Annotated in this window: 55 protein-coding genes and 2 pseudogenes (2 of these 57 running past the window's edge); 25 read left to right on the top strand and 32 right to left on the bottom strand. The window is 72.9% G+C overall.

Annotated features, from left to right (window positions below):
* The 5 genes and pseudogenes from BLV05_RS15640 to BLV05_RS15620 form a co-directional block, all read right to left on the bottom strand.
* Positions 1-994: the beginning of a ThuA domain-containing protein gene (locus tag BLV05_RS15640; protein ID WP_063932578.1), read on the bottom strand. The gene continues 3,335 nt to the left of window position 1, outside the view; 994 of the gene's 4,329 nt are visible here — the first part of the coding sequence; the start codon lies at positions 992-994; its stop codon lies off the left edge, out of view.
* A gap of 649 nt (positions 995-1,643) precedes the next feature.
* The gene (gene dusB / locus BLV05_RS15635) at positions 1,644-2,786 is read right to left on the bottom strand and encodes a tRNA dihydrouridine synthase DusB (protein ID WP_046769947.1); all 1,143 of its coding nucleotides are present in this window, start codon (positions 2,784-2,786) and stop codon (positions 1,644-1,646) included.
* Complete coding sequence (locus tag BLV05_RS15630; RefSeq protein WP_046769948.1) at positions 2,783-4,162, bottom strand: glycine--tRNA ligase; 1,380 nt, start codon at positions 4,160-4,162, stop codon at positions 2,783-2,785. The genes dusB and BLV05_RS15630 overlap by 4 nt, the downstream gene beginning before the upstream one ends.
* Positions 4,163-4,183: 21 nt before the next feature.
* Entirely contained in the window at positions 4,184-5,422 is a 1,239-nt protein-coding gene (locus BLV05_RS15625) for a YibE/F family protein (RefSeq protein ID WP_063932579.1), read from the bottom strand.
* Positions 5,423-5,535: 113 nt separating this feature from the next.
* Positions 5,536-5,808 (bottom strand): annotated as a pseudogene (locus tag BLV05_RS15620) (antibiotic biosynthesis monooxygenase family protein); the annotation flags it as partial.
* 129 nt (positions 5,809-5,937) lie between these two features.
* On the opposite strand from BLV05_RS15620, the gene BLV05_RS15615 reads away from it, so the two are divergent.
* Together BLV05_RS15615 and BLV05_RS15610 are read left to right on the top strand one after the other, a co-directional pair.
* On the top strand, positions 5,938-6,348 hold the full coding sequence (locus BLV05_RS15615) for a DUF6703 family protein (RefSeq protein ID WP_052762643.1): 411 nt from the start codon (positions 5,938-5,940) through the stop codon (positions 6,346-6,348).
* A gap of 184 nt (positions 6,349-6,532) precedes the next feature.
* The gene (locus BLV05_RS15610; RefSeq protein ID WP_152690841.1) at positions 6,533-7,126 is read left to right on the top strand and encodes a hypothetical protein; all 594 of its coding nucleotides are present in this window, start codon (positions 6,533-6,535) and stop codon (positions 7,124-7,126) included.
* A 12-nt stretch (positions 7,127-7,138) separates the two neighbouring features.
* Here the strand turns inward: BLV05_RS15610 and BLV05_RS38615 are convergent, their stop codons facing one another.
* From BLV05_RS38615 to BLV05_RS15600, 3 genes and pseudogenes are all read right to left on the bottom strand, one after another.
* A complete protein-coding gene (locus BLV05_RS38615; RefSeq protein ID WP_407929307.1) occupies positions 7,139-9,526 on the bottom strand; it encodes a DUF6351 family protein in 2,388 nt (795 codons plus the stop codon).
* A pseudogene (locus BLV05_RS38610) lies at positions 9,527-12,220 on the bottom strand (exo-alpha-sialidase); the annotation flags it as partial.
* Positions 12,221-12,451: 231 nt separating this feature from the next.
* Positions 12,452-12,862 (bottom strand): Fur family transcriptional regulator, encoded by a 411-nt coding sequence (locus BLV05_RS15600; protein ID WP_046769840.1) that lies wholly within the window; start codon positions 12,860-12,862, stop codon positions 12,452-12,454.
* A 115-nt stretch (positions 12,863-12,977) separates the two neighbouring features.
* On the opposite strand from BLV05_RS15600, the gene BLV05_RS15595 reads away from it, so the two are divergent.
* The 5 genes from BLV05_RS15595 to BLV05_RS15575 all read left to right on the top strand — a co-directional run bounded on the left by BLV05_RS15595 (position 12,978) and on the right by BLV05_RS15575 (position 17,889).
* Positions 12,978-13,934, top strand: a complete 957-nt coding sequence (locus BLV05_RS15595) for a metal ABC transporter substrate-binding protein (protein WP_046769841.1) — start codon at positions 12,978-12,980, stop codon at positions 13,932-13,934.
* Positions 13,935-13,947: 13 nt separating this feature from the next.
* Complete coding sequence (locus BLV05_RS15590; protein WP_046769842.1) at positions 13,948-14,703, top strand: metal ABC transporter ATP-binding protein; 756 nt, start codon at positions 13,948-13,950, stop codon at positions 14,701-14,703.
* Complete coding sequence (locus BLV05_RS15585) at positions 14,700-15,689, top strand: metal ABC transporter permease (protein WP_046769843.1); 990 nt, start codon at positions 14,700-14,702, stop codon at positions 15,687-15,689. The genes BLV05_RS15590 and BLV05_RS15585 overlap by 4 nt, the downstream gene beginning before the upstream one ends.
* Positions 15,690-15,725: 36 nt before the next feature.
* Positions 15,726-16,970 (top strand): RNA polymerase sigma factor, encoded by a 1,245-nt coding sequence (locus BLV05_RS15580; protein WP_046769844.1) that lies wholly within the window; start codon positions 15,726-15,728, stop codon positions 16,968-16,970.
* A 460-nt stretch (positions 16,971-17,430) separates the two neighbouring features.
* The gene (locus BLV05_RS15575; RefSeq protein WP_046769845.1) at positions 17,431-17,889 is read left to right on the top strand and encodes a MarR family winged helix-turn-helix transcriptional regulator; all 459 of its coding nucleotides are present in this window, start codon (positions 17,431-17,433) and stop codon (positions 17,887-17,889) included.
* A 10-nt stretch (positions 17,890-17,899) separates the two neighbouring features.
* On the opposite strand, the gene BLV05_RS15570 is transcribed toward BLV05_RS15575, so the two are convergent.
* Genes BLV05_RS15570 through BLV05_RS15530 form a run of 9 tightly spaced genes read right to left on the bottom strand, consistent with a single transcriptional unit; the run spans position 17,900 to position 24,719 of the window.
* Positions 17,900-18,685 carry an isoprenyl transferase gene (locus BLV05_RS15570; RefSeq protein ID WP_082155380.1) on the bottom strand — a complete coding sequence of 262 codons (786 nt, stop codon included), beginning with the start codon at positions 18,683-18,685 and terminating at the stop codon, positions 17,900-17,902.
* Positions 18,682-19,410 carry a DNA repair protein RecO gene (gene recO / locus BLV05_RS15565; protein ID WP_046769847.1) on the bottom strand — a complete coding sequence of 243 codons (729 nt, stop codon included), beginning with the start codon at positions 19,408-19,410 and terminating at the stop codon, positions 18,682-18,684. The genes BLV05_RS15570 and recO overlap by 4 nt, the downstream gene beginning before the upstream one ends.
* Positions 19,411-19,461: 51 nt before the next feature.
* Entirely contained in the window at positions 19,462-20,241 is a 780-nt protein-coding gene (locus tag BLV05_RS15560; RefSeq protein WP_046769848.1) for a sulfite exporter TauE/SafE family protein, read from the bottom strand.
* Between the two features lie 22 nt (positions 20,242-20,263).
* Entirely contained in the window at positions 20,264-20,980 is a 717-nt protein-coding gene (locus BLV05_RS15555) for a GntR family transcriptional regulator (protein WP_082155381.1), read from the bottom strand.
* Positions 20,981-20,983: 3 nt separating this feature from the next.
* Entirely contained in the window at positions 20,984-21,469 is a 486-nt protein-coding gene (locus tag BLV05_RS15550; RefSeq protein WP_046769849.1) for a PTS system mannose/fructose/N-acetylgalactosamine-transporter subunit IIB, read from the bottom strand.
* Between the two features lie 11 nt (positions 21,470-21,480).
* On the bottom strand, positions 21,481-22,662 hold the full coding sequence (gene nagA / locus BLV05_RS15545) for an N-acetylglucosamine-6-phosphate deacetylase (RefSeq protein ID WP_046769850.1): 1,182 nt from the start codon (positions 22,660-22,662) through the stop codon (positions 21,481-21,483).
* 8 nt (positions 22,663-22,670) lie between these two features.
* A complete protein-coding gene (locus BLV05_RS15540) occupies positions 22,671-23,522 on the bottom strand; it encodes a PTS system mannose/fructose/sorbose family transporter subunit IID (RefSeq protein ID WP_046769851.1) in 852 nt (283 codons plus the stop codon).
* 13 nt (positions 23,523-23,535) lie between these two features.
* Positions 23,536-24,300, bottom strand: coding sequence for a PTS mannose/fructose/sorbose/N-acetylgalactosamine transporter subunit IIC (locus tag BLV05_RS15535; RefSeq protein WP_052762644.1), 765 nt, complete (start codon positions 24,298-24,300; stop codon positions 23,536-23,538).
* The gene (locus BLV05_RS15530; protein ID WP_082155383.1) at positions 24,297-24,719 is read right to left on the bottom strand and encodes a PTS sugar transporter subunit IIA; all 423 of its coding nucleotides are present in this window, start codon (positions 24,717-24,719) and stop codon (positions 24,297-24,299) included. The genes BLV05_RS15535 and BLV05_RS15530 overlap by 4 nt, the downstream gene beginning before the upstream one ends.
* A 129-nt stretch (positions 24,720-24,848) precedes the next feature.
* On the opposite strand from BLV05_RS15530, the gene BLV05_RS15525 reads away from it, so the two are divergent.
* From BLV05_RS15525 to BLV05_RS15515, 3 genes are all read left to right on the top strand, one after another.
* Complete coding sequence (locus BLV05_RS15525) at positions 24,849-26,885, top strand: TPM domain-containing protein (protein ID WP_197683669.1); 2,037 nt, start codon at positions 24,849-24,851, stop codon at positions 26,883-26,885.
* 61 nt (positions 26,886-26,946) lie between these two features.
* Complete coding sequence (locus BLV05_RS15520) at positions 26,947-27,681, top strand: PspA/IM30 family protein (protein WP_046769854.1); 735 nt, start codon at positions 26,947-26,949, stop codon at positions 27,679-27,681.
* A gap of 108 nt (positions 27,682-27,789) precedes the next feature.
* A complete protein-coding gene (locus BLV05_RS15515; protein WP_046769855.1) occupies positions 27,790-28,284 on the top strand; it encodes a pyridoxamine 5'-phosphate oxidase family protein in 495 nt (164 codons plus the stop codon).
* Between the two features lie 16 nt (positions 28,285-28,300).
* On the opposite strand, the gene BLV05_RS15510 is transcribed toward BLV05_RS15515, so the two are convergent.
* Entirely contained in the window at positions 28,301-29,146 is an 846-nt protein-coding gene (locus BLV05_RS15510) for a LysR family transcriptional regulator (protein WP_046769856.1), read from the bottom strand.
* Positions 29,147-29,362: 216 nt separating this feature from the next.
* On the opposite strand from BLV05_RS15510, the gene BLV05_RS35810 reads away from it, so the two are divergent.
* From BLV05_RS35810 to BLV05_RS15465, 10 genes are all read left to right on the top strand, one after another.
* Positions 29,363-29,500 (top strand): hypothetical protein, encoded by a 138-nt coding sequence (locus BLV05_RS35810; protein ID WP_157524257.1) that lies wholly within the window; start codon positions 29,363-29,365, stop codon positions 29,498-29,500.
* Between the two features lie 111 nt (positions 29,501-29,611).
* Entirely contained in the window at positions 29,612-31,129 is a 1,518-nt protein-coding gene (locus BLV05_RS15505) for an ABC transporter substrate-binding protein (RefSeq protein ID WP_052762646.1), read from the top strand.
* 4 nt (positions 31,130-31,133) lie between these two features.
* Complete coding sequence (locus tag BLV05_RS15500) at positions 31,134-32,087, top strand: ABC transporter permease (protein WP_046769857.1); 954 nt, start codon at positions 31,134-31,136, stop codon at positions 32,085-32,087.
* Positions 32,084-32,965: an ABC transporter permease gene (locus tag BLV05_RS15495; RefSeq protein ID WP_063932581.1), complete on the top strand. Its 882-nt coding sequence runs from the start codon at positions 32,084-32,086 to the stop codon at positions 32,963-32,965. Before BLV05_RS15500 ends, BLV05_RS15495 begins: the two co-directional genes overlap by 4 nt.
* Positions 32,940-33,788 (top strand): ABC transporter ATP-binding protein, encoded by an 849-nt coding sequence (locus tag BLV05_RS15490; protein WP_046769858.1) that lies wholly within the window; start codon positions 32,940-32,942, stop codon positions 33,786-33,788. Before BLV05_RS15495 ends, BLV05_RS15490 begins: the two co-directional genes overlap by 26 nt.
* Positions 33,785-34,588, top strand: coding sequence for an ABC transporter ATP-binding protein (locus tag BLV05_RS15485; RefSeq protein ID WP_046769859.1), 804 nt, complete (start codon positions 33,785-33,787; stop codon positions 34,586-34,588). The genes BLV05_RS15490 and BLV05_RS15485 overlap by 4 nt, the downstream gene beginning before the upstream one ends.
* On the top strand, positions 34,585-35,697 hold the full coding sequence (locus tag BLV05_RS15480; protein WP_046769860.1) for an LLM class flavin-dependent oxidoreductase: 1,113 nt from the start codon (positions 34,585-34,587) through the stop codon (positions 35,695-35,697). The genes BLV05_RS15485 and BLV05_RS15480 overlap by 4 nt, the downstream gene beginning before the upstream one ends.
* Entirely contained in the window at positions 35,694-36,140 is a 447-nt protein-coding gene (locus tag BLV05_RS15475) for a cupin domain-containing protein (RefSeq protein ID WP_046769861.1), read from the top strand. Before BLV05_RS15480 ends, BLV05_RS15475 begins: the two co-directional genes overlap by 4 nt.
* On the top strand, positions 36,137-36,856 hold the full coding sequence (locus BLV05_RS15470; protein ID WP_046769862.1) for an alpha/beta hydrolase: 720 nt from the start codon (positions 36,137-36,139) through the stop codon (positions 36,854-36,856). Before BLV05_RS15475 ends, BLV05_RS15470 begins: the two co-directional genes overlap by 4 nt.
* A 14-nt stretch (positions 36,857-36,870) precedes the next feature.
* Positions 36,871-37,581, top strand: coding sequence for a flavin reductase family protein (locus tag BLV05_RS15465; RefSeq protein WP_063932582.1), 711 nt, complete (start codon positions 36,871-36,873; stop codon positions 37,579-37,581).
* A gap of 28 nt (positions 37,582-37,609) precedes the next feature.
* Here BLV05_RS15465 and BLV05_RS15460 read toward each other — a convergent pair whose 3' ends face one another.
* From BLV05_RS15460 to era, 5 genes are all read right to left on the bottom strand, one after another.
* Positions 37,610-38,041 (bottom strand): type II toxin-antitoxin system VapC family toxin, encoded by a 432-nt coding sequence (locus BLV05_RS15460; RefSeq protein ID WP_197683668.1) that lies wholly within the window; start codon positions 38,039-38,041, stop codon positions 37,610-37,612.
* The gene (locus tag BLV05_RS15455; RefSeq protein WP_046769959.1) at positions 38,038-38,286 is read right to left on the bottom strand and encodes a type II toxin-antitoxin system Phd/YefM family antitoxin; all 249 of its coding nucleotides are present in this window, start codon (positions 38,284-38,286) and stop codon (positions 38,038-38,040) included. Before BLV05_RS15455 ends, BLV05_RS15460 begins: the two co-directional genes overlap by 4 nt.
* A 56-nt stretch (positions 38,287-38,342) precedes the next feature.
* Positions 38,343-39,908, bottom strand: a complete 1,566-nt coding sequence (gene dacB / locus BLV05_RS15450) for a D-alanyl-D-alanine carboxypeptidase/D-alanyl-D-alanine endopeptidase (RefSeq protein ID WP_052762647.1) — start codon at positions 39,906-39,908, stop codon at positions 38,343-38,345.
* A gap of 69 nt (positions 39,909-39,977) precedes the next feature.
* Complete coding sequence (leuA, locus tag BLV05_RS15445) at positions 39,978-41,720, bottom strand: 2-isopropylmalate synthase (RefSeq protein WP_046769863.1); 1,743 nt, start codon at positions 41,718-41,720, stop codon at positions 39,978-39,980.
* Between the two features lie 147 nt (positions 41,721-41,867).
* A complete protein-coding gene (era, locus tag BLV05_RS15440) occupies positions 41,868-42,797 on the bottom strand; it encodes a GTPase Era (protein WP_046769864.1) in 930 nt (309 codons plus the stop codon).
* Positions 42,798-42,900: 103 nt separating this feature from the next.
* Between era and BLV05_RS15435 the strand changes: the two genes are divergently transcribed.
* Together BLV05_RS15435 and BLV05_RS37020 are read left to right on the top strand one after the other, a co-directional pair.
* Positions 42,901-43,227, top strand: a complete 327-nt coding sequence (locus tag BLV05_RS15435) for a DMT family transporter (RefSeq protein ID WP_046769961.1) — start codon at positions 42,901-42,903, stop codon at positions 43,225-43,227.
* Positions 43,227-43,796: a TetR/AcrR family transcriptional regulator gene (locus BLV05_RS37020; protein WP_046769865.1), complete on the top strand. Its 570-nt coding sequence runs from the start codon at positions 43,227-43,229 to the stop codon at positions 43,794-43,796. The genes BLV05_RS15435 and BLV05_RS37020 overlap by 1 nt, the downstream gene beginning before the upstream one ends.
* Before the next feature lie 688 nt (positions 43,797-44,484).
* Here BLV05_RS37020 and BLV05_RS15425 read toward each other — a convergent pair.
* The 6 genes from BLV05_RS15425 to BLV05_RS15400 all read right to left on the bottom strand — a co-directional run bounded on the left by BLV05_RS15425 (position 44,485) and on the right by BLV05_RS15400 (position 50,429).
* Positions 44,485-46,695 carry a zinc ribbon domain-containing protein gene (locus BLV05_RS15425; RefSeq protein WP_152690842.1) on the bottom strand — a complete coding sequence of 737 codons (2,211 nt, stop codon included), beginning with the start codon at positions 46,693-46,695 and terminating at the stop codon, positions 44,485-44,487.
* A 72-nt stretch (positions 46,696-46,767) separates the two neighbouring features.
* Entirely contained in the window at positions 46,768-47,109 is a 342-nt protein-coding gene (locus tag BLV05_RS15420) for a cytidine deaminase (RefSeq protein ID WP_046769867.1), read from the bottom strand.
* The gene (locus BLV05_RS15415; protein WP_082155384.1) at positions 47,106-48,473 is read right to left on the bottom strand and encodes a hemolysin family protein; all 1,368 of its coding nucleotides are present in this window, start codon (positions 48,471-48,473) and stop codon (positions 47,106-47,108) included. Before BLV05_RS15415 ends, BLV05_RS15420 begins: the two co-directional genes overlap by 4 nt.
* Complete coding sequence (gene ybeY, locus BLV05_RS15410; RefSeq protein WP_046769868.1) at positions 48,473-48,937, bottom strand: rRNA maturation RNase YbeY; 465 nt, start codon at positions 48,935-48,937, stop codon at positions 48,473-48,475. Before ybeY ends, BLV05_RS15415 begins: the two co-directional genes overlap by 1 nt.
* Positions 48,934-49,968: a PhoH family protein gene (locus tag BLV05_RS15405; protein ID WP_052762648.1), complete on the bottom strand. Its 1,035-nt coding sequence runs from the start codon at positions 49,966-49,968 to the stop codon at positions 48,934-48,936. The genes ybeY and BLV05_RS15405 overlap by 4 nt, the downstream gene beginning before the upstream one ends.
* A 113-nt stretch (positions 49,969-50,081) precedes the next feature.
* Entirely contained in the window at positions 50,082-50,429 is a 348-nt protein-coding gene (locus BLV05_RS15400; RefSeq protein WP_046769869.1) for a histidine triad nucleotide-binding protein, read from the bottom strand.
* 165 nt (positions 50,430-50,594) lie between these two features.
* On the opposite strand from BLV05_RS15400, the gene BLV05_RS15395 reads away from it, so the two are divergent.
* The 3 genes from BLV05_RS15395 to BLV05_RS15385 all read left to right on the top strand — a co-directional run bounded on the left by BLV05_RS15395 (position 50,595) and on the right by BLV05_RS15385 (position 53,296).
* Positions 50,595-51,656, top strand: a complete 1,062-nt coding sequence (locus BLV05_RS15395) for an LCP family protein (protein ID WP_046769870.1) — start codon at positions 50,595-50,597, stop codon at positions 51,654-51,656.
* 94 nt (positions 51,657-51,750) lie between these two features.
* The gene (locus tag BLV05_RS15390; protein WP_197683667.1) at positions 51,751-52,260 is read left to right on the top strand and encodes a SigE family RNA polymerase sigma factor; all 510 of its coding nucleotides are present in this window, start codon (positions 51,751-51,753) and stop codon (positions 52,258-52,260) included.
* Between the two features lie 10 nt (positions 52,261-52,270).
* Entirely contained in the window at positions 52,271-53,296 is a 1,026-nt protein-coding gene (locus BLV05_RS15385; protein ID WP_152690843.1) for a Gmad2 immunoglobulin-like domain-containing protein, read from the top strand.
* 4 nt (positions 53,297-53,300) lie between these two features.
* Here BLV05_RS15385 and BLV05_RS15380 read toward each other — a convergent pair whose 3' ends face one another.
* The 3 genes in view from BLV05_RS15380 to hrcA are tightly spaced (at most 12 nt apart) and all read right to left on the bottom strand, a layout consistent with a single transcriptional unit that may run on beyond the window.
* A complete protein-coding gene (locus BLV05_RS15380) occupies positions 53,301-54,038 on the bottom strand; it encodes a 16S rRNA (uracil(1498)-N(3))-methyltransferase (RefSeq protein ID WP_046769965.1) in 738 nt (245 codons plus the stop codon).
* Complete coding sequence (dnaJ, locus tag BLV05_RS15375; RefSeq protein WP_046769872.1) at positions 54,035-55,174, bottom strand: molecular chaperone DnaJ; 1,140 nt, start codon at positions 55,172-55,174, stop codon at positions 54,035-54,037. The genes BLV05_RS15380 and dnaJ overlap by 4 nt, the downstream gene beginning before the upstream one ends.
* A gap of 12 nt (positions 55,175-55,186) precedes the next feature.
* Positions 55,187-55,712, bottom strand: the 3' portion of a protein-coding gene (gene hrcA, locus BLV05_RS15370; RefSeq protein WP_046769873.1) for a heat-inducible transcriptional repressor HrcA. It continues 497 nt past the right edge of the window; only the last 526 of its 1,023 coding nucleotides appear in the window; its start codon lies beyond the right edge, outside the window; its stop codon occupies positions 55,187-55,189.

Genomic DNA, 55,712 nt, shown 5'->3' with positions numbered 1-55,712 from the left:
TGCCGACGACCGTGGTCTGGCTGCTCGCGGGGTCGATCATCCGCACTTCGCCGGCCCGCTCGATGTAGAACACCCGCCCGTCCGCGGCGACGTCCAGCTCCATCGGGTTCGCGGTGCCGGTGTCGAGCGGGACCTTGTCGAACGTGTCCCAGACCGTGCCTCCGCAGTCGGCCGCCGTCGCGCCGGCCGCGGTCTCGATGCCGCCGAGCAGGTGCTGCAGGAACTCCGGCTCGGAGTAGCTCTCGGTGGTGTGCCCGCCCGCGGTGTACCAGGCCCGGCCGCCGTCGTAGTTCTGGCACCAGGCGATCGGGTGGTCCAGGCCCATCGGATTCGCCTCGGGGTCGTACGTGCTCTCGTCCAGGCTGGCCAGCACGTGCACGTCGCCGCGCGGGTTGGTGCGGAAGCTGTACCACTCGTCGAACCGCTCCCATTGGGCCGGCAGGTGCTGCGTGGACGGGTGGGTGCGGTCGGCGACCTCGATGGTGGCGTCCTGGTTGCGCGGGTGACCCTGGAAGTAGGCGCCGACCAGCTCGCCGTACCACGGCCAGTCGTACTCGGTGTCCGACGCCGCGTGGACGCCGGCGTAGCCGCCGCCCGCCTGGATGTAGCGCTCGAACGCCGCCTGCTGCTCGTCGTTCAGGACGTCGCCGGTCGTGGAGAGCCAGACGACCGCGTCGTACTGGGCGAGGTTCTCGTCGGTGAACGCGGTGGCGTCCTCGGTGGCCGTGACGGTGAACTCGTGCTCGGCGGCCAACTGCTGGATCGCGGCGATGCCGGCCGGGATCGAGTCGTGCCGGAACGCGGCCGTCTTGCTGAACACGAGGATCGAGTAGCCGCCGTGGCCCGGGTGGGCGGCGGCCTCGGGCGCCTGCGCCGCCTGCCCGCCGACGACGGTCAGCAGGCCGGCCAGCAGCCCGAGGACGGCAGTCAGTGCGGCCGGTCCGCGCCGGCCGGTGCGGTGGCGCCCACGTGGGCGCGGTCCGGGCTGAGCCATGAGCGGTTCCTCTCCATCGAGTCCCCCAACCCCCGTGTGCCCGGCCTCAGCCCTCGATTTCGTCTGGGCGCCCGCCGAATGTAACCGGTATCAGTAACCGGTTACGAAGAGATTTCCGTACCAAATGTCCGGTGTCAAGAGGGTGCGCGGGAACGGCCGGAGAGGTGCCGGCGGTTGGGGTCCGGGCCGTTGGCCGGGGGCTCGCGGCCGGTCGCCGAAGTGTCGCCGAGTTGGCCGTCCCCCTGCTGCCCATTTTCTTAGCCGTGAACGTGCGCCTCAAATCCTCACTCGCGTGGGGAACACCTCACTCGCGTGAGGACCGGATAGCGGCTGGATCGGTGCCGGGTGCGGTCCTACGGCGGGTGAGGTGCTTCGGTGACGGGTGAGGTCTCACCGTCGTGCTCGTGAATCCGGCGGATACTCGAATTTCCGACGCGTACGGCCCGGATCTGGCCCGCACTCGCCGGAAATTCGGGTATCCGCCGGTTCTTTGAGCATCCGACGGCCGGTACGACGGTCCAACTAGATCGAGGTGTGCCCGGTTCTTCCCCGTCCCCTGATAGCTGCCCGTTCTTAGGCCGCGGGTGCGCGGCTAAGACCATGGGCAGCAGGGGGACGCCCAACAGGCAAACCCCCGACGAACCTCCCGTCAGCCGCCGGAGATGTCGAGCTCGGCGTCGGCGAGGTCGCCGGTGACGCCGTCGGTCTCGTCGAGCCAGCCGGCCGGGAGGGCGACCTTGCGCGGACTGCCCTGCCGCCCGCGCGGCTGGCCGAGCTCGGCGACCGGATACGGCTGCGCCGGGTCCAACTCCCCCAGCAGCGCGTCGAGGTCGGCCAGCGACGACACCATCCCCAACGACGCCCGGACCTCGGAGCCCGCCACGAAGCCCTTGAGGTACCAGGCCATGTGCTTGCGCATGTCGCGCAGGCCGCGGTCCTCGCCCATGAGGTCGGCGAGCAGTTCGGCGTGGCGGCGCATCATGGCGGCCACCTCACCGAGGGTCGGCAGCGACGGCACCGGCGCGCCCGTCAAGGCGGCGGCGAGGTCGCGGAACAGCCACGGCCGGCCGAGGCAGCCGCGGCCGACGACGACGCCGTCGGCGCCGGTGGCCTCGAGCATGCGCACGGCGTCGGCGGCCTCCCAGATGTCGCCGTTGCCGAGCACCGGGATCGACACGTGCTCCTTGAGCCGCGCGATGGACGTCCAGTCGGCCTCGCCGGAGTAGTGCTGGACGGCGGTGCGCCCGTGCAGCGCGATGGCGGCGCAGCCGGCGTCCTCGGCGATGCGGCCGGCGTCGAGGTAGGTGAGGTGGTCGTCGTCGATGCCCTTGCGGGTCTTCATCGTGACGGGGATGCCGTACGGCTCGGCGGCGCCCACGGCAGCCCGCAGGATCGCCTCCAGCAGCCCGCGCTTGTACGGCAGCGCCGCCCCGCCGCCCTTGCGGGTGACCTTGGGCACCGGGCAGCCGAAATTGAGGTCGACGTGCGCGACGCCGTACTCGCCGGCGAGCACCTTCACGGCCTCGCCGACGTAGAACGGGTCGACGCCGTAGAGCTGGACCGAGCGGACGTCCTCGACGTCGGCGAAGACCAGCATGTTCAGCGTCTTCTCGTCGCGCTCGACGACGCCGCGGGAGGTGATCATCTCGCAGACGTAGAGCCCGGCGCCCTGCTCGGCGCAGAGCCGGCGGAACGCGGCGTTGGTGACGCCGGCCATCGGCGCGAGTACGACCGGCGGGCCGACCCGCAGCGACCCGAGCTGCAGCGGGGCGACGGTGGGGAGCGTCGTCAACACGTCGGCAACCGCTCCCCGAGATACGCCTCGACGCGGTCGATGCCGATGCGCTCCTGGTGCATGGTGTCGCGGTCGCGGACGGTGACCTCGTCGTCGTCGAGGGTGGCGAAGTCGACGGTGACGCAGAAGGGGGTGCCGATCTCGTCCTGACGGCGGTAGCGGCGGCCGATGGCGCCGGCGTCGTCGAACTCGACGTTCCACCGGGCCCGCAGCCGGGTGGCGAGGTCGCGGGCCTTCGGCGAGAGGTCGGCGTTGCGCGACAGCGGCAGCACGGCCACCTTCACCGGCGCCAGCCGCGGGTCGAACCGCAGGACGTGGCGGGTGTCGACGCCGCCCTTGGCGTTGGGCGCCTCGTCGACGTCGTAGGCGTCGAGCAGGAACGCGAGCACCGAGCGGGTGAGCCCGGCGGCCGGCTCGATGACGTACGGCGTCCAGCGCTCGCCCTTCTCCTGGTCGAAGAAGCTGAGGTCCTGGCCGGAGTGCTTGGCGTGCGTCGTCAGGTCGAAGTCGGTGCGGTTGGCCACACCCTCGAGCTCGGCGAACTCCGTCGCGCCGAAGCCGAAGCGGTACTCGATGTCGACCGTCCGCTTCGCGTAGTGCGAGAGCTTCTCCTTCGGGTGCTCGTAGAGCCGCAGGTTGTCTTCGGACAGCCCCAGCCCGAGGTACCAGTTCCACCGCTCCTGCAGCCAGTACTCGTGCCACTGGTCGTCGGTGCCGGGCGCGACGAAGAACTCCATCTCCATCTGCTCGAACTCGCGCGTGCGGAAGATGAAGTTGCCCGGCGTGATCTCGTTGCGGAACGACTTGCCCACCTGCGCGATGCCGAACGGCGGCTTCTTGCGCGAGGAGTTCATGACGTTGACGACGTTGGCGAAGATGCCCTGCGCGGTCTCGGGCCGCAGGTAGTGCAGCCCCTCGTCGGACTCGACCGGGCCGAGGTAAGTCTTGAGCAGGCCGTTGAACATCCGCGGCTCGGTCCACGAGTCCTTCGCGCCGCAGGTGGGGCACGGCACCTCGGCCAGCCCGCCGGCCACCGGCAGGCCGGTGCGGGCGGCGAACTCCTCCTTGAGCTGGTCCGCGCGGAAGCGGCGGTGGCAGGCCTGGCACTCGACCAGCGGGTCGACGAACTCCTCGACGTGGCCGGACGCGACCCACACCTCGCGCGGCAGGATGACCGCGGAGTCGAGGCCGACGACGTCGTCGCGCTGCTGCACCATGGAGCGCCACCACTGCCGGCGCACGTTCTCTTTCAGCTCCACGCCGAGCGGCCCGTAGTCCCAGGCCGAGCGCGTACCGCCGTAGATCTCACCCGTCGGGAAGACGAAACCACGGCGCTTGGCGAGGGAGACGATGGCGTCGACGGGCGCAGGCACGGTGGTCACTCCGTTCGGGGTCTAGGCGTCCAGGTCAGCTTCGAGGGTAGACGACACCGGCTTGCGGCGTCGGCCAGCCGGCCGGGCCGATCGTCCCCGGACCGCGAGCACCGCCAACGCCGTGGTGACCGGCACCGCCGCGATGATGCCGAGCCCGCCGACCAGCGCCCGGACGATCTCCTGGGCCACCGCCTCGCTGGTGATGGTGTCCGTCACACCCTGCCCGAGGACGCTGAACAGCATCAGCAGCGGCAACGAGGCGCCGACGTATGCGAGGACCAGCGTGTTCACCGTGGCCGCGACGTGCTCGCGGCCGATCCGCAGGCCCGCCCCCAGCAGCGACCGCCGCGACGACGCCGGGTCCGCGGCGGCCAGCTCCCACACCGCCGCGCTCTGCGTGACGGTGACGTCGTCGAGCACGCCGAGCGCCCCGATGACCAGCCCGGCGAGCAGCAGGCCGCGCAGGTCGATCTCGGTGTTGACGGTCCCGATGTAGGACGACGCCTCGCCGGCCAGCCCGGTGAAGTGCGCCAGCGAGCTGAACAACGAGCCCAGGATCCCCGTCAGCGCCAGGCTGACCAGCGTCCCGATCAGCGCGACCGACGTCCTGATCGAGACGCCGTGCGCGAGGTAGAGCGTCACGATCATGATCACCGACGCCCCGACGATCGCCACCGGCAGCGGCGACTCTCCCGTCAGCAGCGCCGGCAGCACGAACACCAGCAGCACCACCATCGAGACGCCCAGCCCGCCGAGCGCGGCCAGGCCCTTCCAGCCGGACAGCACGACGACGGCGACGGCGAACAGACCGGCCAGCCAGATCAGCGGCACGTCGCGCTGGAAGTCGAGCACTTCGTAGCGGCTCTCCAGCGGCGCGTCGGGCAGCGCGCTGAGCACGACCGCGTCGCCCTCGTGGAACTCCGGTGCACCGACGCCGAACGGCAGCGGCACGACCGTCTCGACGCCCTCGTCCGGCCCGGCGTCGACGCGGACCTGCGCCTGCAGGCACTCGGCCGCGGTGTCCTCACCCTCCGGCGTCGGCGGCGTCTCGACGACGTCTTCGCACGGCTGCACCGACAAGATCGTCCCGTCGGTGCGTACACCGGCCTCGATGCGCGGCGGGTCGCCGTCCGGCCAGAGCACGATCAGCCCGGCGATGGTCGCGAGGACGAGCGGGATCAGCACCGCCAGCACCAGACGGCGCACGTGCGGCCCGGCCGGCGGTGCGGGTTCGCCGCCGTGCAGGTGGACGGCGCTCACGCGTGCATGCCCCGATCGAAGTCGGTGGGGACGACGGGGGCGGCGGCCTGGCCGAGCCCCACCTCGTCGGCGTCAGAGGCCCGGACGCTGGCGCCGGAGCTCTCCACCGTCGCGACGATCTCGAACGCCGTCGGCTCGTCGATCGCCAGCGACAGCAGCGGCACCGCCTCCAGTTTCGACTCGTACGACGAGAGCGCGCGGCGGTAGGAGCCGACGTTCTCCCACTCGCTGCTGACCACCCACAGCTCGGGATCGTCAGCCGCGCGGCCGACGTGGCCGCCGCGCCAGCCGGGCTTGGCGGCGAGCACCTCGAGCGCCCGCCGGGCACGGTCACGGAACGAGACCGCGTCCGCGGGCGGGACCCGGTATCGGGTGACGACGAGCATCGTGATCCTTTCGAGGCCGGTGCCAGCAGAGGCGGAGCCTCGACTCTGTCGGAGCCATGGAGCAGTATGACGACCAACCACCGTACGATGCTGCGACCGAGTAGGTCGACACACCCCGAAGGATCTCCAGTGCCGCAGAACCGCCAGCCGCGCCGCAACCCGAACCGCCGGCCCGCCGCGCCGGGCGCCGGGTCGCGCGCCCCGCGGTCCGGTGGCAGCCGCCGCCCCGCCCCGGCCGGCCCGCCGCCCAAGTCGAGCCTGCGCGCCCGCATCGAGGCGGTCAGCTACCCGGTGCTGGTCAAGCTCACGGCGGCGCCCAAGTGGCTGCTCGGCGTGGTGACGGCGGCCGTCCTGCTCGGCGGCCTGCTGGCGCCGCCGCCCGTCGGCCCGGCGCTGCTCGGGTTGGTCGTGCTGTTCCTGGCGTGGCTGCTGGTGCTGGCCTGGCCGCGACTCGGCGCCGGGCAGAAGTTGAGCCGCGGCTTCATCGTGGTCGCGCTCGGCGCCCTCGTCGTCGCCCGCGCCGGCGGCCTGCTCGCCTGACTCCGTCGTCCCGGTGCGGCACTCGCCCGGAACGGCGTCGGCACGTCACCAACCAGGGCTCCAATCGGTTGATCTTGGAGTAATTGCGGAATCACTCGGACATTTCGGGCCGGAACTCTGCGCCGTTGCTCCAAGAGCAACGCCGAGCGGGTGGAGATAGCTCGTCACAAGGTAGCGTGGCGGGATGGGCGACGACAGACTTGTGGATCCGCTGGACGCGCTCGAGGCGGAGGCCAAGGACGAGGTGGACCGCGAGTATGTGCGCGCCATGCGGGCGTACCTCCGCAAGCACGACCGAGAGCAGGCCGCCGAGACCACCGACGCCGACGGCAACGCGCTCCCCCGCCTCGACCTGAGCGCCGCGTCGCCGGAGACGGACGATCCGCTGCTGCGGGTCGGCTATGCCCTGCTCGGCCATCTCCCCGAAGGATGGCTGCACGCGAATCTCATGGCCTCGGCGGCGGCCGACGATGTCCGGACCACCGTGATGATCAAGCTGGAAGCCGACGGCCCGCTCTCCTTCCAATACCTGCTGTACCTGCCCGACGTTGCCGCGGCCTGCGCGACACTGCGCCGGTCGATGTACACCGAGGACCGCGGCGCCTGGTACAACCTCGCCTTCCTGCTCCGGCCGAACGGCGCCATCACCACCCAGGTCATCGACCTTCACCCGCCGTTCGGCGTGTGGGGTCCGGACGACGCGGCGCTCCTGGTCCGCGACCATGAGCTGTACCCACGCCCGCAGGAGCGCCTCCCCGCCTGGCACCCCAGCCGCTGAGGCCGACCACGATCAGAACCGCAGCCAGGTCCCTGCCAGCGGCTGCTGCTCGACGCCGGGCACGGAGTAGTCGCAGACGCCGCCGGCGAAGACCGTGGTGAGCCGCTGCCACTGCTCGTCGCTGAGCGCGACGGCGTAGTCGGATCGCCGCGGCTCGCGCAGCCGGCACTTGACGACGTCGGCGGCGACGGACTCGCCGGCCACCTCGCGCGGGAACGACGCCGTCGGGTAGAGGCGCTCGCAGGTGCTGGCGGGATCGCGGGTGAGCGTCTCCGCCACGAAGACCGGCGAGGCGTCGCGGGTCATGCACCCCTCGACCAGGCCGGCCGGACGCGCGGCCGCGACGTCCGAGGCATCGCGGGTCGGCGTCGCCGCCAGGGTCCGCAGCCACTCGTCCATGCTCGCGACGGCGTGCCGCAGCAGCGGGCTCTCGGTGCTGAACCCGGTGTAGCGCATGTCCTCGACCAGCCCGACGACGTTCGCCGCGGTCCCGTTGGCCTTCTCCAGGCGCGCCAGCATCGAGAACGAGTGGTAGCGCACGTGCAGCTCGCCGGCCGGGTTGTCGTCACGATACGTGCGGTAGTCGGTGATCGGCGTCGCGGCCAGCCCGCCTCCGCCGCTGGTCAGCCGCCCGGTCCGGTACGCCGCCGCGATGGCCGACGTGTCGCCCTCGGTCCGTGACGGCACCAGGTTCGCGTCGTCGTCGAAGCCGCCGACGTGCTCGTTGAGGTCGAGGAACTGGTCCGCCGTGATGGCGCCGGACGACAGCGCCCCCAGGCCGTACTGGACGCCGACGTTGTCCAGCGGACGCCGGGCGAACCCCGTCTCCGGGTCGCGGCCGTACACGTTGACAGCGTGGTCGTACACGCCGCAGCGCACCCCTCGCGGGTTGGCGACCGGGTCGTAGCGCTGCTCCGCCGGCACCATCGCGCAGAACGAGCGCGGGTCGATCCGTCGCGCGCCCCCGGCGACGGCGGCCGCGGTGGCGTCGGTCGCGAACCCAGTGACGGCCAGCCGCTCCGCCTCGGTCCACGACGAGCCGTGGCCGGTGAAATAGGCGTCCAGCAGCCTCGCGTCGGTGATCATGTTCACGGTCGAGAACCCGACGTCGGGGAACGAGCAGCCGACGATGATGCCGTCGAGGATCCCCGGGTAGTTGTCGGCGATCTGGTACGCCTGGTACGAGCCCCCTGAGCAGCCGAACCCGATGACGTGGTCGACCGGCCCATACCGCTCGACGAACCGCTCCTTCACCATCGACGCGGTCTCGGCGGCGGTCAGGTCGTTGCAGTTCGAGCCGAACACGTTGAGCGACGACGACATCAGCCCGTACCCCTGGCCCAGCAGGTACGGGTCGACGACGCCGCCGGTGTTGCGGCCCTGCCGGTACCAGCCGTTGGTGCAGCCGCCGCCGAACGTGAACACCGTCGCCCCGTTCCAGGCCGGCGGCGGCGCGGCCGGTCCCGGGGCGGCGTCGGCGAGCGGGTCGTGCAGCACGGTGGTCTGGTAGACGGCCCGGTTGACGGTGCCGGTCTCCATCCGCACGACGAACGGCACCTGCGTGCCGTCGCTGGTGGTCGTCGTGACCAGGTCGGCCGGGTACTCGGTGGCCCCGGCCGGCCACGGAGCGAAGGTGTCGCCCGTCGTGCGGTAGAAGTGGTCGACGCGGCCGGCGAGCGAGCAGTTCTCGTCCAGCGGCGCGCCGAGCGTCCCGCCGATCACCGGCACGGTGAACTGCGCCGTCTCGCAGCGGAACGGCTGCTCCTGCGGGCCGGAGAAGACCGGCCCCTCGATCGGGTGGCCGGTCAGCCGGGCGGTGGTGCGCGACGCCGCCGTCCCGGCCTGTGCGGCCAGGACGTTGGCGGCGTCGTGCAGCCCCGTGACCAGGCCGGTCAGGCTGCGGCCGGACGGATCGGGCGTCAGCGACACGGTGACGTCGACCTCGTTGACGGTGACCGCCACGGCGTCGAGCGGCACGGCGTCGTCCGCCACGGACACCCGCACCAGCGCGTCGCCGCCGGTCACGGTGTCGGGCCGGCTGGACAGCACGCTCAGCGCGAGCGTGCCGTCCCCGGCGTCGTCGCCGGCCTCCGGCGTGGTGACGGTGACCGGGGCGGACGCCGGCCCGGCCAGCGCCGGACGACCCGGGTCGGGCTCGGCGAACGCGTACACGCGGACCTCGTACGCCGTCGACGGCGCCAGCCCGGTGACGTCCAGCGACGTCGCATCGGCGCCGACGCGCCCGGCCAGCGTCCACAGCTCCGTCCCGGCGGCCCGCACCTCGACGTCGTAGCCGTCGGCGCCGTCGACCGCCGCCCACGACACCCGCACCGACGACGGCGACGCGGCGGCCGCCGTCACGTCGCCCACCCCGCCCGGCACCGGGTCGCGGGTGACCATGACCGCGTCGGCGATGACGAACCCGTCGGCGGTGTTGGACAACTCCACCCGCCCGGCCGCGCCCGCCTCGAACCGGTACGCGCCGAGGTCGACCCAGACGCCCGGCCGCGAGTCGCCGACGACCCGGGCCTGGCCCCGCTGGTCGAGCCGGACCGTCGTCGCGCCGTCGGCGTGGTGGACGGTGAACGGCGCGTCGGAGGCCCGGTTGGCGTGCGCGACCGCCCAGGCGAGGACGTGGTACTCCCCCGTGACCGGCACGTCGACCTGCCAGCTCGCGGTGCGGTCGCCGGCGCCGGCCGGCGCGGACCGGTAGCTGACGCCGTAGTACGGGTGGCCGGCCTGCCCGGTGGCGCGGCTCCAGGTGCCGGTCATCCGGAACGCGCCGACCGACTCGTCGTCGACCACGACGTCGCGGCTCGCCTCGTCGGACGGCTGCCCGGCGGCGATCAGCGTGAGCTCGTCCGGCGCGATCGTCGTGCCGCCGAGCCGGCCGGGCTCCAGCAGTGTGAACCTGATCCGGTGCAGCCCGCGCTCGAGGTCGACGGTGCCGTGCTGGTACGTCTGGTAGGCGCTGCCGCTGTCCAGGCTCGGGTCGAGCACACCGTCGGGCAGCACCTGCCCGTCGATGCTCACCTCGATCCGGCCGGCGTCCTGGCCGCGCGCGTACCGGACGGCGACCTCGAACGCTCCGTCGTCGCGGGCCAGCCGGAACGGCAGCTCCAGGTAGTCGCCGGGGCCGGTCGCGGAGTACGTCAGTGCGGCACCGCCGCGGGCGTTCTCGTCCTCGATCACCGACGGCGCCGGCTGCGGGACCCGCTCGCGGACGGTCTCGTCCAGCGGCAGGTGGACGACGGGGCCGGCGGCGCCTTCCGCGGTCCGGGCGGACGCGAGCGCGGCGACCTCGTCCGCGGTCAGTACCCGGTCGTACAGCCGGACATCGTCGACTCCGCCGGTGAGCCGGTTGGCGCCGTCCGGCCGCTGGCCGATGTGGATCCCCTCGCGGGCGCTGAACGCCAGGCTGCCGGTCGGGGACGCCGCCTGGGCGACTCGGACGCCGTCGACGTACAGCTCGATCGTGCCGCCGCCCCGAGCGAGCGCGACGTGGTGCCACTCGTCGTCGGCGTACGCGCCGGGCGCGGTGAGCGTGGCCGTCGCCTGGCCGGCGTCGACGAGCGCCTGGATCCGGTTGCTGCCCGGCTCGGCACGCAGCCACCACTGCGGCGTGGCCGAGCCCCAGCCGAAGGCCCACAGGATCGCCTGGCTCTCCGTCGCGCCGGTGCGGAACCAGGCCGACGCGGTGAACGTGTCGCCGGCCCCCCGGACCGCGTCGGTCGCGGGGATCTCCAGGTGGTCGTCGCCGTCCAGGACCAACCCGCCGTCGGTGGCCACGGGCGCGCCGCCGACGACGGCATCGTTCCCGCCGGCGACGTCCGGGCTGACGGTCTGCGTGGCCGGCGGGCCGGCGGGCGGCCGGGTCTTCGCGCCGGCGGCGCCGCCGAGCTCGACCGCGTGCTCGGTGATTCCCGTCCCGGAGCCGGTGTCGCGGCCGTCCGTCAGCCAGGCGAGGTCGAGCCGGGCCATCACCAGCCGGGCCGGCGAGCCGAGGATCTCCCCGTCGCGGCCGTAGAACAGCAGGATCGTGCCGTCGGACAGCACCGCGAGGTCGGAGTAGTACGACGGGCCCGGGTTGACGATCGTGTCGTACCGGTACGTCGCGCCGTCGTCGTAGCTGACGGACAGGGTGAGCGCCTCGCGGCGGGCGGAGTCCGGCCGGGCGTGCAGCAGCCGGCTGACGCCGTCGGGACCCTCGAACCGCAGGAATCCGGCGTCGACGGCGGTGTAGCGGCCGGTCGCGGGCTCGAGCACCGGGTCGGACCAGGTCTCGCCCCCGTCGGCGCTGACGGCGCTGATCCGCTGCCGGTGCCCGCCCGCCGCCGACCGCCCGTTGACGACGATCGCGCCGTCGCCGCGCTCGTAGATGCGGCTCTCGTTGATCGGGTAGTTGACGTCGACGGGAATCGGCTCGCCGGCCTGCCAGGTGGCGCCGTGGTCGTCGCTGTAGATCACCGAGACGCCGTAGAGCCGCTCGGGTGTGGTGTGCCCGACGACCTCGCGGCGGTGCAGCACCTGCATGACCAGCCGGCCGTCCTGCAGCTGGATGCCGTGGCCGGGACCGGGGCCGTGCAGCGTCCACTCGTACGGGTTGCCCGCGAACAGCTCGTCCAGCACCACCGGCGCGGTCCACGTGACGCCGTCGTCGGTGCTGCGGCTCAGGTAGATCTCCTGGCGGTCGCCGGAGCAGCCGGTGTTGCCCGGGTCGAGCAGCGAGAGGCCGAAGAACAGGAAGATCTCGCCGGTGTCGCGGTCGACCACCGGCGTCGGGTTGCCCCACGACTGGCCGTTCTCCGACGGGACGACGACGCGGCTCGGCTCCCACGAGTCGCCGCCGTCGGTGCTGCGGCGCAGGACGATGTCGCGCGGCCCGGCGTCGCAGACGTCGTGCCGGCCCTCGGTGAAGGCCAGGATGGTGTCCGACGGCGTCACCGCCAGGCCCTGCACGTGGTAGCTCTCGTGCTCGCCGCCCTCGGCCGAGTCCCAGAGCACGGTCTCGTCGAACTCCCCCGGCCGGTCGGCGACGGTGTCAGCCGCCGGCACCGCTGCGGGCGCGGCCGGTTCGGCCGTCGCCGGCGCCATTCCTGCCGCCACCCCTGTTGCCACGGCAGCGGCCACCGCTGCCGTCGTCCGCCACGCTCGCCACGTCCGCCGTCGCACGCCGCCTCCTAATACGTATTAGACCGACGCCAACGACGTTACCGGGACGTTTCGGAACGGAGCAATGGCTCGCTCGCCCACCGGGACGCACCGCCGCCGACCAGCGGCGACCGTCCCCACGCGACCCGATTCACCATCCGCGGGCGCGGGGGGTCAGGCGGCGCAGCGGGGGCAAGTGCCGAAGATCTCCAGCGTGTGCGAGACGTCGGAGTAGCCGTGCTGGTCGGCGATGGACTTGGCCCAGCGCTCGACCGTCGGGCCGGAGATCTCCACCGTGGCGCCGCAGGACCGGCAGACCAGGTGGTGGTGGTGCTCTTCGCGGACGCAGCGGCGGTAGACCGACTCGCCGGCGTCGGAGCGCAGGACGTCGACCCGGCCGTCGTCGGCGAGGGTCTGCAGGGTGCGGTAGACGGTGGCGAGTCCGACGCCGGCGCCGCGGGCGCGCAGCAGGGCGTGCAACTCCTGGGCGCTGATGAAGTCGTCGGTCTGGTCGAGCACCTCGTCGACCGCGGCGCGCTGCCGTGTCCGGCGGTGCTCCTTGGCCGGCTGTTCGCGTACCGTCACCTGAGTCGCTCCCTGTCGATTCTCATTCCCAACACAGTCTATCTCCGAACGTCCATCGGAGACGAGCGCTGCGTCGTTTTGACAATGGTTGTCACTCTTGATGAGAATGTGTCCCATGAAGAACCGTCGTGCGGCCGCGGCCGCGCTGAGCACCGTCGCCCTCGCCGGCCTGGCCCTCACGGCCTGTGGGTCCGACGACGACCCCGTCGCGGGCGGCGGCGACGGCCCGGTCGTCGCCGCGTCGTTCTACCCGCTGGCCTTCGTGACCGAACGTGTCGCGGGCGACTACGCCACCGTCGAGAACCTCACCCAGGCCGGCGGTGAGCCGCACGACCTCGAGCTGACCGCCCGTCAGGTCGGCGAGATCGCCGACGCCGACCTCGTCGTGTACCTGGCCGGGTTCCAGCCGTCCGTCGACGAGGCGGTCGAGCAGAACGCCGAGGACCGCGCCGTCGACGTCGCGGGCCTGGTCGAGCTGCTCGACAACCCCGAGGACGAGCACGAGGGCGAGAGCGAAGAGGAGCACGAGGGCCACGACCACGGCGACCTCGCCGGCGACCCGCACATCTGGCTCGACCCGACGAACCTCGAGCCGATCGCCGACGCCGTCGCGGACCGGCTGGCCGAGGCCGACCCAGACAACGCCGACGACTACCGGGACAACGCCGAGGCGCTGAGCGCTGACCTCGAGACCCTCGACCAGGAGTACGAGGCCGGCCTGGCCCAGTGCACCCAGCGGGTGATCGTCGTCGCGCACGAGGCGTTCGGCTACCTCGCCCACCGGTACGACCTCGAGCAGGTCGGCATCTCCGGCATCGACCCCGAGGCCGAGCCGTCGCCGGAGCGGCTGGCCGAGGTGCACGACGTCGTCCAGGCCGAGGGCGTCACGACGATCTTCTACGAGCGCCTCGTCAGCCCGGACGTCGCCGAGACGCTGGCGAGCGACCTCGGCATCGAGGCGGCGGTGCTCGACCCGATCGAGGGGCTCACCGACGACACCGCCGACCAGGACTACTTCAGCCTGATGCGGGCCAACCTGGAGACGCTGCGGACCGCCAACGAATGTTCCTGAGTACGGTGACCCCATGAGAGCAGCCGTCGTCGACGTCCACGGGCTGCGGGTCGAGCTCGACGACCGCCCGGTGCTGCACGGCGTCGAGCTCAAGGTCGTCGAGGGCGAGGTCGTCACGCTGCTGGGCGCCAACGGTTCGGGCAAGTCCACGCTGGTCCGGGCGGCGGTCGGCCTGGTGCCGGCGAGCGCCGGCGAGGTGCGGCTGTTCGGCACCCCGCTGAAGTCGTTTCGCGACTGGTGGCGCATCGGCTACGTGCCGCAGCGCACGACGGCGGCGGCCGGGGTCCCGGCGACGGTGCGCGAGGTCGTCGCCGCGGGGCGGCTGGCCCGGCGCAAGCTGTTCCGGCCGGCCCGCAAGGCCGACCGCGACGCCGTCGAGCACGCGATCGAGCTGGTCGGGCTGGCCGAGCACGCCGGCCGCAGCGTCTCGAGCCTGTCCGGCGGCCAGCAGCAGCGGGTGCTCATCGCCCGCGCGGCCGCGTCCGAGCCCGATCTCATGGTGCTCGACGAGCCCAATGCCGGCGTCGACCGCCGCAGCCAGGAGGCGTTCGCCCGCGCGCTGCGCACGTTCGTCGCGTCGGGCCGGACGGTGCTGCTGGTGCTGCACGAGATGGGCCCGCTGGCGCCGCTGGTCGACCGCGGCGTCGTACTCGACGGCGGCCGCGTCGTGCACGACGGCCCGCTGCCGACCCCGCTGACGACCCTGACCGGACAGCCCGACCACCACGACGACCATCGCGAGGACTACGGGGCGGGCCTGTTCGGATGAGCTTTCTCGACTACGACTTCATGCAGCGGGCGCTGATCGCGGCCGTCCTCACCGGCCTGGCCGCGCCCGCCGTCGGCACCTACCTGGTGCAGCGGCGGCTGGCCCTGATGGGCGACGGGCTCGGGCACGTCGCGCTGACCGGTGTCGCCATCGGCCTGCTGACCGGCTGGGCGCCGGTGTGGACGTCGGTGGCGGTGGCCGTGCTCGGCGCGCTGGCCATCGACGTCGTGCGGGCCAATGGCCGCGCGTCGGCCGACGTCGCGCTGGCGATGCTGTTCTACGGCGGCATCGCCGGCGGCGTGCTGATCACCGGGCTGGCCGGCAGCACCGCGGCGACCCTGAACACGTACCTGTTCGGCTCGATCACGACGGTGTCGGCCGACGACCTGTGGGTGGTCGCCGTCCTGGCGGTCGTGGTCATCGTGCTGGCCGTGGGGCTGGCGCCGCAGCTGTTCGCCGTCTGCCAGGACGAGGAGTTCGCCCGCGCCAGCGGCCTGCCGGTGCGGCTGTACAGCATGCTGATCGCCGTCATGGCCGCGGTCACCGTGACCGTCGCCATGCGGACGGTGGGGCTGCTGCTGGTCAGCGCGCTGATGGTCGTGCCGGTGGCGACGTCGCAGCAGCTGACGCGTAGCTTCCGGACGACGTTCGCGCTGGCGATGGTGCTCGGCGTGGTGCCGTCGCTGGGCGGCGTGGTGTTCTCGTACTACGTCGACGTCGCGCCGGGCGCCAGCATCGTCGTCGCGTCGCTGGCCGGGTTCGTGCTGGCCTGGCCGGCCGGTTCGCTGCTGCGCCGCCGGCGCGCCGCGGCCGCCGTCAACGGCGAGGATCCGCGGGTCACCGGCGCGCACGTCACCACCGAACAGCATCCGCACCAGCACGAACCCGAGTGCGGACATCCCACCGTCGAGCACGGCGACCACACCGACTACCTGCACGACGGCCACCTGCACGCCGCGCACGGCCGCCACTACGACGAACACTGACCGACGCTGTCGGTGCCATGCCTCACAATGGGGCGAATGGACGGGGGAATCGAGGACCTGCTGCGCGAGCAGGCGCCGCAGGTGCTGGGTGCGCTGGTGCGCCGCTACGGCCACTTCGACGCGGCCGAGGACGCCGTCCAGGACGCGCTGCTGGCGGCCGCCGTGCAGTGGCCCGACGACGGCGTGCCCGACAACCCGCGGGCGTGGCTCATCACCGTCGCGTCGCGGCGGCTCACCGACCAGCTGCGCAGCGAGTCGGCCCGGCGCCGGCGGGAGGAGACGGCGGCCGCGCTGACCCCGTCCGACGGCCAGTTCGCCGCCCCGCCCGCCGACGAGCAGCCGCCCGACACCGACGACACGCTGACGCTGCTGTTCATGTGCTGCCACCCGGCGCTGTCGGCGCCGTCGCAGGTGGCGCTGACGCTGCGCGCCGTCGGCGGTCTCACGACCACGCAGATCGCGCGGGCGTTCATGGTGCCCGAGTCGACCATGGGGCAGCGGATCAGCCGGGCGAAGCAGAGCATCAAGACCGCCGGCGCCCGGTTCGACCTGCCGCCCGAGGAGGACCGCGCCGACCGCCAGCGCGCCGTCCTGCACGTGCTCTACCTGATCTTCAACGAGGGCTACACGGCCACGTCCGGCGCCGACCTGCAGCGGGTCGAGCTGGCCGCCGAGGCGATCCGGCTGACCCGCCAGGTGCACCGACTGCTGCCCGGCGACGGCGAAATCACCGGGTTGCTGGCGCTGATGCTGCTCACCGACGCGCGGCGACCGGCCCGCACCGGCGACGACGGCAGCCTGGTGCCGCTGGCCGAGCAGGACCGCAGCCGCTGGGACAAGGCGGCCATCGACGAGGGCGTCGCGCTTGTCACCGGTGCACTCGAGCGTGCCGAGCTGGGCCCGTACCAGGTGCAGGCGGCCATCGCGGCGGTGCACGACGAGGCGCCGGCCGCCGACGACACCGACTGGCCGCAGATCGTGGCGCTGTACGAGGTGCTGGAGCGGCTCTCCCCCAACCCGATGGTCACGCTCAACCACGCCGTCGCCGTCGCCATGGCCGACGGGCCGCAGGCCGGGCTGGCGCTGCTCGAGACGCTGTCCGGCGACAGCCGGCTGGCCGAGCACCACCGGCTCGAGGCGGTGCGCGCGCACCTGCTCGAGATGGCCGGCGACGACGACGCCGCGCGGGCCGCGTACCGGCTGGCCGCACAGCGCACCACGAGCCTGCCCGAACAGCGCTACCTGGAAGACAAGGCCGCCCGTCTCACGGCGCCGGAATGATCAGATCAGCTAACCCAGAAATGAGGTTGCCGATTACCGGCCGTGGTTTCCCGCCGGCGCGCCACGAATGCCCGGAGCAGCCCTACGATCGTCCGCCCGGCCCGGCCCGCCGGCGTTGCGTCGCGCCGATCCGCAGCCGCCCTCCGTCGTCGGTCAGCACCCAGCACGCCACGCCTGCCATCAGCGGCGTCGCCCTCGCGGCAGGCCAATCCGGCGGTCACGGCGCCGGACAATCCGCCGACGACGGGTGGCCGGCGTCGACCGTTGTCCCGTCAAGCACGTCGACAACCTGATACAAGGCGGCCCGTGCCTTCATAATGTGGTCAGGGGAATGCCGCGGTTGCCGGCGAGAATGCGCCCGCTGAAGCGCTATCATGACGCTTTCGATCGTGGCGAGTGGACCATTCTCCGGTGTGCCGGACATGTACGGATAAGTCGTCGGTGCTTCAGAGGAGCTGTCATGAACGCGTCGGAGGGGCCCGCGGAGCGGCACCCCATCGGGTACTGGCTCAAACTGGTCGATCGGCTGATCGACCAGGGGTTCGACGCCGTCCTCGGCAGCGCCGCCGTCACGCCGCGGCACTGGCAGATCCTCAACCTGCTCGAGACCGGCCCGGCCACCTACGCCGAGATCGACGACGAGGCAGCGCTGTACCTCGCGCCGCACATGCCCACCGTCCGCCCCGTGGTCGACGACCTCTGCAACCGCGGCTGGGCCACGCCCGTCACCCCCGACCGCGTCACGCTGACCGAGACCGGCGTGAAGGCGCTCACCGACATCCAGTCGCGCGTCGGCGCCGACCGGCAGCGGATCACCGAGGGCATCACCGACGACGAGTACCGCGCCGCCGTCGAGGTGCTGGCGCGCATGGCCACCAACCTGGGCTGGCGCGAAGAGCGCGACATGGGCCCGGTCTGACGGCGGCCGGTCACACCGCGGGCGCGGCCGGGTCGGCTCCCCCGTAGCGGCGGTCGCGCCGGGCGTACGTCTCGATCGCCGCCCACAGCTTGCGCCGGTCGAAGTCGGGCCACAGCGTGTCGAGGAACACCATCTCCGCGTACGCCGACTGCCACAGCATGAAGTTCGACGTGCGCTGCTCTCCCGACGGCCGGACGAACAGGTCGACGTCGGGGAGGTCGGGGTTGTAGAGGTAGCGGGCGAGGGTCCGCTCGTTCACCTTGGCCGGCCGCAGCCGGCCGGCGGCGACGTCGGCGGCCAGCGCGGCGGCTGCGTCGCCGAGCTCGGCCCGGCCGCCGTAGTTGACGCAGAACTGCAGCGTGATGACGTCGTTGCCGCGGGTACGCTGCTCGGCGTCCTGCAGCTCGTCGATGACGCTCTTCCACAGCCGCGGCCGGCGCCCGGCCCACCGGATGCGCACGCCGAGCGCGTCGAGCTCGTCGCGGCGGCGCCTGATGACGGTGCGGTTGAAGCCCATGAGGAACCGCACCTCCTCAGGCGAGCGGCGCCAGTTCTCCGTCGAGAACGCGTACACGGACAGGTGCCGCACGCCGATCTCGATGGCGCCGTGGATGACGTCGAGCAGGACCGCCTCGCCGGCCTCGTGGCCCTTGGTGCGGGGCAGCCCGCGCGCGTTGGCCCAGCGGCCGTTGCCGTCCATGACGAGCGCGACGTGCGCGGGCACCAACTCGGCCGGGATGGGCGGCGGGACGGCTCCGGACGGGTGCGGGGTGGGCGGGGTGTAGGTGCGCTTCACCGTTCCACCAGGCCGAGCGAGCGCAGCCCGCGTTCCAGGTGCCACTGCAGGAAAGCGGCGGTGATGCCGCTGGCCTCGCGCCGAGCCCGCGGCGCGCTGGCGTCGGCGACCGGCCAGTCGCCGCTGAGCAGCGCCGCGAGCAGCGCGACGGTGTCGCCGGACGGCGCGACCGTGCCGGACGGGCGGCACGACCCGCACACCATGCCGCCGGCTTGTACTGAGAACAGCCGGTGCGGCCCGTGGGCGTCGCAACGCGCGCAGTCCTCGAAGCTGGGCGCGAACCCGGCGACGGACAGCCCGCGAAGCAGGAACGCGTCGAGCACCAGCCCGGGATCGTGCGTGGCGCCGGCCAGCGTCCGCAGCGCACCCACCAGCAGCAGGTACTGCTGGACGGCCGGCTCGCGCTCCTCGGCGGACAGCCGCTCGGCGGTCTCGAGCATGGCGGTGCCCGCGGTGTAGCGGCCGTAGTCGTCGGTGATGCTCATGCCGTACGGCGCGATGGTCTCGGCCTGCGTAACGATGTCGAGCGTGCGCCCGGTGGCGAACTGGCAGTCGACGTGCATGAACGGCTCGAGCCGCGCGCCGAACCTGCTGGTGGTGCGCCGCACGCCCTTGCCGACGGCCCGGATGCGGCCGTTGTTCCTGGTGAGTAGCGTGACGATGCGGTCGGCCTCGCCCAGCTTCTGGGTGCGCAGGACGACGCCTTCATCACGGTAGAGCGGCACGCGACCTCCTGACCTGCGCTCACGTCGCCTCCACCTTAGTCCGTGCCACCGTCAGTCCAGCAGCTCGTGGCCCAGCGACACGACGGCGACCACGATGATGAGGCCGCGCAGCACCCAGTTGGGCAGCGCCTTGGCGAGCCGGCCGCCGGTGTAGCCGCCGATGGTGGCGCCGACCGCCATGACGGCGACGGCGAGCCACTCGACGTCGGCGTGGCCGAGGAAGTAGGCGATGGTGAAGCCGGTCGCGGCGGTGACGTTGACCGTCAGCGTCAGCAGGTTCTTGATGCCGTTGGTCGCGTTCAGCGGCCGGCCGCTGAACGCGCTCAGCGCGCCGAGCAGCAGGATGCCCTGGGCGGCGGCGAAGTAGCCGCCGTAGATGGAGCAGCCGAGGATCGAGACGCGCAGGCCGAGGCTGCCGAACGGGTTGTCGTCCGACCGCGACGCCGCCCGAGCGCGGGCCATGGCGGCCAGCCAGGGCTGGACGATGACCAGGACGAGCGCGAACCCGATGAGGATCGGCACGATGACGTCGAGGGCGTCTGAGCTGGTGGTGAGGAGGAGGACGGAGCCGACGACGGCGCCTCCGACGGAGATGTAGCGCAGGCTGCGGATGTGCATGCGGTCCTCGCGCAGCTCCTTGCGGTAGGCGAGGGTGCCGCCGAGGGCCGAGGTGACCATGGCGATGGTGTTGGTGGTGACGGCGGCGGCGGGGTCCAGTCCGAGGGCCAGCAGGACCGGCAGGGTGACGAGGGAACCGGAGCCGACGGCCCCATTGATCGATCCGGCCGCCAGGGCGGCGAGCAGCAGCAGGCAGAGCTCGATTGCGGACATGACTCTCTTTCAGCCGGTGCAGCTAGTGACCGGTGAACTCCAGCAGGTCCCTGGAGTGGTCGATGTGGGTCAGCATGAGGTCGTGGGCGAGGCCGGGGTCGCGCGCCGCGACGGCGTCGAGGATGGCCCGGTGCTCGGCCCACGAGGACGGCGCCCGGTTGCTGATGATGGTGGCCAGGTACCAGCCGGCCCGGCGCTCGAGGTCGGCCAGCAGCGCCAGCGAGACGCGGTTGCCGCCGATCTCGGTGATGGTCCGGTGGAAGGCGCGGTTCAGCTCGATCAGCCGCCGCGGGTCCTCCTTGCGCTGCGACGCCGCGTGCCCCTCGGCGTAGATGGCTTCCAGCCGCCGAACACCGTCGTCGTCGACGTGCTGGGCGGCCAGGCGGCAGCTGTCGGACTCGAGCAGCGCGCGGACGTGGAAGACCTCGCGCGCCTCGCGGGCGGTCGGCTCGTGGACGAACGCCCCGCGTCCGGCCCGCAGGTCGACGAACCCGGCGACGGACAGCGACTGGAGCGCCTCGCGCACCGGCTGGCGGCTCACGCCGAGCAGCTCGGCCAGCGACTCCTCGGCCAGGTGCTCGCCCGGTGCCAGCCGGCCGAAGACGATCAGCTCCTCCACGGCCTGGCGGACCTGCTCGCGCAGGCTGGCCCGGCGCATGACGGGGACGTCGCCCGGGGACAGCGGCCCGGCCGTGCCGACCGTGCCGGCCCGGGTGTCGAGGGAGTCGGAGGCGGCCATGGCTCAGAGTGGCAGGTCGGCGACGAGCTTGCCGAGGTCGGTGCGGGCGGCGCCGGGCAGCCACTGGGCCTCGAGGTGGACGCCCTTCGCCGACAGCTCGCGCCAGATGGCGATCTCGTCGTCGGTGGCGTGCACCTCTTTGGTCAGCCGCCGGCGGCCCGGGCCGGTGTGCACGTTGCCGACGTTCACCTCGGTCATCTTCAGGCCGGCGTCGTAGAGCGCCTTCAGCTCGGCCGGGCCCTTGACCACGACGATCGTCTTGACGTCGGAGGTGGACTGCTCGACGATGCGGGCGGAGTCGGCGATGGTCAGGATGTCGGCTCGAACGCCGGCCGGCACCGCGAGCAGCATCAGGTTCTTCTGCGTCGGGTTCGCCGCCGTGGGGTCGTCGGCCACCAGGATCTGCTGGATCCCCAGCGCCTGGGTCCATCCCATGACGACCTGGCCGTGGATCAGCCGGTCGTCGACGCGGATCAGAGCGATGTCCATCTCGTTCCTCTCTAGGGCCTTTCCCATTGTCCATGCACGATCGTGTGGGTGATCGTCGCCTCCTCGTCGAGGACGATCAGGTCGGCCCGCCGCCCGGCGGCGACGACGCCCCGGTCGGTGAGCCCCAGGGAGCGGGCCGGGTTGCGCGCGGCCGCGTTCAGCACCACCGGCAGCGGCACACCGGCCGCGAGCAGCACGCGGACGCCGTCGATCAGCGTGGACGTGCTGCCGGCGATGCCGCCGGACGGGGTGAAGGCGCGGCCGCCGGTGACCCGCACCGCCGTGCCGTCCCAGCGGTGGTGGTCGCCGTCGGGCAGGCCGGAGACGTCGGTGCCGTCGCTGACGAGCATCAGGCGCTCCCGCACGCCGGGCAGCGCCGCGAGCGCGCCGATCAGCTCGGGCGCGACGTGCAGGCCGTCGGCGACGATCTCGAGGTACACCGACGGGTCGGCGAGCAGCGCCGGCACCGGTCCGGGGTTGCGGTGATGGATCGGCGGCATCGCGTTGAACAGGTGCGTGGCCCGCCGGGCGCCCCAGCCGATCGCGGCGGCGGCCTGCTCGAACGTCGCGGCGGTGTGTCCGACGGACACCCGCACGCCGGCCGCGGTCAGCCGCCGCACGGCGGACTCGGCGTGCGGGAGCTCCGGCGCGATCGTGCAGATCCGCAGGGCCGGGCCCGCGGCGTCGAGCAGCGCGGCGACCCGCGCCGGCGCCGGCTCGACCAGGTTCTCCTGCTGGTGGACGCCGCGGAAGTCGGGGCTCAGGAACGGCCCCTCCAGGTGGATGCCGAGCAGGTCGGCGCCGTCCGCGCCGTCCGCGCCGGTCGGCCCGGTCAGCGCGGCCAGCCCGCGCACCGACCGCAGGATCCGGTCGAACGGCACCGACGCGGTGGTCGCGACGAACGACGTGACGCCGGCCGCGCGCAGCCGGCGCCCGATCGCCCGCACCGACTCCACGTCGGCGCTCATGACGTTGAACCCGAGACCGCCGTGCACGTGCGTGTCGACGAAGCCCGGCGCGACGATGCGCCCGTCCAGGCCGACCCGCCGCACGCCGGGCGCAAGCCCGCTGCCGTCGGCCGGGCCCACGCCCGCGATCAGGCCGGCCCGGACGTGGACGGCGCCCGGCTCCAGCCGGCCGTCGGGCAGCAGCACCCGCGCGCCGGTCAGCACGTACTCGTCGGTCCCCGTCATGGCGCGGCTCAGCCCAGGATGCCGAAGTAGCCCAGCACCAGGCCGACCACCAGCGTGCCCAGCAGCACCCAGATCGGCGAGACCCGGCGGCGGATCAGCGCGTAGACGATCAGCGTCGCGGTCAGCGGCAGCAGCGCCGGCAGCACCAGGTCGAGCTGGTCCTGCAGCGCGATGGTCTGCTCGCCGCTGGTGTAGGACCACGGCGTGGTGACGTTCAGCAGCGTCGCCACCAGCGCGCCGGTGACCGCGAGCCCCACGATTGTCGCGCCCTGCTTGATCTGGTCGACCTGCGCGGGCGAGAGCTTCTCGAAGAACTGCATGCCGGTGCGGTAGCCGGTCGCCGTGCCGCCGACCCGCATGAGCACCTGGATGGCCAGCAGCGCCAGGAAGAAGATGATCGGCCCGGCGATGTTGCCGTCGATGGCCAGCCCGGCGCAGACCGCCGCCAGGATGGGCCGGATGGTGCCGAAGATCAGCGAGTCGCCGATGCCGGCCAGCGGCGCCATCAGCCCGACCTTGACGGAGTTGATGGCCTCGTCGTTCAGCTCGGTAGCGCCCCTGGCGCGCTGCTGCTCCATCGACGCGGTGACGCCGGCGATCGGGCCGACCACCCACGCGTTGGTGTTGAAGTACACCAGGTGCCGCTGGTAGGCGGCGGCGCGGTCGACCGGGTCGGGGTACAGCCGGTCCAGCGTCGGGCGCATCATCCACCAGAACCCGAGGTTCTGGAACCGTTCGTAGTTGAACCCGCCCTGCAGCAGCAGGCCGCGCCAGGTCAGCCGCCGGATCTCGCGGCGCTGCTCGTCCGGCCCGTCCTGCACCTCGGGGGCTGTGGTGGTGGTCGTGGTGTTCTCGGTCATGTCTGTCCTCCGCTCAGATCAGCGCCGACGACTGCGGGCTCGACGGCGTCTGCGGCGTGCGGTTGCGCAGGATGGTGACGACCAGCGCGGTCGCGATGATGGCGACGCCGATCACCGTGAAGTCGGTGAACGCCGCGAGGGCGAACCCGGCGAAGAAGATCGGGAACAGCGCCTTGTTGTAGAGCACCGACAGCAGGATCCCGAAGCCGACCGCGGGCAGCATCGCCGCGGACGTGTTCAGCGCGTTCTGGACGTCGTCGCTCAGCGCGGAGAGCACGCCCTCCAGCGCGTTGGCGCCGAACTGGAGCACCAGGAAGGTCGGCACGAAGTACGCGAGGAAGTGGATCGCATTGCCGATCCAGATGATCCCCACGATCGTCCGTCCTCGTGCTTGTGCGGCGGCCGCGTCGGCGCGGTGCACCAGGAACGAGCAGACGGTCTTCGCGAACAGCTCGCAGAAGGTGCCGAGCACCGCCGCGGGGACCGCCGCCACCAGCGCCGTCTCGGCACCCTGGCCGGCGGAGATGGCCAGCGCCGTGCCGACGGCCGCGCCGATGGCCACGTTCGGCGGCGCGGTGCCGCCGAAGGTCGCGGCGCCGATGAAGATCAGCTCCAGGGTGCCGCCGACGATCAGCCCGGTCTCCAGGTCGCCGGCGATCAAGCCGACGGCGGGACCGAGGATGATCGGCCGTTCCAGCTGCGGGTCGCCGAGGATGCGGCGCGCCAGGTAGGCCAGAGCCACCACCAGCGCGATGAGGAACGCCTGCCACAGCGTCATGAGACGCCTCCTTCCGGCCGGACGAGGGTGCCGGCGTCGCGGATTCCGTCCTGTCCCGCCGTGACGGCGCGGGCGGCCAGCTCCGGCGCGGTCGCGGCGCCCGCGCTCAGCGCGAGGTCGATCAGCATGGGCAGGTTGGCGCCGGTGACGACGTCCGCCCGGCCCGCCGCCGCCTCGGTCAGCGCCACGCGCGCGGGCGATCCGCCGAGGACGTCGGCCAGGATCAGCACCCGGCCCGGCTCACCCGCGGGGTTCGCCCGGTCGATCGCGGCGCCGACCCGCTCGGTCAGCTCCTCGACGCCGGACCCCACCGGGAAGTCGATGGCCTGCACGTTCTCGGTCGAGCCGACGATCATCCGCGCCGTCTCGACCAACGACGTAGCGAACGAGCCGTGGCCCGTCACGACGATAGTTGTCATCCATACTGCATACAGTATGGAGAGAGCGCGTCGCAACTCGTGCCGTACGGACCCGGCGGCGTGGCGCGCCGCCGGTGAATCCGCCCGAACTGATTGTGCGACCGCGTCTCACCAGGCAAGATGGCCCTCGTGACTGCCACGCGTTGGCGGGGGTGGGTAACGCTCGGCGTCGTCGCGTTCGTCTCACTCCTCGCCGCCGGACCGGCATCGGCCGAGCCGCCGTTCAACGTGCCGGGAATGATCACGGACCGCGCCGGTGCGCTCTCCGGCGACGACGACGAGCGCATCCAGGACTCGTTCGACCGGCTGACCGACGAGTCGGGGCTGCAGCTGTTCGTGGTCTATGTCGACTCCTTCGACGGCCTGGACGGCCAGACCTGGGCCAACGAGACCGCCACCGCCTCCGGCCTCGGCACCGACGACATCCTGCTCGCGGTCGCCGTCGAGGACCGGTCGTTCGGGATCTCGGTCACCGACGAGCTGGACCTCACCGACGAGCAACTGGACGACGTCCGGCAGAACGACATCCGCCCGGCGCTGAGCGACGAGGACTGGGCCGGCGCCGCCATCGCCGGAGCCGACGGGTACCGCGAGGCGGCCACCGGCTCGGGCGGCGGCTCGGCCACGCCCTGGGTGGTCGGCGGCGTGGCGGTGGTCGGCGTGGGCGCGGCCGGCTGGTGGGTCCTGCGCCGGCGCAGGCGCGCTCAGAACGGCGTCGCGACGGGGCCGGACGGCCAGCCGCTGGACGAGCTGGCTGGGCTGTCGCTGGACGAGCTCGACAAGCGCGCCAGCGGGGCACTGGTCGACATCGACGACGCGTTGAAGACGTCCGAGCAGGAGCTGGGGTTCGCCCAGGCGCAGTTCGGCATCGAGGCGACCACCGAGTTCGGCGCGGTGCTGGAGCAGGCGAAGACCGACGTCGCCGGAGCGTTCACGCTACGCCAGCGGCTCGACGACGCCGAGCCCGAGACCGAGCAGCAGGCCCGGGCGATGACCACCCAGATCATCGTGACCTGCCGCGACGTCAGCGACGCGCTGGACGCCCAGGCGGACGCGTTCGACCAGCTGCGCGACCTGCACGCCCGCGTCCCCCAGGTGCTGGACGAGACCGCCCAGCGCGCGACCGAGGTCGAGCAGCGGCTGCCCGCCGCCCGGGCCCAGCTCGAGCAGCTCGCGCTCGGCTATCCCCCGACCGCGCTGGCCTCGGTGAGCGCGAACCCGGACCAGGCCGGCCGCCTCCTGACCGCGGCCCAGGAAGCCGTCGCCGCCGGCAAGCGGTCGCTGGAGTCCGACGACCGCGCGGCCGCCGTCGCCCAGGCGCGCGCCGCCGAGGACGCCGTCGGGCAGGCGGCCAAGCTGCTCGACTCCGTCGCCGGCGCCAAGGACGAACTGGAGACCGCCGCCCAGCGCATCGGCACTGCCATCGAGTCGGTGTCGCAGGACATCGCCGACGCCGCCCGGCTGGCGCCGTCCGACCCGGCCGTCACCGCCGCCAGTGCGGCCGCCCAGCAGGCCGTCGCCGCCGGTCGCGACGCCGCGCAGGGCGACCCGCTGGCCGCCCTCCGGCAACTCGCCGACGCCGAGACGAAACTGGACGACCTGCTCGCCCCGGTGCGGGCCGCCGCCGAGGAGGCCGAGCGCGCCCGTACCGCCCTGAACGAGACGCTGGGCCGGGTGACGTCGCAGGTCAAGGCCGTCAACGACTTCATCGAGACGCGGCGCGGCGCGGTCGGCACCGAGGCCCGGACCCGGCTGTCGGAGGCGGCACGGCACCTCTCGCAGGGCCAGTCGCTCGCGTCGTCGGACCCCGCGGCCGCCCTCGACGCCGTCACGCGCGCGGACGAGCTGTCGCGGCAGGCGCAGCAGCTGGCCGAGCAGGACGTCCAGCAGTGGGAGCGGCAGCAGCGCGGTGCGCAGGGCGGCGGGACCGACCTCGGCTCGCTGATCCTCGGCGGCATCCTCATCAACTCGATGGGCCGTGGCGGCGGGATCTTCGGCGGCGGCTCCGGCGGTGGGTTCGGCGGCGGCTCCGGCGGCGGCTCCGGCGGCGGCTCCGGCGGCGGCTTCGGCCGGAGCTCCGGCGGCGGTTCCGCGGGCCGCCGCTCGCCGGGCAGTTTCGGAGGGGGCGGCACCCGGGGTCGCCGGGGAGGCGGTGGGCGCTTCTGACTCTGCGGTTCGACACATCCGATTCGCGGCTCCGCGGGGGGCCAGGAACGAAGGACACACCATGGCTGAGAAGCAATCGATCCTCGGACGCATCTCCCAACTGGCCAAAGCCAACATCAACTCGCTGCTCGACCGCGCCGAGGATCCTGAGCTGATGCTCGACCAGATGGTGCGCGACTACACCAGCAACATCGCCGAGGCCGAGCAGGCCGTCGCGCAGACCATCGGCAACCTCCGGCTGGCCGAGCAGGACCACGCCGAGGACGTCCGGGCCGCCGGCGAGTGGGGCAGCAAGGCGCTCGCCGCCTCGCAGCGCGCCGACCAGCTGCGGGCGAGCGGCAACACCGCGGACGCCGACAAGTTCGACAACCTCGCCAAGGTGGCCATCGGCAAGCAGATGGCCGCCGAGAGCGAGGCCAGGACCGCCGAGCCGATGATCGCCTCGCAGCGCGAGGTGGCCGAGAAGCTCAAGGCCGGGCTGATCAGCATGAAGGACAAGCTCTCCGACCTCAGGAACAAGCGCGACGAGCTGGTCGCGCGGGCCAAGAGCGCCCAGGCGCAGGCCCAGGTGCAGGACGCCGTCAAGTCCATCGACATCTTCGACCCGACCAGCGAGGTCTCCCGGTTCGAGGAGAAGGTGCGACGCGAGGAGGCGCAGGTCGCCGGCGCCGCCGAGGTCGCGGCGTCGTCCATCGACATGCAGTTCGAGGAGCTCGAGGACACCGCGGCGTCGGTGGAGATCGAGGCCCGGCTGGCCGAGCTGAAGGGCGGCCAGGCGCCGGCCATCGGCAGCTGACGCCCGGACGTCGTCGAACCGCAGGCCGGGGCACGGTTACCGCGCGGTGCCCCAGGCACTGTGAAGTGCCGTCTTCCGCTCCGGCCTGCGGCGTTCGACGATGACGGTGTGAGCACCGCGTTCGCCGCCCTCAGGCCCGACTTCGACGACATCCTCCGCAGCATCGTCTACCCCACCATGACCACCGTCGACGGGCAGCACCGGCCGCGCACCCGCGTCCTGATCCCCGTCTGGGAGGTGGTCGACGGCGCGCCGCTGGGCTGGCTGGCCACGTACCCGACGCCGGTGAAGGTCGCGCACCTCGCCGCGAACCCGCACACGACGTTCTCGTACTGGAGCGCCGCACAGAACACCGTCGCCGTCGACACGGTGGCCACCTGGGTGGACGACCCCGCGGTGAAGCGGCGGGTGTGGAAGCTGTACGAGCAGGGCAGTCCGCGCGGCGTCGGCTACCCGCCGGGCCGGTTCTGGCCGGCGCCGGAGCACGACTCGTTCGGCGTGCTGCGACTGGAGCCGTACCGGGTCCAGGTGCTGCTCGGCCGCGACCTCGCCGCCGGGCGGCCGTCGCGCATCTGGACCCCGGCGACGGCCGCCCGTACGTGAACGTGCTCGGCCGGCGTCAGGGACCCGCGACCACCTGCGCCACGGCCGACGCAGCGACGGAGGCCAGCGACGACGGCGCACCGGCGCGGACCCGGATGCGCAGCGCCGTCGGCTCGATCGGCGGCAGGCCGGCCAGCGGCACCAGCCCCTCGGGCCGCCCGCCCACGCCCGCCAGCACCGCGACCCCGAGACCGGCCCGGGCCGCCGCCAGGATGCCCGCGAGGTACGCCGCCTCACAGGCGATGGCCGGCTCCCGCCCGGCCGCGCTGAGCGCCTCGACCGCCCGGCGCCGCAGGGCGCACGGCTCGTCGAACACCACCAGCGGCAGCGGCTCGCCGGGTGGCGGCAGCCGGAACGACGGCGCGGCGTACCAACGCAGCGGCAGCATGCCGGCGAACTCCCCGCGGTCGGCGCTGAGCACGACCGCGACGTCGACGCTGCCGTTGTCGACGGCCTGGGCGAGCCGGCCGCTACGGTCCAGCCGGAACCGGACCTGCCGCCGCGGGAACACGTTCCGCAGCGCCGTCGCGATCTCCGGCAGCAGCTGGTCGGCCGCGTGCTCGGAGGAGCCGACCACGATGACGCCGTCGGACGACTCGACGCCGAGCCGGCGCAGCGCCTCGTCGTGCGCGAAGAGGATGCGCCGGGCCTCGGCCAGCAGCGCCTCGCCCTCGGGGGTGAAGCGGCCGCGCCGCCCGTCGCGGACCACGAGCGGCCGGTCGAGCACCTTCTCCAGCTTGCGAACGTGCTGGCTGACCGCGGACTGGGTGATGTGCAGGGCGGCCGCGGCGCGGTGGAAGCCGCCGCACTCGGCGACGGCGACGAGGCTGCGCAGCGGCACGATGTCGAGGACCGCGCTCATGACATCAGTCGGTCGGCACACGCGGCGACGACTCCATCGCTCCATCCGGCGAACGGTCTCGACCGACGACTCGGCGGGACCTCCGGCCCCGCGTCGCCGTCGGTGCCGCATGAGCCTCCCTGGGCCGCGACCCCCGGACCGATCAGCGATCGCGATCGATCACGATCAGTATTCGGTGTTGGACAGATCGGGGCCGATCCCCCCAGAATCGTTCGCATGACCCCACTCCAGGACACCGCCACCGGCGAGCGGCTCGCTCGCACGGCGCTGCGGCACGTCCTGGAGCCGGCCCGCATCCTGACGGTCCGGCGCAGCGTCGACCTGCTGCGCACGGCCAGCGCGCTCTGTCGCTGAGCTCTCACTCCGGCACCACCTCGCTCGCCTGACGGCGGGCGGCCTCCTGCCGCCATGACCTAAAGCCTACTAAATCGATCGGCTTAGAGTTCTTCAACCGACGGAGCGCCCATGAAGAGCACCCGCATCCTGTCCGTCCTCACCGCCGCCCTACTCGTGCTGGCCGGCTGCGCGGGCGACAGCACCCCCACGAGCCAGAGCGGCGGCGAGACCAGCGGCGGCAGCCTCAGCTGGGGCTGGCACCTGCCGTCGACCTGGGACCCGGTGACGTCCACCGTCGGCCAGGACGTGCACGTGCTGTCCCTCGCCTACGCGGCCCTGACCAAGCAGGACGTCGACGGCAACGCTGCGCCGGCCCTGGCGGAGTCGTGGGAGTACAACGCCACCGGCGACGAGGTCACCTTCACCCTGCGCGAGGGGCTGACGTTCACCGACGGCACGCCGCTGGACGCCGAGGCGGTGCGGCACAGCCTGCTGCGCGGCCGCGACGCGCCGGACTCGACGATCGGCGCGCAGCTCGGGGTCGTCACCGACGTCCGGGTGGACAGCCCGACCGAGGTGACGCTGCTGCTCAACCAGCCCGACTACCAGATCCCGCTGCTGCTGTCGGGCAAGACCGGCATGATCGTCAGCCCGTCGGCGGTCGAGAACGACGTCGAAGGGCTCGCGACCGCACCGGTCGGCGCCGGGCCGTTCGCGCTGGACGAGTACGTGCCCGCATCGCACGCCACACTGCACAAGAACGAGGACTACTGGGACGCCGAGAGCATCCTGGTCGACGACTTCGAGCTGCGGGTGCCGCCGGACCCGACCGTCGCCGTCGCCGGCGTCCAGTCCGGCCAGTTCGACGTCGCCGTCATCCCGCCGGCACAGATCGAGGCGGCCCGCGCGGCCGGCCTCGAGGTGGACGTCATCGACGTGTTCACCGTGCGGGTGCTGGACGTCGACAACACCGTCGAGCCGTTCGACGACCCGCGCGTCACGCAGGCGATCAGCCACGCGATCAACCGGCAGGAACTGGTCGACGTCGCGTTCTTCGGCGAGGGCGACCCGAACTGGCAGCCGTTCCCGAGCGACTACCTCGCCTGGAACGAGCAGCTGGACGAGCTGTACACGTTCGACCAGGACCGCGCCCGCCAGCTGCTGGCCGAGGCCGGCTACCCCGACGGCGTCGCCGTCACGCTGACGACCCAAGCGGACAATGACCCGCTGGCCGAGCTGCTCCAGCAGCAGCTCCAGGAGGTCGGCATCGACGTGACGCTGGAGGTCGCGACGCCCGGCGCGAACAACTACGTGACCCGCCAGTACCCGTTCGTCGTCGACAGCTTCTCCGGCCGCGAGTCGCCACTGCAGGCGCTGGAGGTGCTGTTCGGGCCGGAGGGTCTGATGAACCTCGGCCGCAACGCGCCGCCGGAGATCCAGCAGGCCATCGACGTCGCCCGCGCCACCCCGCTGGAGGACCCCGGCTACGAGCAGGCCGTCCAGGACGCCGTCGCCGCCGCCGTCACCACGATGCCGAACACGTTCCTGTTCACCTGGCCGCGGATCTTCGCCCGCGACCCGTCCGTGCAGGGCTTCGAGCACTACATCGGCACCCAGCGGTTCGAGGGCGTCACGGTGGGGCGGTGACGGCGTGCGGGCACTCCACGCGGTCGGCCGGGCCGCACTGATCGCCGTTCCGGTGCTGCTGATCGCGACGTTCATCACGTTCGGGCTCGGCGCGCTGAGCGACCAGAACCCGGCCGCCGCGGCGATGGGCGAGACGGCGACGCAGGCCGACATCGACCGGCTCAACCACGAGTTCGGGCTGGACCGGCCGTTCCTGGAGCGGTACGTCACCTGGATCGCCGACGCGGTCACCGGCGACCTCGGCCGGTCCTGGTTCACCCACATCCCGGTCGCCGAGAGCATCGCGCAGCGGCTGCCGGTCAGCCTGTCGATCGCGGCGCTGGCGCTGCTGCTGGCAGTCGTGCTGGGCGCGGCGGCCGGCATCGGAGCGGCGCTCACCGCCGGCAGCTGGTTCGACCGGGCGGTGACGGCGGTGTGCGCGGCGCTGTCGACGATCCCGGCGTTCGTGGCCGGCATCGCGCTGATCGTGGTGTTCTCGGTGCTGGTGCCGGTCTTCCCGGCCGGCGGGTACGTGCCGCCGTCGCAGGGCGTCGGGCCGTGGCTGACGTACCTGATCCTGCCCGCGGTCGCGCTCAGCCTGGACAGCGCCGCCGACCTCGCCCGCCAGCTGCGCACCGGCCTGGTCGGGACGCTGCGGGAGAACTACGTGACCGGCGCCGTCGTCCGCGGCCTCGGCCCGCGCCGGGTGGTGTTCGGGCACGCGCTGCGCAACGGCGCGGGGCCGGCGCTCGCGGTGCTCGGGCTGCACGTGCCGCGGCTGATCGGCGGCGCCGTCATCACCGAGACGGTGTTCGCGATGCCCGGCCTCGGGCAGCTGGCCACGACCGGCGCGCTGCAGGGCGACGTGCCGGTCGTGCAGGGGACGCTGCTGGTGGCGATCGCGCTGGTGCTGGTCTCCAGCCTGGTCGTCAACGTGGCCCTGGCGCGGCTGCGGCCGGGATCGGGGCGGACGGTATGAGGGCGCTGCGGCTCACCGTCCGGCTGCGCTCCGCTCGGGTCGCGCTGGCCGTGCTCGGCGTGGTCGTCGTGCTGATCGTCGCCGGCGCGTGGCTGGCGCCGTACGACCCGCTGCACCAGGACACGGCGGCGGTCCTGGCCGGCCCGAGCGCGGAGCACTGGCTCGGCACCGACTATGTGGGCCGCGACGTGCTCAGCCGGCTGCTGGCCGGGTCGCGGCTGTCGGTGATCGCGGCGGCCGAGGCGGTCGGGCTGGGCCTGCTGCTCGGCGTGCTGCCCGGGCTGGCGTCGGTGTACTTCGGCCGGGTCTTCGAGTGGCTGTCGCTGCGGGTGATGGACGGGCTGATGGCGCTGCCGTTCATCATCTTCGCGATCGCCGTGGCCGCGCTGCTGGGCAACGGGCTGCACCAGGCCATGTTCGCCGTCGGCGTGCTCATGGCGCCGTCGTTCTACCGGGTCACCCGGGCGGCGGCGATCGGGCTGCGGCAGGCGCAGTACGTCGAGGCGGCGACGTTGTTCGGCGCCACCCGCTGGCGGGTCGTCCGCACGCACGTCTGGCAGAAGGTGCTGCCGACGGTCGTCGTGACGACGGCGACGGCGATGGCCGGCGCGCTGCTGGTGGTGTCGTCGCTGACGTTCCTCGGCATCGGCGTCCAGCCGCCGGCGCCGACGTGGGGCGGCATGCTGGCCAGCGACCTCGGCTACCTCAGCCAGCGCCCGTTCGGCCCGGTCGCGCCGGCGCTGCTGATCATCGTCACCGTCGCCGCGCTGAACGCGCTGGCCGACGCCATCCGCGACGCCACCGGCGACGGTGCCCCGGCGTCCTCCGTCCCGGTCCCGCAGGAGGTCCTCGATGACGTCCCCGCTGCTCGAATCTGACCCGGCGACGGCGGCAGCGCCCGCCGCCGCTCCCCTGCTCTCCGTCGACGACCTGCACCTGAGCGCGGGCGCCCGCGAGCTGGTGCACGGCGTGAGCTTCGACCTCGCGCCCGGCGAGGCGATCGGCCTGGTCGGCGAGTCCGGCAGCGGCAAGACGCTGACCTGCCGAGCCATCCTGGGCGTCCCGCCACCGGGCGTCGCCGTCAGCGGCGGCACCGTCCGGCTGGCCGGCGACGACGTGGCGCACTACACGCGGCGGCAGTGGGACCGGGTTCGCGGGCCGCGGATCGCCGCGGTGTTCCAGGACCCGGCGTCGTACCTGAACCCGTCGCTGACGGTGGGCCGGCAGCTCACCGAGGTGCTGCGGGTGAAGAACGGCCTGCACCGCCGGGTGGCCAGGGCGCGCGCCGTCGAACTGCTCGCCTCGATGGGGCTGCACCGGCCCGAGCACGTCCACGACCAGTACCCGTACGAGCTGTCCGGCGGCATGTTGCAGCGCGTCCTCATCGCCATCGCGGTCTCCGGCGACCCGGACCTGCTGGTCGCCGACGAGGCGACGACGGCGCTCGACGTCACCGTCCAGGCCGAGGTGCTGGACCTGATCGCGGCGCTGCGGGCGGAGCGGCGGCTGTCGCTGCTGCTGGTGTCGCACGACCTCGCCGTGGTGGCGCAGTTGTGCGACCGCGTCGTCGTGCTGCGGGACGGGCGGGTGGTCGAGTCCGGGCCGACCCGGCAGGTGCTGGACGAGCCCGCCGACCCGTACACCCGCGCGCTGGTCGCCGACCACCGCGAGTACGGCCTGGACCGGCTGGTGGCCAGATGACCGCGGCACTGGAGGCCGACGGCATCGAGGTCTGGCTCGGCCGGCGGGCGAAGTCGCGGATCCTGCACGGCGTGGACCTGACCGCGCGGTCCGGCGAGATCGTCGGGCTGATCGGCGAGACCGGGTCCGGCAAGACCACCTTGGCCCGCACGATCGTCGGGCTGGCGCCGCTGCACGCCGGCACCGTGCGTGTCGGCGGCGAGCCGGTGTCCGGGCTGCGTGGCGCCGAGCTGCGGCGGTTCCGGCGCACCGGCCGCGTGCAGTACGTGTTCCAGGACCCGCTCCGCTCGCTCGACCCCGACGTGACGGTGCTCGACTCCGTCGCCGAGGGGCTGGCGATCCGTGGCGACGGCCGGCCCGCGGACCGGCGGGCGCGCGCCGTCGCCGCCTTGGAGCAGGTCGGGCTGGACCCGGCGCTGGGCGACCGGCTGCCCGGACGGCTCTCCGGCGGCCAGCGGCAGCGGGTCGCGATCGCCCGCGCGCTCGCCGTCGACCCCGCCGTGCTGCTGCTGGACGAGCCGGTCAGCGCGCTGGACGCGGCCAATCGCAACCACGTGCTGCGGGTGCTGGACCGGCTGCGGCGCGAGCGCGAGGTGGCAATCGTGATGATCTCGCACGACCTCGGCTCGCTGGCCGGCATCGCCGACCGCATCGTCGTCCTCTACCAGGGCCGGGTCGTCGAGGAGGGCCCGGCCGCGCGCGTCCTGCTGGAACCCGAAGACCCCTACACACAGCGGCTCATCGCCTCCGTCCCCAGCATCGACGGATCCCGTCCCGCCTACGCAAGGAGCACGAGATGACACTGGAAGTTCTCGGCATGGTCGGCACCAAGGAGGGCTCGGAGAGCCTCGGCTGGCGCCCCGGCCCGGTCGTCGACCCCGTCTACCTGCGCCGGTTCGCGCAGGCACACGAGCTGGCCGGCTTCGACCGGGTGCTGATCGGCTACAGCGCGTCCTCGCCGGACGGGTTCGCGATCGCCGCGAGCGTGCTGCACCAGACCGAGCGGCTGAAGGTCCTGATCGCGCACCGGCCGGGCTTCGTCCAGCCGACGCTGGTGGCCCGCAAGCTGGCCACGCTGGACCACCTGACCGGGGGCGGGCGCGTCGCGATCCACCACATCACCGGCGGCAGCGAGCAGGACCAGCAGCGCGACGGCGACTTCGTCGAGAAGGACGCGCGGTACCGGCGCACCGGCGAGTTCATCGAGGTGCTGCGCCGCACGCTGACGTCGGCCGAGCCGTTCGACCACGAGGGCGAGTTCTACCGGTACACCGGCGCGTTCAGCACGGTGAAGCCCGCGACGCCGGCCGGCATCCCGGTCTTCTTCGGCGGCCAGTCCGACGCCGCCGTCGAGACCGGCGCCCGGCACACCGACGTCTACATGCTGTTCGGCGAGCCGCTGGCGGCGACGGCGGAACGGATCGCGCTGATCCGGGCGCGCGCCGCCGAGCTGGGCCGGACGGTGGAGTTCAGCCTGTCGACCCGGCCGATCGTCGCCGACACCGAGGAGTCGGCCTGGGCCAAGGCGCGGCAGATCTACGCCGACGCCGTCGAGGTCAAGGAGAAGGCCGGCACCGACGACGGCTGGTGGGGGCCGCGCCGCCGCGGCACCGAGCGCAACGCCGTCTCGTCGAACCGGCTGCAGCAGCACGCCGAGATCAGCGACGTGCACGACGAGCGGCTCTGGTTCGGCATCACCAAGCTGTTCGGCCCGGCCGGCAACTCGACCGCGCCGGTCGGCACGCCGGAGCAGGTGGCCCAGGCGCTGCTGAAGTACTACGACCTCGGGGTCACGAAGTTCCTCATCCGCGGCTTCGACCCGGTCACCGACGTGCTGCGCTGGGGCGAGGACCTGCTGCCGCTGCTGCGCTCGGGCGCGGCGTCGCGGGCGGAGACGGCGGCGGCATGAGCGTCGACGAGGGCAACCGGGTCTGGCACGGCCGGCTGGAGCACGTGCGCGGCGCCGGGCTGTCGTCCGACACCGCCCAGACCTCCGGCATGCGGCGGTTCGAGGCGATCTCCGGCACGACGGTGGGCTCGTCGAAGCTCTGGATGGGCCGCACCGACGTCGCGCCCGCCACGAACTCCGGCGACCACCACCACGGCGAGGCCGAGACCGCCATCTACGTGAAGTCCGGGCACCCGGTGTTCGTCTTCGCCGACGGCGACCAGGAGATCCGGATCGAGACAGAGCCGGGCGACTTCGTGTTCGTGCCGCCGTACGTGCCGCACCGCGAGGAGAACCCGTCGCCGGACGAGGAGGCGGTCGTCGTGATCGCCCGCAGCACCCAGGAGGGGATCGTGGTCAACCTGCCCAGCCTCTGGGCCGGCCCCGAGGAGGCCGGCTCGTGAGCGTCGTCGAGGCGGCCCTCGGAGCCGCGCTGGCCTTCGACCCGCCGGCCGGGGTGACGGCGCGCGGCACCGTCGTCGTGCTGCCAGGCCGGGGCGAGCACGGCGGGGTGTACGAGCGGTTCGGCCGCCGGCTGGCCGCCGACGGGTACCGGGTGCGGGCGCTGGAGGAAGCGGCGGCGACGGCGGACGCTGCGGGCGCCGCCGTGGCGGCGGTGCTGACCACACCGGATCTCCCCCGGCCGTACGTGCTGGCCGGGTCCGACACCGGCGCGGTGCTGGCGCTGGCCGTGGCGGGGCCGCTCGGTGTGGACGCCGTCGTCGTCGCCGGGTACCCGGCCGCCGCGGGGTACGACGCCGGCTCCGTCGACGCCGAGATCGAGGCGCGGACGTCCTGCCCGGTGCATGCCGGCCGGCTCCGCGACGACCCGCGGTTCGCCGCCGCCGCGCTGGACGGACCGGTGCCGTCCGGCGTGCCGCTGGACTCCGTCGCGGTCCCGGTGCTGGCGGTGCACGGCGACGCCGACGCCGTCAGCCCGTATGCCGCCGCCCGGGCCGCGCTGTCCGCCGCCCCCGACGTCGTGCTGGTGACCCTGGCCGGCGGCCGGCACGACGCGTTCAACGACCGGTCCCATCGCACCGCCGCCGCCCACGTCGTGCTGTTCCTCGAGGACCTGCGCGCCGGTGCCGCCGTCGCAGCGTCCGAGGTTCTGGACTGATCCGAGGAGGACCCATGTCCGTCACCGCCGACACCTTCCGCAGCGTCTTCCGCCGGTACGCGACCGGGGTCGTGGTCATCACGGCCTCGGCCGCCGGCCGGCCCGCCGGCCTGACCGCGACGTCGCTGGCGTCGGTGTCGCTCGACCCGCCGCTGCTGTCGTTCGCGGTGTCGGAGTCGGCGTCGGCCTGGCCCGCGTTCGCCGCCGCGGGGTCGGTCGTCGTCAACTTCCTCGACGCCGACCAGCACCACATCGCGACCCGGTTCGCCACCAGCGGGATCGACCGGTTCGCCGCCCCGACGGCGTGGTCGCGGCTGGCCTCCGGCGAGCCCGTGCTCGACGACGCGCCGTCGCACCTGCGGGCGCAGGTGACGCACCGCCTGCCGGTCGGCGACCACGTCATCGTCGTCGCGCGGGTGATCGACGCGGCGGTGACGGCGGCCCCGGCCACCGCGCCGCTGGTCTACCACGCGGGCGCCTACAGCACCGTCGCGCCGGCCTCAGCCGCCGGTGAGTTCGGCGATGCGGGCCGCACCGTCCGCCGCGTCGAACCGGAAGCCCATCCGCTCGAAAACGGCCCGCCGGCCCGCGACGTCGCCGGCCGGATCGAGCCGGAGCCCCAGCCACCCGGCCCCGGTGGCCGCCCGGGCCCGGACCGCGAACGCGCGCACCGCCCGGGCGCCGTGGCCGCGGCCGCGAGCGGCGCGGTCCACCACGACCAGTGACACGAACGCCGGTGCGAGCACTGTCAGGTCAGGCGGCGGCCAGCACCCGGACGTGACCCTGGGCGCCGTAGTCGAGCAGCGCACGGTCGGCGGTGACGAGGGTGGCGTTCAGGATGCGCGCGGTCGCGACGATCATCCGGTCGGCGGGATCGCGCGGGAGCTCGCCGGGCAGCCGGGTGCTGGCGACGGAGATCTCCGGCGCCATCGGCACGATGTGCAGCGCCGGGTGCGTGGCGACGAGCTCGACCCAGGTGCCGATGTCGCGGTAGAGCTGAAGCCGTCCCTTTGCCGCGAGCATGGACACCTCCCAGAGGCTGATCGCCGACAGCTCGGCGCCGTACTCGTACGACGCGTTGGTGATGACCTGCCGGACCTCGCGGGACAGCCGCTCGTCACCGGCCAGCATCCACACCAGCACGTGGGTGTCGAGCACGACGTGGGTCTTGCCCTCCTCGATCACCGTCCCGCGTCCCACTCCTCGTCGATGGGCGCGATGAGGTCGTCGTACCGGCCGATCGACCCGGCCAGCGCGCCGAACAACGGCGTCGGCGGAGCGACCGGGACCAGTCGGGCCACCGGCCGGCCCCGCTTCGTGACCGTGACAGGCCGCCGGGTCTGTGCGACCTCGTCGAGCAGCTGCAGGCACACGGCCTTGAACCGGCCGGCGGCGATCTCGTCGCCCGAAGGTTCCATGGTCATCGTCATGCGTTCATGGTCACAGCTCATGGTCACGACGTCAAACGCATTCGCGCAGCCGGCGATCAGCAGGCCTTGACCCACGAGCACTCGACGTCGTCGGGCAGGTCGACGGACGGGACGTCCACGCTGGTGACGCGGGCGGCCCCGTCCTCGGTGTGGGTGGCCAGCCGGACGGCGATGCGGTCCTCGAGGTCGCTCGGCTTGCCGCTGAGGTAGTCGTTGAACACGATCGAGAAGACCAGCCGCCGGCCGTCGGCGTCGTCGACGTAGCCCGACAGCGACGACGCGCCGGTCAGCGAGCCGGTCTTGGCGTGGACGTTGCCGGCGGCCGGCGTGCCCGCCATCCGCGAGCGCAGCGTGCCGCCGACGAACCGGTCGGAGACGCCGGCGATGGGCAGCGCCTCGTACCAGACGTCGAACCAGGGCCGGTCCTGCGCGGCGACCAGCAGGTCGGCCAGCTCGGCGGCCGGGATGAGGTTGCGCCGCGACAGCCCGGAGCCGTCGCGGTTCGCGATGGTGGCGGTGTCGACGCCGTACTCGGGCAGCTCCGCGCGCAGCACGGCCAGCCCGGCGGCCCACGTGCCGGCGCCGGAGACCTCGCGGCCCATCGCCTTGATCAGCACCTCGGCGTGGCCGTTGTTGCTGAGCTTGAGGAACGGCACCAGCAGCTCGCTCAGCGGCATCGACTCGTGCTCGGCCAGCACGGTCGCGCCGGACGGGGTGGTGCCGCGGCCGATCCCGCCGGTGACCCGGACGCCCTCGGCGGCCAGCGCCTTGACGAACACGTCGGCGGCGTAGTCGGTGGGCTCCTCGACGCTGGCCCACTCGCTGGCGCCGTTGCCGCCGGCCGCGACGGTGCCGGAGACGACGATGCGGTCGCTTCCGTGCTCGCGCTCGACGGAGACGGCGTTGCTGGCGCCGGTGGTGGCCCCGTTGACGATGGTGACGGCGTCGGTGTCAGGGGTGAGCGTGACGAGCGCCGGGTCGCCGGCGGCCGCGCCAGGATCCACGTTGACGATGACGGTGCCGGCGTCGTAGTCGGTGTCCGGCGCGACGGTCAGCGCGGAGACCGGCGCCGCGTAGTAGTACGGCTCGTCGTCCCAGGCCCAGTCGTTGCCGAGCCGGACGTCGTCGAACCAGGTGTCGTCGGCCAGCACCCGACCGGAGACCACGCGGACCCCGTCGTCGGCCAGCTGGGCGGCCAGCTCCGCGTAGTCCGACGCCAGCAGCGTCGGGTCGCCGGTGCCGCGCAGGTACACGTCGCCGCGCAGGATCGGCCCGGTCCGCTGCCCCGTCGTCGCGACGATCGTCGCGAAGGTGTGGTCGGCGCCGAGCACGTCCAATGCGACCGCCGACGTCAGCAGCTTCTCGTTCGACGCCGGCATCAGCCGCTGGGCGCCGTCGTGCTCGTAGAGCGTCTCACCGGTCGCGGCGTCGCGCACGACGACGGACGCCTGACCGCCGTCCAGCCGCGGATCGGCGAGGATCGCGTCGAGGTCGGCAGTCAGGGCGTCGTCGGCCGGAGCCGCATCGGGCTCCGCCGCCAGCAGGTGTGAGGCGACGTTCCCCGTCACGACCAGCGCGGTGGCGCCGGCGGTGACGGCCAGAGTGCGGGTCCAGCTGGCCATCGGGTGCTCCTCGGCATCGGGGGTGATCGATCCGGCGAGCGTTGACGATGGTCTATACCTCTGGTGCTGTCAAGAGTCGCGGCGAGCGACCGATCGGTTGACGGCGCTGACGATGGCCTTGAGCGAGGCGGTCACGATGTTCGGGTCGATGCCGACCCCCCAGAACACCTCGCCGCCGACCGAGCACTCGAGGTACGCGGCCGCCTTCGCGTCGGCGCCGGACGTGAGCGCGTGCTCGGCGTAGTCGAGCACCCGGACGTCGTGGCCGATGCTGCGCAGCGCGTCGGTGAACGCGTCGATCGGGCCGTCGCCGCTGCCGTGCAGCACCTGCCGGACGCCGTCGACGTACACCCCGACCTGGAGGGCGTCGCGCTCCCCCGCCGCCGACGACGTGTGCACCGAGTTCAGCGCCAGCGGCGTGTCGCGCTCGAGGTACTCGGCGCGGAACACCTCGCCCATGCGCGCGGGCTCGACCTCGCCGCCCTCGCCGTCGGTGAGGCCCTGGACGACGCCGGAGAACTCGATCTGCAGGCGGCGCGGGAGGTCGAGCTGGTGCTCGCTCTTCATGATGTAGGCGACGCCGCCCTTGCCGGACTGCGAGTTCACCCGGATGACCGCCTCGTACGTGCGGCCGACGTCCTTCGGGTCGACCGGCAGGTACGGGACCTCCCAGAGGTGGTCCTCGACCGCGACGCCGGCCTCCTTGGCCTCGCGCTCGAGCGCCTCGAAGCCCTTCTTGATGGCGTCCTGGTGACTGCCGGAGAACGCGGTGTAGACGAGGTCGCCGCCCCACGGGTGCCGCTCGGGCACCGGCAGCTGGTTGCAGTACTCGACCGTGCGGCGGATCTCGTCGATGTCGCCGAAGTCGATCCGCGGGTCGATGCCCTGCGTGAACAGGTTCATGCCCAGCGTGACGAGGTCGACGTTGCCGGTGCGCTCGCCGTTGCCGAACAGGCACCCCTCGACGCGGTCGGCGCCGGCCAGCAGCCCCAGCTCGGCCGCCGCGACCCCCGTCCCGCGGTCGTTGTGCGGGTGCAGCGACAGGATCATCGACTCGCGGTGCGGCAGGTTGCGGTTCATCCACTCGATGGAGTCGGCGTACACGTTCGGCGTCGCCATCTCGACCGTCGCCGGCAGGTTGACGATCATCCGGCGGTCCGGCGTCGGCTGCAGGACGTCGGCGACGGCGCCGCAGATCTCCGCCGCGTAGTCCAGCTCGGTGCCGGTGTAGGACTCGGGCGAGTACTCCCAGTAGATCTCGGTGTCCGGGGTGATCGCCTCGGCGTACTTCTGCGCCGACCGCGCACCCGACGTCGCGATGTCGGTGATGCCGTCGCGGTCCAGGCCGAACACGACGCGGCGCTGCAGGATCGACGTCGAGTTGTAGAGGTGCACGATGGCCTGCTTCGCGCCCACCAGCGACTGGAACGTCCGCTCGATGAGGTGGTCGCGGCACTGCGTCAGCACCTGGATGACGACGTCACCGGGGATGTGCTCGCCCTCGATCAGCTCGCGGACGAAGTCGAAGTCGGTCTGGCTGGCGGCCGGGAAGCCGACCTCGATCTCTTTGTAGCCCATGCGTACCAGCAGCTTGAACATGCGCATCTTGCGCTCGGCGTTCATCGGGTCGATGAGTGCCTGGTTGCCGTCGCGCAGGTCGACGGCGCACCACTGCGGCGCGGCGGTGATGCGCTTGGCAGGCCAGGTGCGGTCGGGGAGGTCGACGACGATCTGCTCGTGGAAGGGCCGGTAGCGCTCGACGGGCATACCTGACGGCTGTTGCGCGGGCGGCCAGACGTTGACGATGGTCATGGCGGAAAGGCTCCTGCTCGGGAGGGTCGGACAGAGCGCGACCGGCAGCGCGAACTCACCGCGATGAGGGAGCCGGTCTAGCGGACCCCATCGCGGCAGCTAAGCAGGAGGCTGAAACGCCGCACGAAGAGAGACTCTAGCACTGCCTCAGAAACCCAGGCGGCCCAGCTGCTTGGGGTCGCGCTGCCAGTCCTTGGCGACCTTGACGTGCAGGTCGAGGAAGACCGGGGTGCCGAGCAGCCGCTCGATCTGCGTCCGCGCCTGGGTGCCGACGTCGCGCAGCCGGGTGCCCTTGCGGCCGATGACGATCGCCTTCTGGCTGTCGCGCTCGACGTAGAGGCTGGCATGGATGTCCAGCAGCGGCCGGTCGGCCGGGCGGTCCTCGCGCTGGATCATCTCCTCGACGACGACGGCGATGGAGTGCGGCAGCTCGTCGCGGACGCCCTCGAGCGCGGCCTCGCGGACCAGCTCGGCGATCAGCGTCTCCTCCGGCTCGTCGGTGAGCTCGCCGTCGGGGTACAGCGGCGGCCCTTCCGGCAGCTGGGCGAGCAGCAGCTCGGTGAGCAGCTCCACCCGGTCGCCCTTCGTTGCGGAGACGGGGACGACGTCGGCCCACTCGATGCCGGCCTCGGTGCCGAGCGCCGCGACGGCGGTGAGCTGCTCGGCCAGCCGGCTTGCGCTCACGCGGTCGGTCTTCGTGACGACGGCCAGCTTCGGCGTCCGCCGGAGCGCGGCCAGCTCGCCGGCGATGAACCGGTCGCCCGGGCCGACGGCCTCGTCGGCCGGGACGCACAGCCCGATGACGTCGACCTCCGCCCACGTGGTGCGGACGACGTCGTTGAGCCGCTGGCCCAGCAGCGTGCGCGGCCGGTGCAGCCCGGGGGTGTCGACGATGACCAGCTGGCCATCGGGCCGGTGCACGATGCCGCGGATGGCGTGCCTGGTGGTCTGCGGCCGGTTCGAGGTGATCGCGATCTTCTCGCCGACTACCGCGTTGGTCAGGGTCGACTTGCCCGCGTTGGGCCGCCCGACGAAGCAGGCGAAGCCGGAGCGGAAGCCCTCGTAGTCACCGATCACGGTGTCGAGTCTCCCACCTCCGGTCCCGTCGCGGAGCCGAGTTGTACACTCGTACCAGTTTTATGGTACAGTCGTACAGGAATTGAAGTATGAGGAGGACATCATGGCGTGGCTCTACGTGATCGTCGGCGGGCTGTTCGAAACGGCCTTCGCGGTCTCGCTCAAGGAGTCCAACGGCTTCACCCGACTCTGGCCGTCGCTGACCTTCGGCGTCACGGTCGTCATCAGCATGCTGCTGCTGGGCCTGGGCCTGCGCGAGCTGCCGGTCGGTACCGCGTACGCGGTCTGGACCGGCATCGGCGCGGCCGGCACGGCCATCGTCGGCATGCTGTTCTTCGACGACCCGGCGACGTTCCTGCGCATCGCGGCGATCGGGCTCATCGTGTCCGGCGTGATCCTGCTGAACCTCGCCGGCGGCGGGGCACACTGATGGCGACCGCCAAGGGCGAGCAGCGGCGCGCCGCCCTGGTCCGGGCGGCGGCCGACCTGCTGCTGGACGGCGGGCTGGAGGCCGTGAGCCACCGTGCGGTGGCGGGCAAGGCGGGCGTGCCCCTGGGCGCGACGACCTACTACTTCGCCGACTTGACCGAGCTGCGCCGCGCCGCCGTCGAAGCCCTCGCCGACGCCGACGTCGCCCGCATGTCCGCCGCCGTCGAGGCACTGCCGGCCCGGCGGCGGGGCGCAGCTGCGGTGGCCCGGATGATCGCCGCCCTCCTGACGCCGGACGAGTACGGCGCGCTGGTCGCGTGGTACGAACGCTACGTGCTGGCCGCCCGCGAGCCGCTGTTCGCGGCGGCCGCCAAGCGCACCAACGCGGCGGCGCGCGAGAGCGTGGCGGCCGTGCTGGACCACTCCGGCCTCGCCGCCGACATACCGCCGCACGTGGTCCTGGCCGTGGTCGACGGCGCGGTCCTCGGCGCCCTCGCCGACGGCGCCGGCCTGACCGGCGTGCGCGACGCTGCGGCCGATGCCCTCACCGTGGTGTTGGACCGCAGCTGACCAGGTGCCACGGTTCGGCGGGGGTTTGCCGAGTTGGGCGTCCCCCCTGCTGCCCATTTTCTTAGCCGCGCACCCGCGCCTCAAGCGGACAATTTGGAGCGCTTCGCGCGGCGATGACCGCTTGACCCGCGCGCACGCGGCCTAAGAACGGGCAGCTATCAGGGGGACGGGGAAGAACCGGGCACAGCCCGACCGTTCGCGCCGTTCGCCCGATTTGCGGCGTTGGCGTCCTGGGTCTGAGGCGCGTCCTGGGTGTGAGGCGCGCCGAACCGGCGAAACAGGCCCGAAAACGCGACTCACACCCAGGACGCGCTCCACACCCACGTTGGTAAGGCCGGGGTCCTGGTCTGCCGTTACGTCCTGGCCCCAAGTCACGCCACCAGCCCCGAACCCGCCCTTTCGCGTAACGGCAGACCACGACGTCACACCAGACCAGGACCCGCCCGTCGCCACACCCCCCCGTCCCCCTGATAGCTGCCCGTTCTTTAGACCGGGGACGCGCGGGTCAAGTCCAGAGCCCCCAACCACAGACCACCGCAACCAGCAGAGGCGTCGGACTTGAGGCGCGCGTCCCCGGCTAAGACCATGGGCAGCAGGGGGACGGCCAACTCGGCAACACCCCGGCGCACTGACAAACAAACGACGCCGGCCTGGGCGTGAACCCCGGCCGGCGTCGGTGTGTGTCAGCTCAGCGGCCGCGACGGCGCAGCGCTTCGTCGATCTCGGGGTCGCCGAGCTGGCTCAGCCAGGTCAGCAGCTCCGGGTAGGTCGACGGGTTGGCGGCGACGTACTTGCGCAGCCCCGGCTCCTGGGCAGCGATGTCGGCCAGCGTCTGCAGCGGGGTGTTCGGGTCGAGCGCCGTGCGGGCGTCGAACCCGGACCCCGGCAGGCCGGCGTCGGAGACGGCCGGCTGGTCGACCCGGGTGGCCGGCTCGACCCGAGGCTGGTCGATGCGGGTGGCGGTGTCGTCGGCGCTGGACTGGCCGACGGCGAGGACGCTGATCGGGCCGGGCTTCGCCTCGCCGAGCAGGCCCTCGCCGCCGCCGGGGGCACCGGTGACGGTCTTGGCCTCGCCGGCGGGCACGGCCGGGCTGGCCGGCACCTCGCCACCCTTGGCCGCGCCGTCCGTCCTGGCCGCCGCGTCCGCCTTGGCGTCGGCGGCCTTGGCCTCGGCCGCCGCCTTCGTCTCGGCGGCGTCGGTCTTCGCGTTCGCGGCCTGCGTGGCAGCCTCGGCCTTGGCCTCGGCGGCCTGCGTCTTGGCGTCCGCCTTGAGCTCGGCGGCCTGGGTCTTCGCCTCGGCGTCGCGTTCCGCGGCCGCGGCCTTCGCCTCGGCCGGGCGGGCCGCCGCGGCTCCGGCGGCCGCCGCGGCGGCTCCGGTCGCGACCCCGCTGCCGGCGGGCGCCGCCGCCGTCGTCGTGGCCGAACCGCTGCCGCCGCCGTTGCCCGGCAGCACGCTGCTGAAGCTGAGCTGGCTGGCGCCGATCGGGCCGTACTCGGCGCGGACCGACGGCGGCGCCGTCAGCACCACGAACAGCGCCACCCCGAACCACCACAGCACGCTGATGATCGTCGCGTCGGCCTCGGACACGATCGTCTCGTCGGAGGCGCCGAGGATGGCCGCGATCACGATGCCGAGCAGGATGAACACGCCGCCGACCACGACCGCGATGGCCCGGCCCGCGTTGGCGTCGCGGACCAGAGCGTTGCGGCCGACCAGGGCCGCCAGCGCCAGGATCAGCATGAGCACGAGCACGACGATGCCGATGCCGCGGCCGTCCTCGACCGCGATGATCTGCAGGACGTACAGGACGACACCGGCGGCGGCCACGAGCATGGACAACTCGAGCATCCGCGCGCCGACGGCGGACCAGTACGCCGCGCCGGGCGTCTGCTGGTACTGCGACCGCAGGCCGGGCGCGGCCGCCGCGACGGCGAGCGCCGGGACGAGGATCAGCCGCGGCCCGAACGTGCTGAGGCTCCACGCGTCGGACATGGTGGCGTCGGCGCCCATCTGCCACACGCCGACGAACAGCGCCACGACGCCGAGCAGCAGCAGCACGTCGCGCCAGGCGGCGTCGCCGCGCAGCACGCCCAGCAGCGGGAGCGCGACCAGCGCGAGCGACAGCAGCATCGCGACGATGAGGTAGGTGACGACTTCCCACTCGAGGCCCTCGGCGGAGTCGGTGAGGAACGTGATGAGGCTGACCACCGTCAGCAGCGCGAACAGCCCGCCGATGCCCAGTGCGACCCACCGCCAGAGCGGTCCGTCGCCGGTCGGGGTCTGCTCGGCCTCGCGGCCCTGCGCCGCGAGCAGCGCGCCGGCCAGGCCGAAGGCGATGCCGACGCCCACGCCGTCGCCGCCGTTCTCGCCGACGTAGCCGAGCACCAGCGTGATCAGCACGACCACGACGTACGGCGCGTTGGCGGCGAGGCGGGCCAGCCGCAACTCCGCGGTGCCCCACGACGGCGGCAGCACGCCGCCGCGCTTCAGGTAGGGCAGCGCCAGCGAGATGACGGACAGCAGCGTCACCAGGACGACGTAGACCTTGCCGGTGGCCGAGTCCTCGAGGTCCCACGGCATGCCGAACGAGACGAGCAGGAGCACCAGCGCGACGATGTCGCGGGCGTAGTCCAGCACCGGGATGTCGGCGAACGGGTTGCGCGCCGCGCCGCCTGGCGCGGCCGCCCCACCGGGTAGACCCACCCCACCAGGCGCGGACGCCGCTCCGCCCGGCGTCGTGCCGGGTGCGGACGGGCCACCGGGCGTGGACGAACCGCCCGGCCCGGCCGGCGCCTGAGCAGGCGTCTGGGCCGCCGCGGACGCCGGCATCGGCGCACCGCAGTTGCCGCAGTACGCCGAGCCCGTCGCCGGCGCCCCGCAGTTGCTGCAGAAGTTCATTCGTATCTCCGTCTTCGGTCGGTCGCCTCGGAGGTCGAACGGCCGCACGTTAGCGCACTCGGATGAGGATGGCTACGAACGCAGCGCCGTAAGCGGCGTGCCGTCGGGACCAGCGACGTAGACCGGTATACCCGGTCCGCCGAGATCCGACACCACCGCGGTGTCCACACCGGCGGCATCACCGGTGGTGACGACCGCCGCCGCCTCGAGTCCGGTGGCCCCGCTGGACACCGCCGAAGCGACGGCCAGCTGCAGCGCGGTGAGGCGTAGCGACGGCAGCGCGACGTCGGCGGCGGCGTATGTGCGGCCGTCGGCGTCGCGGACCGCCGCGCCGGCGGGTGCGCCGGTGCGTGCCCGGGCGGACCGGGCCAGGGTGAGGATCTTGGCGTCCTCGGGGTCGAGTGCGTCGCTCACGCATGCTCCTCGTGCGGCTCGCTGTCGGTGACCTGAACGAGCCGGCTCACCCTGACGGTTCCGATGCGGTTGCGGCGGCCGGACGGACCCTCCGCGACGAGGTGCAGCCCGGCGACGTCGGCCTCGGCTCCGGCGATGGGCACCCGGCCCAGTTGCTTGGCCATGAGGCCGCCGACGGTGTCGACGTCGTCGTCGGACAGCTCCAGGCCGAACAGCTCGCCGAGGTCGTCGATGTGCAGCCGGGAGCTCACCCGGACCACGCCGTCGTCGAGGGTCTCGATGCCGTCCTCGTCGGAGTCGTACTCGTCGGTGATCTCGCCGACGATCTCCTCGAGGATGTCCTCGATGGTGACCAGGCCGGCGGTGCCGCCGTACTCGTCGACGACGACGGCGACGTGGATGCGCTGCGCCTGCATCTCGCGCAGCAGGTCGTCGGCCGGCTTGGAGTCCGGTACGAAGAACGCCGGCCGGAGCACGGACCCGACCCGCTCGACGGACTCGGCGTCGCGGTTGTCGTAGAGCCGGCGCGCGACGTCCTTGAGGTAGGTGATGCCGACGATGTCGTCGAGCCCGCCCGGCCCGACCGCGGGGATGCGGCTGAACCCGCTGCGCAGCGCCAGCGACTGGAACTGCCGCAGCGTCTTGTTCGCCTCGATGAACACGACGTCGGTGCGCGGCACCATGACCTCGCGGACCACGGTGTCGCCCAGCTCGAAGACCGAGTGGATCATCTGCCGCTCGCCGGACTCGATGATGCGGCCGGCCTCGGCGAGGTCGACCAGCTCGCGCAGCTCGGCCTCCGTCGCGAACGGCCCTTCGCGGAAGCCCTTGCCCGGGGTGAGCGCGTTGCCGAGCATGATGAGCAGCTTCGGGATCGGGCCGAGCACGCGCGTGACGCTGAGCAGCAGGCCGGCGAAGGCCAGCGCGACGCCCTCGGCGTGCTGGCGGCCCAGCGTGCGCGGCGCGACGCCGATGACGACGAACGACACGACGACCATGCTGCCGGCGGCGACCAGCAGCGTCTGCCACCACGGGTCGAAGTACTCTTCGCACACCACCGCGACCATGACGACCGCGGCGACCTCGCAGGCCATGCGCAGCAGCAGCGCGGTGTTCAGCGCCGGGACGGGGTCGGAGGCGACCCGCACCAGGGCGTCGGACCCGCGGCGGCCGGCGCGGTGCAACTCCTCGGCGCGGCTGCGCGAGATGGTGGTCAGCGCCGCCTCGGACATCGCGAACAGCATCGCGACGACCACCAGCACCGCCGCCGAGACCAGCAGCCAGACGGTGGACGCGCCACCCGCGGTGGTGGACGAGTCCGCGGCGGCGGCCAGCGTGGCGGCGGGCAGCGGTGAGGCGAACATCAGCGGCCGCCTCCTCGGGCGTTCCGCCAGTCGGTCAGCAGCTGTTTCTGCAGCCCGAACATCTCCTTCTCCTCCTCAGGCTCGGCGTGGTCATAGCCGAGGAGGTGGAGGATGCCGTGGGCGGTCAGCAGTTGCAACTCGTCCTCGGTGCTGTGACCGGCGGCCTTGGCCTGCGTGGCGGCGACGTCGGGGCAGAGCACGACGTCGCCGAGCAGGCCGGGCTCGGGCTCGGCGTCGTCGGGCGTGGGCCGCAGCTCGTCCATCGGGAACGACAGCACGTCGGTGGGGCCGGGCTCGTCCATCCACTGCACGTGCAGCTGTTCCATCGTGTCGGTGTCGACCAGCAGGACGGCCAGCTCGGCGAGCGGGTGGATGCGCTGGTGGTCGAGGACGAACCGGGCGAGGTCGGACAGCGTCTTCTCGTCGACCTCGGCGCCGGACTCGTTGTTGACCTCGATGGTCACGGGCGCCGGCCGGGAACGCGCGACCGCCCGTTGCCCTGCGCCGCCTCCTGCACGGCGTCGTAGCGGGTGTACGCCTCGACGATCTCGCCCACCAGCCGGTGCCGGACGACGTCGCGGCTGTTCAACCGGCAGAAGTGGACGTCCTGGATGCCGTCGAGGATGCCCTCGACCACCCGCAGGCCGCTGGTGGTGCCGGCCGGCAGGTCGACCTGGGTGACGTCGCCGGTGACGACCATCTTCGACCCGAAGCCGAGCCGGGTGAGGAACATCTTCATCTGCTCGGCGGAGGTGTTCTGCGCCTCGTCGAGGATGACGAACGCGTCGTTGAGCGTGCGCCCGCGCATGTACGCCAGCGGCGCCACCTCGATGGTGCCCTCGGTCATCAGCCGCGGGATCGAGGCGGGGTCCATCATGTCGTGCAGCGCGTCGTACAGCGGCCGGAGATACGGGTCGATCTTCTCCGACAGCGTGCCGGGCAGGAAGCCCAGCCGCTCGCCCGCCTCGATGGCCGGCCGGGTGAGCAGGATGCGGCTGACCTGCTTGGCCTGCAGCGCCTGCACGGCCTTGGCGACCGCGAGGTACGTCTTGCCGGTGCCGGCCGGGCCGATGCCGAAGATGACGGTGTGGTGGTCGATGGCGTCGACGTAGCGCTTCTGGTTCAGCGTCTTGGGCCGGATGGTGCGCCCACGACTCGACAGGATGTTGGCGGTCAGCACCTCGGCCGGCCGCTCGCCAGTGCGGGCGCGCAGCATGGACACCGTCCGCTCGACGGCCTCGGGCGTCATGCCCTGCCCGGTGCGCAGCACGGCCACCATCTCGTCGATGACGCTCTCGGCCTCGGCGATGTCGCCCGGCCGGCCGGTCATCGTGATCTGGTTGCCGCGCACGTGGATGTCGACGTCGGGGAACGACGACTCGACGACCTTGATGAGCTCGTCGGCCGAGCCGAGCAGACTCACCATGGAGATGCTCGTGGGTACGACGATGGTGTGCTGGGCGGCCTGCTGTTCGGCCTGTTCTGTCTTCGTCATGGGCGGCCTCGCTGGGCCTGTCACGCCTGCTTCCCGTCTCGATCGCGCTGTTCAGTGGATGGGTTGAATGCTACCCGTGAGCGCTGACAAGTCATGCGGATTTGTCCCTGTGCTCAGCCGGGCGGCCAGGTCATCGCGCGTCCGCCGAGCACGTGTGCGTGCACGTGGAACACCGACTGACCGGCCTGCTCCCCCGTGTTGAACACCAGCCGGTACGCCTCGATTCCCTCGCCGGCCGCGACGGCGGCGGCCGTCCGGACCAGTTCGGCCAGCGTGTCCGGCGCGGCGGCCGCGAGCGACGCGACGTCGCGGTGGTGCTCGCGCGGCACCACCAGCACGTGGGTGGGCGCCTGCGGCGAGATGTCGCGGAACGCGAGCGTGTGCTCGGTCTCGCGCACGACGTCGGCCGGGATCTGCCCGCCGGCGATCTTGCAGAACAGGCAGTCCGCGTCTCGGGTCACTCGTGCCTCCGGTGGTTCGGGTAGCTGGATGGTAGGGCACTGAGGTGACGCGGTCGTGGACCCGTGCAACCGGCCTGCCGTGCCGGGCGTCATCTCACTGAGGGGCCACCGCCGGGCGGGGTGTCCTCGCCGCGTCGTCGCCGCCCGACCGTACTCTCTGGAGCCATGTCGAACCCGCCCGAGGACCCGCAGCCCGACTCGTCCACCGACGCCACGCCGGCCGAGCCGCCGCGCAAGCGCCGGCGCAACCGCCGGATCCTCGTGATCGTGCTGGTGACGCTGGTGGCGTTGCTGCTCGCGGTGGCCGGCGGTGCGTTCTACTTCGTGAACCGGCTGTCGTCGAACATCGAGCGGATCCCCGACGCGTTCGACATCCCCGAGACCGCGCGCCCGGCCGAGCTGCCCGGCGACAGCATCACGTTCCTGCTGGGCGGGTTGGACGGTGCCGACAAGGTCGACGTGTACGAGCCGGGCGCGGCGCGCACCGACACCATCATGCTGGCGCACTTCCCGGAGGGCCGCGACCGCGGCTACCTGATCTCGATACCTCGCGACACCTGGATCGACATCCCCGGCCACGGCCGCAACAAGATCAACGCGGCGTACTCCTTCGGCGGGCCGGCGCTGTTCGTGCAGACCCTCGAGGAGCTCACCGGCATCCGGGTCGACCACCTGGCGCTGATCGACTGGAACGGGTTCGAGGCGCTCACCGACGAGTTGGGCGGCGTCACCCTGACGTTCGACCAGGAGACCCCCCTCGCCGACGACGAGGACCCGCTCCCGCCCGGCACCCACACGCTCACCGGCGAGCAGGCGCTGCAGTACGTCCGCGACCGCAAGGACCTGCCCGGCGGCGACTTCGACCGCGTCAAACGGCAGCAGAACTTCCTCCGTGCGCTGATGAACGAGCTGATCTCGTCCGGAACGCTGACCGATCCCGGCAAGATCAACGGCATCGCCGGCGCCATCGGCCAGGCCGCTCGCGTCGACGAGGAGCTCAGCGCGTTCGGCATGGTCGACCTCGCGCTGTCCATGCGCGACCTGCGCGCCGACGACATGACCTTCCTGACGGTGCCCACCAACGGCACCGGCATGGAAGGGGCACAGAGCATCGTCGTCTACGACGAGGAACGCGCAGGTCAGCTGTGGACCGCGCTCGCTGAGGACGACATGGACGCGTTCCTCGCCGCCAACCCCGACCTGGTCACCGGCACCGACCTCGAGTGACCATGTTCGGCTGAAGATCACCGAGCCGATCCCCTACGGTTGGGCGCGCATCGGTAAACCGGCACCGCCGGCAACGCGTCAGTAGGGGTATGTGGTGCAAGACAGGACCGGGTCCGAGGCCGACGAAGCGATCACGGACCTCTACGCGGCGCACTATGTCCGCCTCGTCCGGCTGGCCACGTTGCTCCAGGGCGACGAGGCCGTCGCCGAGGAGGTCGTCCAGGACGCGTTCGTGGCCCTGCACCGCAGGTGGCGACGGCTGCGCGAACCGGCCGCCGCGGTCGGGTACCTGCGCACGTCCGTCGTGCACGGCTGCCGCTCGGTCCAGCGCCGCCGCGGGGTGGTGGCCCGTCATCCGGAGGAGCCGCCCGGCCACGCGCCCAGCGCCGAGCAGGTCGCCGTCGGCGGCGCCGCCGCTGACGCCGTCGTCGACGCGCTGCGCGGGCTGCCCGAGCGCCAGCGCGAGGCGCTCGTCCTGCGCTACTACGGCGGGTACTCCGAGTCGGAGATCGCCGGCGCGATGAAGATCAGCAACGGCGCGGTCAAGAGCCATGCCTCACGTGGGCTGGCCGGGCTGCGCGCGGCGATGACGGACTGGTCGTGAGGAGGCAGCGGTGAGCACGCCAGAGAACTGGACACCCGAGGAGCAGCGGCTCCACGACGCACTCCACCGCGCCGCTGAGCGGTCGCAGCCGGGCCCTGACGGCCTGGCCCGGATCAGGAGGAGGACGGCGGTGGTTCCGATGTGGCGACGACCGGTGGTACTCGGGCTCGCGGGGGCGACGGCCCTGGCGGCCGCGGTGATCGTGGGCGGCGCGATCGCCCTGAACAACGACGACGACGCTCCCGTCGCCTCGCAGACGTCCACCTCGCCGGCGCCTTCGCCGAGCGAGACGCCGACCGAGACGGCCCCGCCGCCGACGTCGGCGACCGAGACCACCCCGCCGGCGACGCAGTCATTGTCGGTGCCGGTGTACTACGTGGCCGACTCCGGCGACGGCCTGCGGCTGGTCCGCGAGTTCCACACCGTCGAGACGTCGCTGTCGCCGATCGCCGCCGCCGTGAACGAGATGCTGACGGCGCCGCCGGCCGACCCCGACTACACGTCGCTGTGGGAGCCTGGCGTCGAGGTGACGACGGCCGAGATCGGCGACGGCGCCATCGACGTCGACCTGAGTGCACCGCCGACGGTCGGCGAGGATGCCGATCTCGCCGCCCAGCAGCTGGTCTACACGGCGACGGCCGCGGCCGCGGCCGCTCAGCTGGACGGCTCGTTGCCGGTCCGCATCACGGTCGGCGGCCAGGACCCCAGTGAACCCTTGGCGCGGGCCGACCAGCTCGAGGTGCGGCAGCTGGTGCAGCTCAACAACCCGGCCGAGGGTGCGGTCGTGAGCAGCCCGGTGACCGTCGACGGCGAGGCCGCCGTGAACGAGGCCAACGTGCTGTGGGAGCTGCGCCGCGACGGCGAGGTCGTCGACAGCGGGTTCACGTCGACGACGGAGTGCTGCACGTTCGCGGAGTTCTCGATGGCGCTGGACCTCGAACCGGGCAGCTACGAGATCGTCATGAGCGAGGAGGACGTGTCCGGCGGCGAGGGCCGCCCGCCGATGAGCGACAGCCGCACGTTCACCGTCGAGTAGCCGCCTAGGCCCAGCGCGGCGTGCGCGCGAGCACGACGCCGGCGGCGACGGTGCCGGCGGTCGAGGTCCGCAGCACGGTCGGGCCGAGCCGGGCGACGACGGCGCCAGCGGCGGCCAGCCGGTCCAGCTCGTCCGGCGCCACCCCGCCCTCGGGGCCGACGATCAGCAGGATGTCGCCGTCGGCGGGGAGGTCGAGGGCGCCGAGCGGCGTGGTGGCCTCCTCGTGCAGCACGACGGCGAGCGCGGCGGCCTCCACGCGGCCCGCGAGCGCCGTCGTCGGCATCGCGTCGCCCACGGCCGGCAGCCAGGCGCGCCGCGACTGCTTGCCGGCCTCGCGCGCCGTCGACCGCCAGCGGCGCAGCGCCTTGTCGCCGCGCTCCCCCGTCCACCGGACCACGCACCGCTGCGCGGCCCACGGGAGGATCTCGTCGACGCCGACCTCGGTCATCGTCTCGACGGCGGTCTCGCCGCGGTCGCCCTTGGGGATCGCCTGGGCGACGACCACCCGCGGCCGCGGCTCGGGCACGTCGACCCGTTCGGTGACCTCGCAGGTGAGGCCCTGTTTCGACGCGGCGACGACGACGCAGCGGGCCAGCTGCCCGGCGCCGTCGGTGAGCTCGACCGCCTCGCCGGGCGCGATGCGACGCACCACCGCGGCGTGCCGGCCCTCGTCGCCGTCGAGGACCACGACGTCCGACGCGCGCAGCGCCGCGGCGTCGGCGAGGAACACCGGAGCGGTCAGTTGAGCCCGTCCTTGAAGGCGTCGCGGATGCGGGTGAAGAAGTTGCCGTGGCCGCCGGCGGCGCCCGGCCCCTCGACCCGTTCCTCGCCGCGCAGCCCGGCCAGCTCGCGCAGCAGCTCCTCCTGCCGGGCGTCGATCTTCGTCGGCGTTTGCACTTCGACGTGGATCAGCAGGTCGCCGCGGCCGGTGCCGCGCAGCTTGGGGACGCCGCGGGCGCCGAGCTTGATGATCTCGCCGTGCTGGGCGCCGGGCCGCACCTCGACCGTCGTCAGGCCGTCGAACGTCTCGAGGTCGACGCTGGTGCCGAGCGCGGCGGCGGTCATCGGCAGCTGCAGCGTGCAGTGCAGGTTGTCGCCGTTGCGGGTGAACACCGGGTGCGGTGTGACGGCCAGCTCGACGTAGAGGTCGCCGGCCGGGCCGCCGCCGGGGCCGACCTCGCCCTGGCCGGTCAGCTGGATGCGGGTGCCGTTGTCGACGCCCGCCGGGATCTTGATGGTGAGCGTGCGGCGGGTGCGGACCCGGCCGTCGCCGGAGCACTCGACGCACGGGTTCGGGTTCACGGTGCCGAAGCCCTGGCAGGCCGGGCACGGGCGGGTGGTCATGACCTGGCCGAGGAACGAGCGCTGCACCTGGCTGACCTCGCCCTGCCCCTGACACGTCGGGCAGGTGACCCGGGTGGCGCCCTTCGCGGTGCCCTCGCCGTGGCAGACCTCGCACACGACGGCGGTGTCGACCTGCAGCTCCTTGGTGGCGCCGAACACGGCGTCGGCCAGCTCGACCTTCAGCTGCACCAGGGCGTCCTGGCCGCGGCGGACCCGGCTGCGGGGGCCGCGCGCGTTGGTCCCGCCGAAGAAGGCGTCCATGATGTCGGTGAACGAGAACGCGCCGCCGAAGTTGCCGCCCGCGCCGCCGCCGCTGGCCAGCGGGTCGGCGCCGAGGTCGTACATCTCGCGCTTGCGGGGGTCGTTGAGGACCTCGTAGGCCGTGACGACCTCCTTGAACCGCTCCTGCGTCGCCGGGTCGGGGTTGACGTCCGGGTGCAGCTGGCGGGCGAGGCGGCGGTACGCCTTCTTGATCTCCTCGCTGGAAGCGTTCTTCTGCACGCCGAGGACTTCGTAGTAGTCGGTGGTGGGCACCCTGTGTCTTCCCTAGTGAGCCGCGAGAATCTTGCTGACGTATCGAGCAACGGCGCCGACCGCCGCGATGGTGCCGGGGTAGTCCATGCGGGTCGGCCCGACCACACCCATGCTAGCCAGGGCGAGTTCGCCCGGCCCGTAGCCCGAGGTGACGACGGACGTGGCCGAGAGTCCGGTCTGCGCGTTCTCGGCGCCGATGCGGACCCGGACCGGGGTGGGGCTGGTGGCCTCGCCGAGCAGCCTGAGCAGCACGACGTGCTCCTCGAGCGCCGACAGCAGCGGCTCGAGCTCGTGGTCGAACTCCTGGCCGTAGCGCGCGAGGTTGCCCGTGCCGGCGACGGCGACCCGCTCTTCGTGCCGCTCGATGAGCGTGCTGAGCAGCGTGGCCGTGACCGCGGCGACGGTGGCGCGGTCCTCGGGGCCGAACCGCTCGGTGAGCTCGGTGACCTGAGCCTCGACGGCGGCGAAGTCCTGGCCGACGACGAGCGCGTTGATACGCGCCCGCAACTCGCCCACCAGGGCGTCGTCGGCGTCGGAC

Source organism: Jiangella alkaliphila (genome assembly GCF_900105925.1).
In the GTDB taxonomy this organism is placed as follows: Bacteria; Actinomycetota; Actinomycetes; order Jiangellales; family Jiangellaceae; genus Jiangella; species Jiangella alkaliphila.
The sequence above is the reverse complement of the archived record's forward strand: the minus strand, read 5'-3'. Positions and strand labels throughout refer to the sequence as shown.

What these genes read in the sequence shown, in the direction of transcription:
- BLV05_RS15395 (WP_046769870.1), top strand. Translation starts at nt 50,595, where the DNA reads ATGTCGAACCCGCCCGAGGACCCGCAGCCCGACTCGTCCACCGACGCC.
- BLV05_RS15575 (WP_046769845.1), top strand. Translation starts at nt 17,431, where the DNA reads ATGAACGCGTCGGAGGGGCCCGCGGAGCGGCACCCCATCGGGTACTGG.
- leuA (WP_046769863.1), bottom strand. Translation starts at nt 41,720, where the DNA reads ATGACCATCGTCAACGTCTGGCCGCCCGCGCAACAGCCGTCAGGTATG.
- BLV05_RS15550 (WP_046769849.1), bottom strand. Translation starts at nt 21,469, where the DNA reads ATGGACATCGCTCTGATCCGCGTCGACGACCGGCTGATCCACGGCCAG.
- BLV05_RS15495 (WP_063932581.1), top strand. Translation starts at nt 32,084, where the DNA reads ATGAGGGCGCTGCGGCTCACCGTCCGGCTGCGCTCCGCTCGGGTCGCG.
- BLV05_RS15415 (WP_082155384.1), bottom strand. Translation starts at nt 48,473, where the DNA reads ATGTTCGCCTCACCGCTGCCCGCCGCCACGCTGGCCGCCGCCGCGGAC.
- nagA (WP_046769850.1), bottom strand. Translation starts at nt 22,662, where the DNA reads ATGACGGGGACCGACGAGTACGTGCTGACCGGCGCGCGGGTGCTGCTG.
- BLV05_RS15485 (WP_046769859.1), top strand. Translation starts at nt 33,785, where the DNA reads ATGACCGCGGCACTGGAGGCCGACGGCATCGAGGTCTGGCTCGGCCGG.
- BLV05_RS15465 (WP_063932582.1), top strand. Translation starts at nt 36,871, where the DNA reads ATGTCCGTCACCGCCGACACCTTCCGCAGCGTCTTCCGCCGGTACGCG.
- BLV05_RS15530 (WP_082155383.1), bottom strand. Translation starts at nt 24,719, where the DNA reads ATGACAACTATCGTCGTGACGGGCCACGGCTCGTTCGCTACGTCGTTG.
- BLV05_RS15455 (WP_046769959.1), bottom strand. Translation starts at nt 38,286, where the DNA reads ATGACGATGACCATGGAACCTTCGGGCGACGAGATCGCCGCCGGCCGG.
- BLV05_RS15540 (WP_046769851.1), bottom strand. Translation starts at nt 23,522, where the DNA reads ATGACCGAGAACACCACGACCACCACCACAGCCCCCGAGGTGCAGGAC.
- BLV05_RS15435 (WP_046769961.1), top strand. Translation starts at nt 42,901, where the DNA reads ATGGCGTGGCTCTACGTGATCGTCGGCGGGCTGTTCGAAACGGCCTTC.
- BLV05_RS15535 (WP_052762644.1), bottom strand. Translation starts at nt 24,300, where the DNA reads ATGACGCTGTGGCAGGCGTTCCTCATCGCGCTGGTGGTGGCTCTGGCC.
- BLV05_RS15555 (WP_082155381.1), bottom strand. Translation starts at nt 20,980, where the DNA reads ATGGCCGCCTCCGACTCCCTCGACACCCGGGCCGGCACGGTCGGCACG.
- BLV05_RS15510 (WP_046769856.1), bottom strand. Translation starts at nt 29,146, where the DNA reads ATGAGCGCGGTCCTCGACATCGTGCCGCTGCGCAGCCTCGTCGCCGTC.
- BLV05_RS15595 (WP_046769841.1), top strand. Translation starts at nt 12,978, where the DNA reads ATGAAGAACCGTCGTGCGGCCGCGGCCGCGCTGAGCACCGTCGCCCTC.
- BLV05_RS15475 (WP_046769861.1), top strand. Translation starts at nt 35,694, where the DNA reads ATGAGCGTCGACGAGGGCAACCGGGTCTGGCACGGCCGGCTGGAGCAC.
- BLV05_RS37020 (WP_046769865.1), top strand. Translation starts at nt 43,227, where the DNA reads ATGGCGACCGCCAAGGGCGAGCAGCGGCGCGCCGCCCTGGTCCGGGCG.
- BLV05_RS15480 (WP_046769860.1), top strand. Translation starts at nt 34,585, where the DNA reads ATGACACTGGAAGTTCTCGGCATGGTCGGCACCAAGGAGGGCTCGGAG.
- BLV05_RS15505 (WP_052762646.1), top strand. Translation starts at nt 29,612, where the DNA reads ATGAAGAGCACCCGCATCCTGTCCGTCCTCACCGCCGCCCTACTCGTG.
- BLV05_RS15520 (WP_046769854.1), top strand. Translation starts at nt 26,947, where the DNA reads ATGGCTGAGAAGCAATCGATCCTCGGACGCATCTCCCAACTGGCCAAA.
- BLV05_RS35810 (WP_157524257.1), top strand. Translation starts at nt 29,363, where the DNA reads ATGACCCCACTCCAGGACACCGCCACCGGCGAGCGGCTCGCTCGCACG.
- BLV05_RS15490 (WP_046769858.1), top strand. Translation starts at nt 32,940, where the DNA reads ATGACGTCCCCGCTGCTCGAATCTGACCCGGCGACGGCGGCAGCGCCC.
- BLV05_RS15560 (WP_046769848.1), bottom strand. Translation starts at nt 20,241, where the DNA reads ATGTCCGCAATCGAGCTCTGCCTGCTGCTGCTCGCCGCCCTGGCGGCC.
- dacB (WP_052762647.1), bottom strand. Translation starts at nt 39,908, where the DNA reads ATGGCCAGCTGGACCCGCACTCTGGCCGTCACCGCCGGCGCCACCGCG.
- BLV05_RS38615 (WP_407929307.1), bottom strand. Translation starts at nt 9,526, where the DNA reads ATGGTCACCCGCGACCCGGTGCCGGGCGGGGTGGGCGACGTGACGGCG.
- BLV05_RS15405 (WP_052762648.1), bottom strand. Translation starts at nt 49,968, where the DNA reads ATGACGAAGACAGAACAGGCCGAACAGCAGGCCGCCCAGCACACCATC.
- BLV05_RS15610 (WP_152690841.1), top strand. Translation starts at nt 6,533, where the DNA reads ATGGGCGACGACAGACTTGTGGATCCGCTGGACGCGCTCGAGGCGGAG.
- BLV05_RS15425 (WP_152690842.1), bottom strand. Translation starts at nt 46,695, where the DNA reads ATGAACTTCTGCAGCAACTGCGGGGCGCCGGCGACGGGCTCGGCGTAC.
- BLV05_RS15580 (WP_046769844.1), top strand. Translation starts at nt 15,726, where the DNA reads ATGGACGGGGGAATCGAGGACCTGCTGCGCGAGCAGGCGCCGCAGGTG.
- BLV05_RS15585 (WP_046769843.1), top strand. Translation starts at nt 14,700, where the DNA reads ATGAGCTTTCTCGACTACGACTTCATGCAGCGGGCGCTGATCGCGGCC.
- BLV05_RS15590 (WP_046769842.1), top strand. Translation starts at nt 13,948, where the DNA reads ATGAGAGCAGCCGTCGTCGACGTCCACGGGCTGCGGGTCGAGCTCGAC.